This is a genomic window from Stenotrophomonas sp. STEN029 (assembly GCF_056760015.1).
The window spans coordinates 1-42,866 of sequence record NZ_JBRREC010000034.1; the positions used below are offsets into that span (position 1 = coordinate 1).

Consider the following 42,866-nt stretch of genomic DNA (forward strand, 5'->3'; position numbering starts at 1 on the left):
ATCCTCAGCTTCGCGGCTGACGCCGCTCCCACAAGAATCAGCCGATGTCAGAGCCAGACAGCGGGTTCCGAGCCACTCAAATGCTCGAAATCGCAACGTTCGAACCGGCGGTATACCTGTAGCAACGGCGTCAGCCGCGAAGCAGGGAGATCATCAGATGAAGGGGTGTGGGGATCCTCAGCTTCGCGGCTGACGCCGCTCCCACAGATAGCACCGTGCCGCTGCATTGAGCCGCGGTTTGCGCACTGTGTGCACCTGTCCCATGTATGGCGCGGGTGGTTGCAGGTGAGACCACCACTGCCGTGAGCGACATGAGCAAGACGGCACAAGGCCTGCGCGGGCTTGCCCTGCAACAGGCCCGCCACTCCCTACCTTTGCGTATGGGTTTGCTTTGCCCGGCCCGGTCGAAAACGCGACAATACAAGGGTTTCCCAATCCGGCAGCCGGATGGGGTTTGCGCGCCGGCCCACTGGATGGTCGTGCGCCTGCCCAATCGCCGCTGCCGTTCCACGCACCGCATCCGTCAGCAAGAGAGTTTTTGCCCCCATGTCGAATACGCCGAAGATCATCTACACGCTCACCGACGAAGCTCCGTTCCTGGCCACGCAGTCGCTGCTGCCCATCGTCGATGCCTTTACCGCGACCGCCGGCATTGCCGTCGAAACTCGCGACATCTCGCTGTCCGGCCGCATCCTGTCGCAGTTCCCGGATTTCCTGAAGGACGAGCAGAAGATCAGCGATGATCTGGCCGAACTGGGCGAGCTGGCGACCAAGCCGGAAGCCAACATCATCAAGCTGCCGAACGTGTCGGCCTCGGTGCCGCAGCTCAAGGCCGCGATCAAGGAACTGCAGGAGCAGGGTTTCATCCTGCCGAATTACCCGGATGCGCCGACCGACGACGTGTCGCGTGACATCCAGGCGCGCTACGACAAGATCAAGGGCAGTGCGGTCAACCCGGTGCTGCGCGAAGGCAACTCCGATCGCCGCGCACCGCTGTCGGTGAAGAACTACGCCCGCAAGCACCCGCACCGCATGGGCGCCTGGACTGCCGACTCCAAGTCGCACGTCGCGCACATGGACGGCGGTGATTTCTACGGCAGCGAAAAGTCGGCCACCGTCGCCAACGCCGGCAGCCTGAAGATCGAGCTGGTACAGAACGACGGCAACACCGTCGTGCTGAAGGCCAAGACCGCAGTCAAGGCCGGCGAAATCGTCGACGCCTCGGTGATGAACCGCAAGGCGCTGGCGGCGTTTGTTGATGCACAGATTGCCGATGCCAAGGAGCAGGGCGTGCTGTTCTCGCTGCACCTGAAGGCGACGATGATGAAGGTCTCCGACCCGATCATGTTCGGTGTCGTGGTCGACGAGTTCTACAAGGACGTGCTGAGCAAGCACGCTGCCAGCCTTGCGCAGATTGGTTTCGATTCCAACAACGGTATCGGCGACCTGTACGCGCGCCTGTCGCAGCTGCCGGAAGCCGAGCAGACCGCAATCAAGGCCGACATCGCCGCCGAGTACGCCAAGCGTCCGGCCGTGGCCATGGTCAACTCGGACAAGGGCATCACCAACCTGCATGTGCCGTCGGACGTGATCGTCGACGCCTCGATGCCGGCGATGATCCGTGACTCCGGCAAGATGTGGAACGCCGAAGGCAAGCTGCAGGACACCAAGGCGGTCATCCCCGACCGTTGCTATGCCGGCGTGTACCAGGCCGTTATCGACGACTGCAAGGCGCATGGCGCGTTCAACCCGGCGACCATGGGCTCGGTACCGAACGTCGGCCTGATGGCACAGAAGGCCGAGGAATACGGCTCGCACGACAAGACCTTCCAGATCGCTGCCGATGGCGTGGTCAAGGTCACCGACGAGGCCGGCAACGTGGTGTTCGAACACGCCGTCGAAGCCGGTGACATCTGGCGCATGTGCCAGACCAAGGACGCGCCGATCCAGGACTGGGTGAAGCTGGCCGTCAGCCGTGCCCGCCTGAGCAACACCCCGGCGCTGTTCTGGCTGGACGCCAAGCGCGCCCACGATGCGCAGGTGATCGCCAAGGTCGAGAAGTACCTGAAGGACCACGACACCAGCGGCCTGGACATCCGCATCCTGTCGCCGGAAGAAGCCACCGCCGTGTCGCTGGAGCGCATCCGCAAGGGCGAGGACACCATCTCGGTGACCGGCAACGTGCTGCGTGATTACCTCACCGACCTGTTCCCGATCCTGGAGCTGGGCACCAGCGCCAAGATGCTGTCGATCGTGCCGCTGATGGCCGGTGGCGGCCTGTTCGAAACCGGTGCTGGCGGCTCGGCGCCGAAGCACGTGCAGCAGTTCGTCGAAGAGGATTACCTGCGTTGGGATTCGCTGGGTGAGTTCCTGGCCCTGGCCGCATCGCTGGAGCACCTGGGCCAGCGTTACGACAACAAGGGCGCCACCGTGCTCGCCAATGCGTTGGATGCTGCCAACGGCAAGTTCCTGGACAACGACAAGTCGCCGTCGCGCAAGCTGGGTGGCATCGACAACCGTGGTAGCCATTTCTACCTGGCCATGTACTGGGCGCAGGCGCTGGCCGAGCAGAACGACGATGCCGCGTTGAAGGCAAAGTTCGCACCGCTGGCCGAAGTGCTGACCAGCAACGAGCAGAAGATCGTCGACGAGCTGGCGGCGGTGCAGGGCAAGGCCGTGGACATCGGCGGTTACTACCGTCCGGACCTGTCCAAGGCTGGCCCGGCAATGCGTCCGAGTGCCACCCTCAATGCCGCGATCGCCAGCCTCAAGGGCTGATCAACGTAAGAGCAATGGCGGCGTGATGTAGCTGCTGTTACACATTGAAAGCCTGTGTCCGTGAAGGACGCAGGCTTTCTTGTTTTCGCGTGATGACCGCGTGTAGATACGACCAAGGTCGTGTGCCGAAAGCGTCACTGAAAAATCGAAATGTGGGACCAATCACCCTTTCACATGCAGCATCTGGAATAGCCTGATTCGACACGCAGGGAATCGCATGACGCGAGCGCGTCAAAAGGGGAAGAGGGCATGACCAGGGTGCTGGTAGTGGGCTCGGACACCCGGGAGGAGCAGACGCTCCTCGGGCGATTGAGGGAGATTGCGGGGCTACCGCCGGAGGGTCTGCAACGCTGTGTCGATCTGGACCAGTGCGACCTGCTCCTGGTCCGCGATACCCCGGCGTTGCGCAGCGCTGCCCAACACATGGCCAGCAAGCGGCCGGCGATGCGCTTATGGCTGCACGATGATGCCGGCGCCGTGCACGATGGCCGCAGTAGCGGCGAACTGCATCTGGATCGGGCGCAGATCCAGCACGCGCTGGCACCGCCGCCCACGCCGACAACCACCGATGGTCTGTATCTGGCCAGCGGTGCCAAGCAGGTTACCCGTCTGTTGCGGCAGCGCCTGCAGGAGAAGCAGGGCCGTGCGGTGCTGTCGTTGCAGGGCCAACCACAGCTGCTGATTGATTTCGAACACGACCAGATGGTGCCGCTCTACGTGCATCCAGTGCAGGGTCCCAGCCTTGCCCAGCAACTGGGTGACGTATTCGAGCTGTTGGCGCTGCAGGAACTGTCGTTGGCGCGCTTCCAGGCCTTGGCGGAGAACCTGTCGCGGCAACCGCTGCGGCCGCTGCTGTGGCAGATGGCGCAGTACGGCGACAACTGGACCGATTTTGATCGACGCCTGCAACAGAACGCGCGGGTGAGCCTGCTGCGTTGGCCGGACTTCCGTGTGCTCGCCCATCAACACGATGGTTTCAGGCTGTGCTCGCTGCTGCTGAAGAAGCCCTGCACCCTGGCCGAATGCACCGAGCTGCTGGAACTGGACAGCAACGCAACGCGCGCCTTCATGCGCTCGGCCTACCTGTGTGGCTATGCCACGGTGCAGCTGCCAGAGCCCACAGCTGCGCCGTCGCCGGCGCCGGCCAAGCTTGGTGCCAGCGCCCTGCTGGCACGGATGTGGCGCAGCGTCCGTCACCGTACAGGGACCCATGCATGATCGAACACAAGGTAGTGATTCTGGGCGCCATGGGGGCAGGGAAGTCGACGCTGGTGCGTGCTGTAGCGGGCGGCACCGTCATTGATACCGACGTGCTCAATACCGACGCCAGTTCCTCCAAGCTGGTAACCACGGTGGCGATGGACTATGCCGACGTGAGTCTCCCCAATGGCGATCGGCTGCGCCTGTACGGCACACCTGGGCAGGAGCGGTTCTCCTTCATCTGGCCGGTGCTGCTGCAAGGCGCGCGTGGCGTGGTGATCCTGGCTGACGCCTCCAGTCCTGACGTGGCGCAGGAAATGGAGCGTTACCTGCTGGCACTGCGCGAGCACGCCGGGACGGTTCCGGCGGTCATTGGTGTATCCAAATTCGATCTTGTGCCGGACGTGGACCTCGATGCCTGCCTGCTGCAGGCACAGAAGACCGCCGGCCGGCCGTTGCCACTGGTGCCGTTCGATGCACGCTCGGAGGATGCGGTGATGCTGTTGATGGATGTGCTGATGGGTGAAGTCGAAGCCGCTGCCCTGGTGGGTGCCCATGACTGAGGCCAAGGCGATTGCATTGCTGGAGGACTGGGAAGTCGCCGTGATAGACCAGCGGCTGCAGGAGTTCACCAGTTCAGTGGACGGCGTGCGTGCCGCGGTGGTTGCCAGCATCGACGGTTTTGTCCTGGCCCAGGCGGCCACCGAGACCTCCAGTGGCGAACGCCTGGCTGCCATGACCAGCGCCATGCTGGCCCTGGCTTCGGCGGTTGGCCGCGAGCTGGCGCTGGGGACGATGGACGTGCTGATGCTGGAGGCCAGCGAGGGCAAGGTACTGATGCAATCGATCCAGTTGCCCCGCGGCTCGCTGCTGCTGATGGCCGCTTGCGGCCAGCGCAGCGTGATCGGGCATGTGCTGTGGAGTGCGCGCGAGTGCGGGCGCAAGATCCAGGCGGAATTGTCCGGGGAGTGAGGGCGGCACTGGCTGCGGCTGCATTGGAGCCAAAGCCAAAGCCAAAGCTCCCCTCATCCCAACCCTTCTCCCGCGGGCGGGAGAAGGGCTAAATCAAAAGGCAAGGCCAAAGCCAAAGCCAAAGCTAGAGCTAGAGCCAGAGCTAGAGCCAGAGCTAGAGCTAGAGCCCCCGTCCCAGCCCTCCCCGGCGCTATGCGCAGGGGAGGAGCGGAGCTTGCGCTCGCACGCAACCTGCAGATGGCCGCGATCCACCCCCTCCCTTTTGCGTAGCAAAGGGGAGGGTTGGGGAGGGGTGCTCCTGGCGCGAAACCCCCCAATCCACGAACAACTCCACGCCCAGGCCTGCCCCGAACAGCAACCAGTAGCGTATGGTCAGCGCAACTCCCCGGTGTTCTCCCGCATGCGATTGCCCCGTACCTGCATCGACCCAGCACCTCGGCAACGTCAGGTCATGCCGTCATGACCGAGTCGGCTACAGACAGCGCGTTGGCCGCCAGCATCGCCAGCTGCATCGCGCAGGGCTTCGAGGATTACCACCGCGACTTCGCCCAGATCAGCCGGCGCGCACGCGAGCGCTTCCAGCGCCGAGACTGGACCGCTGCCAAAGCCGATGCAGTGGAGCGCATCGAGCTGTATGACGTCTGTGTCGCGCAGTGCCGCACCCAGCTGGATCAGCTGCTGCAGGGCAGTAGCGAGTTGCAGATGCTGTGGCGGCAGGTCAAACAGGATTTCGCCGGGTTGATCGAGGGTCGCATCGACGGCGAGCTCTACAAGACCTTCTACAACACGCTCACCCGGCGTCTGTTTGCTACCCATGGCGTGGATGACAGCATCGAGTTCATGGCGCTGGACATCGAACCCTCCGACGCCATCACCCACCCGGTCGCGCGGCATGTCTATGCGGTGTCCGAGGCGCGTCCGGCCGAAGCGTTCTCACGTTTGTTGGCGGACTATGCGTTCGACCTGCCGTACGCGCACCAGCTACGTTGTGCAGCGGCCATCGCGGTGCGGCTGCAAGATGACCTAGCCCATTGGGGGCCGTATCCGGTCCGCGCGATCGAGTTGTTGCAGACCGTGTTCTACCGCGAGCGACGTGCCTATCTCGTCGGGCGCGTGTTCGGCGAGCACAGGTTTTCGCCGTGTGTGATTGCGCTGGTCAACGATGAAAACGGGATTCGTGCGGAGGCGGTGCTGAGCCGCCGCCGCGATGTGGCGCATCTGTTCGGCGTCTCACGCAGCTACTTCCAGGCCGACCTGCCTACCGTGGCCGATGCAGTGGTGTTCCTGCGCAGTATCCTGCCGGGCAAACCGGTGGATGAGATCTACACGGTGCTGGGCCGGGCCAAACAGGGCAAGACCGAGCGTTACCGCACCTTCTTCAGTCACTTCCAGCAGCACGACAACGAGCAGCTGGTGCACGCGGATGGCACGCCCGGTATGGTGATGACGGTATTCACCCTGCCCAGCTACCCGCTGGTGTTCAAATTGATACGTGATCGGTTTGCGTGGCCGAAGACGATGAGTCGGCAGGATGTTGAAAACAAGTACGCCTTGGTCTTCAATCTGGATCGCATCGGGCGCTTGCTGGATGCCCAGCCTTATCGCTACCTGCGCTTCCCCCTGCAACGGTTCGCGCCCGCGCTGCTGCAGGAACTTGTGCAGGAGTGCAGCCAGAGTGTCCGCGTCGATGGCGACGAGGTCGAGATCGCGTTGTGCTACGTGCAGCGACGTTTCCGGCCTTTGAATCTCTACCTGCGCGAGCAGGGAGCCGAGGCGGCGCGCGCTGCTGCGCTCGACTACGCGCAGGCGATCCGCGACATGGCCTGCAACAACATCTTCCCCGGTGACATGTTGTTGAAGAACTTCGGCGTGTCGCGGCATGGTCGCGCGGTGTTCTACGACTATGACGAACTGTGCCTGGTGACCGAGTGCACTTTCCGCGCATGGCCACGGCCGCGCAGCGAGGAGGAGGCGATGGCGGCCGAGCCGTGGTTCCACGTTGCCCCTAACGATGTCTTCCCGGAGCGCTTCGCCCTGTTCATGGGCTTGCCTGCTGTCTTGTTGGACGTGGTACGTGAAAAGCACGCGGAGTTGTTCGAGCCGAAATGGTGGCAGGGATTGCAGGCCGGCTTCCGTGAAGGACGCTACCCCGACACGCCGCCTTATCCAGCGGCGCTGCGCTTGGCTTGATGCTTGTAGCGCAACTTCGGCTGCGCTCTAATCCGCATTCCGGACACAGGGAGAGGTGCGATGCGACACATGCTTGCAGCAGTGGCAGTAGGTGCGGTGCTGGTGATGGGGATGCCGGTGGTGGCCGCCGCTGGCAGTGGCGGTGTCAGTTCGGTGCGCGAGCGGATCGAAAGCAGCATGGTGGTCAGTGGTGACGTCACGATAGAAACGGATGGTTCGGTATCTGCGCTGCGGGTGGAGAAGCAGGATGAGCTACCTCCGTCCGTGGTCAAGCTGGTGCGTGACGCGGGCTTGAAATGGAAGTTCGAGCCGGTTGTCAGGAATGGTGTGGCGGTACGTGCACTGGCCCCGATGAGTCTGCGCGTCATAGCCCGTAAGCTGGACCTTGGACGTTATGAAATCAGCCTGCGTGGCATCAATTTCTCACGCCTTGACGGTGACGACCCGGAGAGCATCGCACGCATCGAGATGACGCCACCGCGTTACCCGGTACAGGCGTTCCGTGCAGGCGTGTCCGGTAGCGTCTATCTGCTGCTCAAGGTTGGCCGGGATGGCAAGGTCGAGGACGTTTTCGCCGAGCAGGTGAACCTCACTTTCCTCAGCGGGGAGTCCGAACAGCGGCTTGGACGCGAGGTGCTTGCAAAGAGCGCGATTGCCGCTGCCAGGCAGTGGACCTTCCGCGTTCCAACGCAGGGCGCCGAGGCTGGGCAGGCGTTCTGGAACGTACGCGTGCCGGTTGGGTTTTCCTTGGGCGATGCGGCTGCCGAAGGCCAGGGTCCGGCGCGGTGGGTAAGTTACGTCCCTGGCCCACGTGAGCGTGCCCCATGGCGGGACGACAGCGATCCGCTGGGCTTTGCGCCGGATGCACTGGTCGATGGCAGCGTAAACCTGGTGGACAACAACGGTCCGCGCCTGCTGACGCCACTGCAGGGCAGCTGATCCCTGATGCGGAGGTAGTGCCAAGCCATGCTCGGCAGCGGCGCTACCGGTAATGCCCCAGCCGAGCATGGCTCGGCTCTACAGGTGCGGCGGAAGCTGCGAAGCAGGTACCGTCCGTCCAATCATCGCCAAGCAAAAACCCCGCGAAAGCGGGGTTTTTGCCTGCAGCCAATTGCAACCGGAATCAGCGCTTCATCGAACCGAAGAACTCGTCGTTGGACTTGGTGTTCTTCATCTTGTCGAGCAAGAACTCCATCGCGGCGATTTCGTCCATCGGGTGCAGCAGCTTGCGCAGGATCCAGATCTTCTGCAGCAGCTCCGGTTCGATCAACAGGTCTTCGCGGCGGGTGCCGGAACGGTTGATGTCGATGGCCGGGTAGACGCGCTTCTCGGTGATGCGGCGGTTCAAGTGCACTTCGCTGTTGCCGGTGCCCTTGAATTCTTCGTAGATCACTTCGTCCATCTTCGAGCCGGTTTCAACCAGCGCGGTGGCGATGATGGTCAGCGAGCCGCCTTCTTCAACGTTACGTGCAGCACCGAAGAAACGCTTCGGGCGGTGCAGGGCGTTGGCGTCCACACCACCGGTCAGGACCTTGCCGGAGCTCGGTACGACGTTGTTGTAGGCGCGGGCCAGACGGGTGATCGAGTCGAGCAGGATCACCACGTCCTTCTTGTGCTCGACCAGGCGCTTGGCACGCTCGATCACCATTTCGGCGACCTGCACGTGGCGCGCGGCGGGTTCGTCGAAGGTCGAGGAGACCACTTCGCCGCGCACGGTGCGCTGCATTTCGGTCACTTCTTCCGGGCGCTCATCCACCAGCAGCACGATCATGTGCACTTCCGGATGGTTGGTGGTGATGGCGGTGGCGATCTGCTGCATCATCATCGTCTTGCCGGCCTTCGGTGGCGAAACGATCAGCGCGCGCTGGCCCTTGCCCTGCGGTGCCATCAGGTCGAGGATGCGACCGGTGATGTCTTCCGAGGAGCCGTTGCCGCGCTCAAGCGTGAAGCGCTTGCGCGGGAACAGCGGGGTCAGGTTTTCGAACAGCACCTTGTTCTTCGAGGCTTCGATCGGCTCACCGTTGATGGTGTCCACGATCGACAGCGCGAAGTAGCGCTCGCCGTCCTTCGGGAAGCGGATGCGGCCCGACAGGTGGTCGCCGGTGCGCAGGTTGAAGCGGCGGATCTGGCTGGGCGAGATATAGGTGTCGTCCGGGCCGGCCAGGTAGCTGGCTTCGGCTGCACGCAGGAAGCCGAAGCCGTCCGGCAGGATTTCCAGCACGCCGTCGGCGGCGACGCCGTCGCCGTGGCGGGTCAGCACCTTGAGCAGGGCGAAGATCACGTCCTGCTTGCGGGCACGGGCCACGCCTTCGGAGATCTGCAGCTGTTCGGCGATTTCCAGCAGCTTCTGTGCCGGCATCCGCTTCAGGTCGCTGAGCGAATAGACCGGGAAACCTTCCGGCACGCTCGGCATCTGGCGTGGGACAAAATTGTCGTTGCCGCCGTCGTTGCCCATGCCGTTGTCGTCACGCTGACGATTGCGGTCACGGTCGCGACGGTTGCGGAAACGGTCGCGGCGGTTGCCCTGACCTTGGCCCTGCTGATTCTGCTGGCCATAGCGCTGCTGGTTGTTGTTGCCTTCGCCGTTGTCCTGGCCACCCTGTGAGGTGTTGTTGTCGCCGGAGCTTGCTGCCGGGGCCTGGCCTTCATTGCTGGACGCCGCCGCGGCGGGCGCGGGAGGCGCAGCAACCGGGGCAGGTGCCGGAGCCACAGCTACCGGAGCCGGGGCGGCCGGGGCGGCAGGCAACGGAAGAGCCGGCTGGGCGGGGGCAGAAGCACCGCTGTCGGCGCTTTCAACGGCTTTGGCAACACGCGGCTTGCGCACGCGCTTCTCGACAGGAGCGTCGGTGCTCCCGGTTTCGGAAGGAGTGTTCTCGGACAAGTGCTTGATTCCTCTCGCTTGGATGTGCGAGCGCCCTGCGGGGCTGCGAATTGGTTGGGATGGTCCGGACGAGAACCCGTCCAGAGGGTGCGGCACGCGAATGCTGCCGGATGTAGCGACACTAACACCGCCATGCGCGGCGGTGCAAGCGCCTGCAAAACCCTGTTGGGCCGCGGTCAGGCTGGCCCGGTGGCCGGCGGCACGGGGCCGCCGGACCATGCTGGATCAGACCAGCGCCTTGTCGATCATCTGGCTCAGCTGGCCCTTGCCTACTGCGCCGATCTGGGTGGCCTGGATCTGGCCATCCTTGAACAACAGCAGCATCGGGATCGAGCGCACGTGGTACTTGATCGCGGTGGCGCGGTTCTCGTCCACATTGACCTTGGCGATCTTCAGCTTGCCGTCATAGGCATCAGCCAGTTCGTCCAGGACCGGGGAAATCATCTTGCACGGGCCGCACCATTCAGCCCAGAAATCCACCAGGACCGGTTCGCTCGATTGCAGGACGGCGCTGTCGAAGTCGGCGTCGCCGACGTGTAAAACCTTATCGCTCACTTGGAGTCTCCTGGTGCAATGCGACTGCCCATGCCGGGTTGGCGGTCGCATTGCGGTAAACTGGGGCATTGCGCGGACAGTGGGCAGGGCCCAGGTGTCGCGCGACCCGGCGCAGGGGCCGCAGTGTGCGACGGTGCCCGAATCGATGCAAGCTGCCCGGCCACACTGACCGGCTGGCACTACAAAGACGAAATCAATGAGCGACAAACCGCTAACCGACGTGACATTTTCCTCCTTCGAGCTGCAGCCGGCCTTGCTGGCGGGACTTGAAGGCGCGGGTTTCACCCGCTGCACCCCCATTCAGGCGCTGACCCTGCCGGTGGCTTTGCCGGGCGGCGACGTTGCCGGCCAGGCCCAGACCGGTACCGGCAAGACGCTGGCCTTCCTGGTCGCCGTCGCCAACCGCCTGCTGACCCGTCCGGCGCTGGCCGACCGCAAGCCGGAAGATCCGCGCGCGCTGATCCTGGCACCGACCCGCGAGCTGGCCATCCAGATCCACAAGGACGCGATGAAGTTCGCCGCCGACACCGGCCTGCGCTTCGCGCTGGTCTACGGTGGCGTGGACTATGACAAGCAGCGCGAGCTGCTGCAGCAGGGCGTGGACGTGATCATCGCCACCCCCGGCCGCCTGATCGACTACGTCAAGCAGCACAAGGTGGTTTCGCTGCACGCCTGCGAAATCTGCGTGCTGGACGAAGCCGACCGCATGTTCGATCTGGGCTTCATCAAGGACATCCGCTTCCTGCTGCGGCGCATGCCGGAGCGCACCACGCGCCAGACCCTGCTGTTCAGCGCCACCCTCAGCCACCGCGTGCTGGAGTTGGCCTATGAGCACATGAACGAGCCGCAGAAGCTGGTGGTGGAGACCGAAAGCATCACCGCCGACCGCGTCCGCCAGCGTATCTACTTCCCGGCCGACGAAGAAAAGCTGCCGCTGCTGATCGGCCTGCTGTCGCGCAGTGAAGGCGCGCGCACCATGGTGTTCGTCAACACCAAGGTATTCGTCGAGCGTGTTGCACGCGCTCTGGAAAAGGCCGGTTACCGTGTTGGCGTGCTGTCCGGTGACGTGCCGCAGAAAAAGCGTGAGAGCCTGCTCAACCGCTTCCAGAAGGGCCAGCTGGAAATCCTGGTGGCCACCGATGTGGCCGCACGCGGCCTGCACATCGACGGCATCAAGTACGTCTACAACTACGACCTGCCGTTCGACGCCGAAGACTACGTGCACCGCATCGGCCGTACCGCGCGCCTGGGCGAAGAAGGTGATGCGATCAGCTTCGCCTGCGAGCGCTATGCGATGAGCCTGCCGGACATCGAGGCCTACATCGAGCAGAAGATTCCGGTCGAGTCGGTTACCGCCGAACTGATGACCGCGCTGCCGCGTCCCGAGCGCGCGCCGCTGCCGGAAGGCGAAGAAGGGGAGAGCGTGGGTGCCATCTTCCGCGAAGCCCGCGAGCAGAAGGCCGCTGACGAAGCCCGTCGTGGCGGTGGTCGCAGCGGTGGCAAGCCCGGTGAACGCCGCGGCGAGCGCAGCGCCGACGGCAAGCCGCGTGGCCCGCGCAAGCCGCGCGTCGAAGGCGCCCCGGCCAATGCCGAAGGCACATCCAAGCCGCCGCGTCCGGTCGCTGAAGGTGCGCCGAATGCGGCCAACAGCCCGGCAGTGGAAGGCGAGCGCGCACCGCGCAAGCGTCGCCGCCGTCGCCACGGTCGCCCGGTTGAGGGTGCCGAAGGTGCAACACCGGCAGTGGTCAACACCAACGGCCCGGTGCAGGTACAGGCCAAGCCGATGCGTGCTGGCAACGACAGCGACTCGTTCCTGACCCGCCTGGGCCGCAAGATCCGCCGGATGCTGTCGGGCAGCTGATCGCCGCGAGCCTGTAGTGCCGAGCCATGCTCGGCAGAGGCTCTAGCAGCAAGATCAAAACGGTAGTGCCGAGCCATGCCCGGCAGCGGCATTACCGGTAAAGCCCCATGCCGAGCATGGCTCGGCACAACAGCTCCCTCCCTTTTGCGCAGCAAAGGGGAGGGTTGGGGAGGGGTAAGCTTTTTGCCGGTTGATGCAATCCCGGCTCCGCGGCTTATGCCGCTCCTGCAGCATGGTTGGGATAGCCCCTGCCGAGCATGGCTCGGCACTACAGGTAACCCACGTCACGTGACCGGCATCCCCCGCAGTCCGCCCGCGCTCCTGCATAATCAGCACGATGAGCGTCCTGCGTTTTGACAATGTCAGCAAACAGTATGCCGGTGGCCATCAGGCGCTGCTGGATGTCAGCTTTGAGGTGGCGGCCGGCGAGATGCTGTTCGTTACCGGGCACTCCGGTGCCGGCAAGAGCACCTTGCTCAAGCTGATCCATCTCAGCGAGCGGCCCAGTCGTGGCGCGGTGATCTTTGGCGAGCGCAACCTGCTCAAGGTGCGCGGCGGCAAGGTTGCCCTGCATCGGCGCGAAGTCGGCGCGGTCTACCAGGACCATCGCCTGCTGGTCGACCGCAGCATCGGCGAGAACGTTGCCCTGCCGCTGATCCTGCGCGGCGACCGCCGTGCCGATACCGGCAAGCGGGTGCGCTCGGTGCTGGAGCGGATGGGTCTTGGCCATCGCGAGAAGGCGCTGCCCAGCGAACTGTCGGCCGGTGAGCAGCAGCGCGTCGGCATCGCTCGCGCGATTGTCGCCGAGCCCAAGCTGCTGGTGGCCGACGAGCCCACCGGCAACCTCGACCCGACCTTGGCCGCGGAAATCATGACCTTGTTTGCCGAGCTGCCGTCGCGCGGCACCAGCGTGCTGGTGGTCAGTCATGACCTGGCCCTGCTCAAGCAGATGCGCAAGCGTGTGTTGATCCTCGACCACGGCCGTCTGGTCGATGACATCTCGCCGCAGGACCTGGCCGAATGACTAGCAGCAACAGCAGCGAGAAGTCCGCAACGAACACCAGCACGGCGGCACCGTCGCGGCTGGCCACCTGGATCAACCACCATCTGCACAGCGTGGTGTTCAGCCTTGGCCGCGCCCTGCGCAGGCCGTGGGCAACCGCGCTGACGGTGGCGGTGATGGCATTGGCCCTGGCCCTGCCGTTGGGGCTGTCGATCGGCCTGGACAACCTCAAGCATTTCTCCGGCAGCGTGCAGCAGTCGCGCGATATCAACCTGTTCCTGAAGACCGATGTCGATGGCGCCGCCGCACAGGAACTGGCCAAGACCCTGCGCGCCCGTGCCGATGTTGCGCAGGTGCAGTTGCGTACGCCGGATGAAGGCCTGGCCGAGCTGCGTGAGAACGCTGGTCTGGGCGAGGCCATCGATGCGCTGGGTGAAAACCCGTTGCCAACGCTGCTGGTTGTTACTCCGGCCGATGGTGCCGACGCAGCGCTGGCCAAGTCGCTGGAAAGCCTGCCGCAGGCGGACCTGGTCCAGCACGATGCACTCTGGCGGCAGCGCCTGGATGGCTGGCTGAACTTCGGCGCACGCCTGGTGCAGGTGTTGTCGGTGCTGCTGGGCCTGGGTGCAGCGCTGGTGGTCGGCAATACCGTGCGCCTGGACATCCAGGCACGGCGCGAGGAAATCGGTGTGCTGCAGTTGCTGGGTGCCAGCGACGGTTTCATCCGCCGCCCGTTCGTCTATCTGGGCGCGTGGTACGGGCTGGGTGCTGGTGCGCTCGCCTTGGGCCTGATCGGCGTGTGCGGGCTGGCCCTGCGCGCGCCATTGGCCAACCTGTCGCAGAGCTACGGCAGTCCTTTCATGTTGCATGGCCTGGATCTGCTGCATTCGGGCATGGTGCTGGTTGGCACCACGATCCTGGGTTGGTTGGGGGCATGGCTGGTGACCGGTCACTTCCTCAGGCAGACTCGCCCGACCGAAACCTGAGGCCCGCATGTCCACGCACGAGCTCAAGCACCTGATCAGCGACGCGCCGCGGGTAATGGTGGTCGATGGATCCAAACTGGTACGGCGCCTGATCAGCGACGTGCTCAAGCGCGAACTGCCTGATGTCGAGGTGGTGGGCTGCGCCAGCATCGCCGAGGCGCGCGAAGCGCTGGCCGCTGGCCCGGTGCATCTGGTCACCACGTCGCTGGCCCTGCCTGATGGCGATGGCCTGGCGCTGGCGCGGGGCGTGCGCGAAACCGCCGGGCAGGCCTATGTGCCGGTGATCGTGGTTTCCGGCGACGCCCAGCAGCATCTGGAACAGCGCCGCTTCACCGAATACGTCACCGACTATTTCGACAAGGCGCTGGGCCATGAAGCCTTGGCGACCTTCATCCGTGGCTATGTGCAGCCGGAGCCGGTGGCCAATGCGACCGTGCTGTATGTCGAAGACAGCCGCGTGGTGGCCGAAGCCACCAAGCGCATGCTCGAACGCCACGACTTGCATGTCGTGCACGTGCTTACCGCCGAGGATGCATTCTCGCTGCTCACCGCCGAGTCGCTGGGCCGCACCACGCGGCAGGTGGACCTGGTGCTCACCGACGTCACCCTCAAGGGCGAGCTCAGCGGCCGTGATGTGGTCGAACGCATCCGCGTCGACTTCGCCTATGGCAAGCGACGCTTGCCGGTGCTGGTGATGACCGGTGACAGCAATCCGCACAACCAGTCGGCGCTGCTGCAGTCCGGCGCCAATGACCTGGTGCAGAAACCCATCGAAGAGCGCCTGCTGGTGACCAAGGTGTTGTTCCAGCTGCGGTTGGCACGCATGGCACAGCCGGCGGTGGTGCTGTGAGCGAAGACGGCGCACAGATCCAGCTTGAGTCGAGTTGGAAGGCGCGCATCGGCGATTGGCTGCTGCGCCCGGAAATGCGTGAGCTGTCGGCCTTCCTGCGCAAGCGCAAGGCAGCCGGGGCGCATGTGTTCCCGCCCGGCCCGGAGATCTTTGCCGCCTTCAACGCCACCCCGTTCGAGCAGGTCAAGGTAGTGGTGCTGGGCCAGGACCCGTACCACGGTTATGGCCAGGCGCATGGCCTGAGCTTCTCGGTGAAGCCGGGCGTGCCGGTGCCGCCGTCCTTGCTCAACATCTATAAAGAGATCGAGGCCGACCTGGCCATCCCGCGCCCGGACCACGGCTGCCTGCAGCCGTGGGCGCAGCAGGGCGTGCTGCTGCTCAATGCGGTGCTGACCGTGGAAGAGGGCAAGGCCGGTGCGCATCAGGGCCGCGGCTGGGAGGGTTTCACCGACCACGTGGTCGATGTGCTCAACCGCGAGCGCGAAGGCCTGGTATTCCTGCTGTGGGGCGCTTACGCCCAGCAGAAGGGCAAGGTCATCGATACCCGGCGCCACCGCGTGTTCAAGGCACCGCATCCCTCGCCGTTGTCGGCCCACCGGGGCTTCCTCGGTTGCCGCCATTTCTCGCAGGCCAATGACTACCTGGCCCGCAACGGCCAGGCCCGGATCGACTGGCGGCTGCCGGCCTTGGCCGATCTGGCGCCGTCTGATCGCTGAACTGCCTTGATTCCTGTCATATCGCGGTGACCTTGGCTTTGCTACCTTGGCGGGGTTGGGAATGCCGTCGTTGCTGTCGCCTATTCAGGTTTGACCTCGAGTTTGCGAACAAAAACAGAACGCTGGAACTTTTTCTGTACTGAGCAGTCCAATAGTTCGACTGCTAAGATGAGGTCCTATGAACCTGAACACCTCTACTGCCCTTGTGGCAAACAATCTCCCGATCCCCAGTGCGCTCGGTTCGCTGGACGCCTACATCGGTGCCGTGCACCAGATCCCGGTGCTGTCGGTCGATGAGGAGCAGGAACTGTCGCGTCGCTTCCGCGACGAGCAGGATCTGAACGCCGCGCGTGAGCTGGTGCATTCGCACCTGCGCTTCGTGGTGCACGTGGCCCGCGGTTACAACGGCTACGGCCTGCAGCTGGGCGACCTGATCCAGGAAGGCAACATCGGCCTGATGAAGGCGGTCAAGCGCTTCGACCCGGACATGGGCGTGCGTCTGGTGTCCTTCGCGGTGCACTGGATCCGTGCCGAGATGCACGAGTTCATCCTCAAGAACTGGCGCATCGTCAAGGTCGCCACGACCAAGGCGCAGCGCAAGCTGTTCTTCAACCTGCGCAAGTCCAAGACCCGCCTGGGCTGGATGAACGCCGCCGAGGTCAGCGCCGTCGCCAAGGATCTGAACGTCTCCGAGCGTGAAGTGATGGAGATGGAATCGCGCCTGTCCGGTCGCGACATCGGCTTCGATGCGCCGTCGGATGAAGACGACGATCATGCGCCGCCGTCGCCGGCTGCGTATCTGGTCGCGCGCGATGAAGATCCGTCGCAGGCCTATGAGCGCGAGGACAGCGAAGACAACCAGCTGAGCCTGCTGCGCGAAGGCCTGGCCAAGCTCGACCAGCGTTCGCGCGACATCATCGCCCGCCGTTGGCTGGAAGCCGACAGCAAGGTGACGCTGCAGGAACTGGCAGATGAGTACGGCGTGTCGGCAGAGCGCATCCGCCAGATCGAAGCCAACGCGCTGAAGAAGATGAAGGCACTGTTCGCCGCCTGAGCAAGGCAGCAGCAGTAACACGAAGGCCCGGGGAAACCCGGGCCTTCGTTTTTGTAGTGCCGAGCCATGCTCGGCAAGAGGCCTTGTGCACGAACTAACCCCCTGTAGTGGGGGGGGGGGGGGGGGGGGGGGGGGGGGGGGGCCCCCCCGCCCCCCCCCCCCCCCCCCCCCCCCCCCCCCCACTACCAGTGAGCTTTCCCGTGTAGATTCGGCATTCCTCTTGCAGACGGAGCTGGTGATGAAAGGGAACTGCCTGTGCGGTGCGGTCGAAGTGATCGCCAATGAGCATTCCGAAATCGGCCTATGCCATTGCAGCATGTGCCGACGCTGGTCCGGTGGGCCGCTGTTCGCGGTGCATTGCGATGACCAGGTGCAGGTCATCGGCAGCGCGTTGAAGACCTATCGTTCGTCCGACTGGGCCGAGCGCGGCTTCTGCTCACAGTGCGGCACGCACCTGTATTACCGCTTGGTGCCGGACGGCGAATACTTCGTGCCGGCCGGTTTGTTCCAGGAGCAATCGTTTGAACTGGCCAGCCAGATCTTCATCGACGAAAAGCCGTCGTACTACGAATTGGCCAACGAGACGCCGAAACTAACCGGGCGCGAAGTATTCGAGCAGTTCGCCAACGGCAACAGCTGATTGCCGCTGGCGCGGCTGCGATCAGCCCGCAGGTTCCTTGCCATCGTCCTCGTCGGCATCGCCGAGGATGATGCGCGCGCTGCGCTGGTAGCTCCAATACGCTACCGCCCAGTTCAGCAGCACCACCAAGCGGTTGCGGAAGCCGATCAGGAAGAACACATGCGCGGCCAGCCAGAACCACCAGGCCAGCAAACCGGACAGCTGCAGCTTGCCGACATGCACGATGGCGGCCATGCGACCGATGGTGGCCAGGTTGCCCTGATCGTTGTAGCGGAATGGCGGCGGCGCTGGCTTGCCATCAAGACGCGCGCGGATCACCTGCGCCACGTACTTGCCCATCTGCTTGGCGGCTGGCGCCACACCCGGCACCGGCCGCCCGTTGGCCTGCATCAGCGCGACCAGATCGCCACCGGCGAAGATCTCAGGGTGGCCGGGAACCGTAAGGTCCGGTTCCACCTGTACTCGGCCGGCGCGGTCCAGCGGCACCTCCAGCGTGCGTGCCAGCGGTGAGGCGGCCACACCGGCCGCCCACACCACGGTGCGTGCGGGGACATGGGTGTCGCCCAGTTGGAAGCCCTGTCCGTCGATATGGCTGACGGCGGTGCCGGTGAGAACTTCCACGCCCAGCTTCTCCAGCTGGCGGCGCGCCTTCAGTGACAGCACTTCCGGGAACGAGGACAGCACCCGCGGTCCGGCTTCAACCAGGCGTACCTTGGCGTCGGCCGGATTGATATGGCGGAACTCGTTCTTCAGCGTGTGGCGCGCGATTTCGGCCAGGGTGCCGGCCAGTTCCACGCCGGTGGGACCGCCGCCGACGATGGCGAAGCTCAGCCATGCCGCACGTTTGGCCGGGTCGGGCTCGGCCTCGGCGCGCTCGAAGGCCAGCAGCAGCTTGCGGCGCAGGTACAACGCGTCGTCCAGCGTCTTCAGGCCGGGCGCATCGGCCGCCCATTCGTCGTGGCCGAAATAGGCGTGGGTGGCGCCGCTGGCGACCAGCAGCATGTCGTAGCCGATCTGGCTGCCATCGCCGAGTTGCACCTGCTTGGCATGTTTGTCGATGGAGACCACTTCACCCAGCCGCACCTCGATGTTGCGCTGCCTGCCGAGGATGTGCCGCAGCGGCGCGGCGATATCCGGCGAGGACAGGCCGGCGGTGGCGACCTGGTACAGCAGGGGCTGGAACAGATGGTGGTTGCGGCGATCGACCAGGGTGATGCGCAAAGGTGCATCGGCCAGTGCTCGGCTGGCCCAGAGCCCGGCGAAACCTCCGCCGATGACGACAAGGTGCGGGTGTTGCGGCATGACGTACTCCGGTGTGGCCGGTGCACCGGCCGTGGGGGCGGGTTGTCAGCGCATATCATCGCATTGATGTGCTTTGAAACAGCGATGACCGATACTGGCGGTCAGCTTGCCGCCATGGAGTCAGCCCGTGTCTGAGCCTGAAAAGCGTATCGCGTTGTTGATCGACGCCGACAACGCACCGTCATCGAAGATCGACGAGATTCTTGTGGAAGTGGCCGCCTTCGGCGTGGCCAATGTGCGCCGTGCCTACGGCGACTGGAAGAACCCACGCTTGAAGGGTTGGGAAAGCGTGCTGCATGAGTTCGCGATCCGGCCGATCCAGCAGTTCGCTTATTCCAAGGGCAAGAATGCCTCGGACATGGCGATGGTGGTGGACGCGATGGACCTGCTGTACGCGCGCAACCTGGATGGCTTTGCGATTGTCTCCAGCGATGCAGACTTCACCCCGCTGGTGATGCGCATCCTCACCGACGGTGTGAAGGTATATGGCTTCGGCGAACAGAAGACGCCGTTGGCCTTCGTCAACGCCTGCTCGAAGTTCACCTATCTGGAAGCGCTGGGCAACGATGCACCCGAAGTCGTCGAACAGGTGGCCGCCAGCAGCGCGCCGACCGCGGCGACTGCAACGGAAGTCGCGGAGCCACCGGCAGCGCCGATCAAGCCGCGCAGCACCAATGAACTGCGTGGTGACACGCGGCTGCTCAATCTATTGCGTGGCGCGGTGGATGCAGTGGCTGATGAGCAGGGCTGGGCCCTGCTCAGCGCCGTCGGCAACCAGATCGCCAACCGCGCGTCGTTCGATTCCCGCAATTATGGCTATCGCAAGTTGAGCGAGTTGATCGATGCCACCGGCCTGTTCGAGGTCAAGCGTGCCGGCAAGTCATCGGCGGTACGCGCGCTGCCACGCAAGGGAGCGCGCGATGAAAACTGAGTTGAAAGGAGTGGCGGAATGTTGAAGATATGGGGCCGGCGCAATTCCAGCAATGTGCGCAAGGTGCTGTGGTGTGCCGAGGAGATCGGTCTGCCGTATGAGTCCATCGAAGTGGGCGGCGCGTTTGGTGGCACGCAGACGGCCGAGTACCGCGCGATGAATCCGAACGGCCTGGTGCCGGTGATCGAGGACCAAGGTCTGCCGGTCTGGGAGTCCAACGCCATCGTGCGCTATCTGTCGGCACGTTATGCATTGGACGTGTTGTATCCGTCCGACCCGGTTGAGCGGGCGCGCAGCGAACAGTGGATGGATTGGACTACCTCGAGTTTCGCGGTGGCGTTCCGTGACCTGTTCTGGGGTGTTGTGCGGACTGCACCCGCGGATCGTGATGAGGCGCGTATTGCCGCAGCGTTGTTGCGTTGTGGGGAACTGTTGACGCTGGTCGATGCGGTGTTGGAAAAGCAGCCTTGGTTGTCCGGTGAGCGGTTTGCGATGGGCGATATTCCGCTGGGTTCCTTTATCTACGCCTGGTTTGAGATGCCTATCCAACGGCCGGAGCTGCCGCATCTGGCAGCGTGGTATGCGCGCTTGCAGCAGCGGCCGGCGTATCGGAAAGGAGTTATGACGGCGTTGACGTAGAATTTTGCGGAATGCGGAATGCTAGCCCCTCTCCCGCTTGCGGGGTGAGAGGGGCAGCTTGCGAGCCATTGGTTCGCTGCCCATCGAACGCCCTTGCGCCAGCGCAAGGGCGGGGGCGCGGAGCGGGGCTGGGGTGAGGGGGCCTTTGCCTTTTGCCTTGCGGTTTCTTTGATAGAAAATGCGCTGGAAAGAGCTGAAGCAGCAAAAGCGAAAACAAAAACAAAAACAAAAACAAAAACAAAAACGCCCCCATCCGCCCCCCGCCTTCGCGGGGGCGGGCTCTTCGGGCACCTTCCCCCGCAGGCGGAAGAAGGAAAGCAGTCTCCGTCGAATTAAAGAAGCCGCGCTGTAACCAGCGCGGCTTCTTCACTATCTCCGTGCAGACTACACGGCTAAACCAGCCTTAGAACTTCCAGGTCAGGCCCATGTACAGCTGGCGACCTGCATAGCTGTTGGACAGCAGGCGGGCCTTGGTGTCGCTGCCCAGGTGCACACGTTGCTCGGACTTGGTGGCGTTGAGTACCGAAGCACTCAGGGTCAGGTCCTCGCGGATGTTGAATGCTGCGTTGAGATCCAGCTGATCATACGGTTCGGTGTAGATGGTGAAGCCGTTGTTCAGGCCACCAACTACTTCGCCGCGACGGTTGTACGAGGCACGCGCCAGGAAATAGCGGTTCTCGTAGAACACAGTGAAGTTGCCCTGGTTCTTTGCACTGCCTACCAACGGCGAGGCACCGATCTTCTCACCGTCGATTTCAACTGAAGCCAAGTTGGTGTCGTTATAGGTGTAGTTGGCCTGGAAGCCCAGGCCGAAGTCGAAGGTGTACTGGCCGTACACTTCCACGCCCTGTGATACGCCGTCCTGACCGTTGGCTTCGGTAGAGTAGTTCTGCACAGTTACCGTCTGCCCGGCGACGTTCATCTGCAGGTCCCGCACCACCGGTACGGTGAAGTTCTTGACGTCCTTGCGGAACAGGCCGACACCGGCCACTGCGCCCGGCTGGAAGTACCACTCCAGGCTCAGGTCGTATTGGATCGCTTCAAACGGTTCCAGGTTCTTGTTGCTACCTGAGCCGTACCAGCCCGGATTGGTGGTGCCGCCGGTGACCAGTCGGTCGTTGCTGTACTCCTCGCTGTAATAGCTCAGGCCGCCCGGATAGGCGATGCTGGTGTAGCTCGGGCGGGCGATGACCTTGGATGCGGCACCGCGCAGCACCAGGTTGTCGGTGATATCCCAGGCGATGTTGAAGCTGGGCAGGATGTCGGTATAGGTCTTGTCCAGCGAGGCCAGCTCATAGGACTTCTCGCGGGCCAAAGCATCCGGCACACGGATCAGGTCGTTTTCGCACTGGTAGCCCAGGCCCGAGTTGAGATACGCCCCGGCACCCGGGTCGCTGCAGGCCATCGGCGTGCCGGCGCTGTTGTCAGCCCAGTAGTCGACAAAACGCTCAACCGAGTCACTGGATTCGGCGTGCTGCTTGGTGCGGGCTACACGGACGCCGACGTTGCCGCGAACACGTTCGGTACGGAAATTGGCTTGGAAATAGCCGGAGTAGACCTTCTCGCCCACGTTGTAGACGAAGTCGTCCTCACGACGGTTCTGCGCCGGACCGTAGGTCTTGTTGAGATAGTCGATGTAGGCGGGATAGTTGATGCCCGGGAATACGTTCGCGTTGAAGCCGCCGGCGATATTGCCGATCGGCTGCGACAGGAAGAAGCCGGGTTGTGCGATGCCGGCGGTGGAATCACAGCCAGCCTGGTAGCGCTTGCTGTAGTCGCTCGGGTCCGCACCTTGGCACACCCAATAGGTATTGCCGGTATTGCGGTGCACCTTGCTGTCGCTGTACTTGGTGCCGAACTGGATGGAATCCAGCCAGCCAGCTTCGAACAGCTTGTTGAAGTCCGCCTGGAAGTGATTCTGCTTGATGCTGGTCTGGGTCCATGACGAGTCGGTGGAACCGGTGTCGACCTCGGCGATGCCGTTCATCAGCTGCTGCTGCAGATCCGGCGAGAACGTTGCCGACGGCGTACCGGTGATGTCCCACGCGCTGTACTGGTTGCCGCTCTGCCACACACCATCCACCTTGCGGCGGGGCTTGGCTGACATGCGGAAGCTCATCGAAGGGCCGCCTTCGGACCAGGTGCGGCCACCGGCGAATGACGCCTTCCATAGCGGGCTGATGTCCCAGTCCACGCTCAGGTCGGCAGTCTGCGACAGCGCCTTCTCGCGGCTGTAGGTGCCGGTCAATTGCGGGGTCGGAATGGTGCAGTCATCCGGGCCCCAACCGCCGCCGGGCAGGCCGGCGGCCTTGGCTTCGTCTTCGCTGCAGATATAGGTCTTGCCGGCGAGCTTTTCGTACTCGGCACCGGTGACGATGGTGCCGCTGGGGTCGAATGTGAAGTCGTTGAGCAGGCGGCCCGGTTCCCAGTTGCCATCGCCAGCGACACGTGCCAGGTTCCATTCCGGAATCTTCAGCATATTCTGGGTGTAATTGCCTTCCAGCTCGAAGCGGAAGTAGTTCGCGGTCATGGTGACGTTGTCGACCGGCTTGAACTGGAAAGTAAACTGGTTGCCGGTGCGCTCGCGCTTCTCGTCCTTGACTGCGAAGTTGACCGAGGTTGGCATGAAGAAGCCGGAGTAGTGGCCGCCATTCTGATTGTAAATACCGGAACGACCCCAGAACTGCGAAGCCCCAGGCAGGCGATTGCCGTGCACGTCGACGGCCGGGTCGCGGGTGGTACCCGGTTCGTTCCAGACGTAGTCGTGGCTGATATTGCCGTTGGCGTCGAGGCGGTCGCTATACCACTGCCAATCTTCCGTGCTGGCGGTCATGGTGCGGCTGCGACGGTTCTGCTGGGTGGCGCCGATCAGCAGGCCGAAGCGTTCGTCCTCGCTGTGCCAGGAGTACATTGCCGACGCCTGCGGGTCGATGCCGCTGGTGGTGTCCGACGAGGTGCCTTCGATGCTGGCGAAGCCGGAGTTGGCTTCCATGTCCAGCGGGCGACGCGTGCGCAGGATCACCGTACCGCCGATGCCACCTTCTTCCAGGCGTGCTTCCGGAGTTTTGTACAGTTCTGCGGCCGACAACATGTTGGACGGCAGCAAGGTGTAGTTGAACGAGCGTGATGCTTCGTTGTTGGTTTCCGAGCTGGCGACGTAGTTGCCATTCAACTGGGTCAGGGTGAGGCCTGATGCCAGACCGCGCACGCTGACGTTTTTACCTTCGCCGCCGTCGCGGGTAATGATCACACCCGGCACGCGCTGCAGCGCGTCGGCCACGTTCTTGTCGGGGAACTTGCCGACGTCTTCCGCCGTGATCACTTCGACCACGGCATTGGCGTCGCGCTTCTGTTCAAGGCTTTTTTCGATGGCGTAGCGGTAGCCGGTGACGTTGACGCTATCGAGCGTGGTGGCGTCGGGGCTGGTGCTGGCCTGTTGCGCGAGCGCTGCGCCGGGAACGGCTGCGACGGCGAACAAGGCGAAGGCAATGGCGGCGGACAATGTGTCGCGGCCGTGCTTGCGTGTGATCTGTTTCATTTCTCTCCCTCTCCTGGATTGAATCGCTAACTGTCACGTTGATTTGGACTTGTATCGATCTAAAAACGGGTGAAACCGGGGCCTTGTTGCGTTCGCTCAATGATTGGTTTGGCGCTCGAGCAGGGTTCCGTTGCCGGGATCGTGGGGGTGTCGATTTGGATCGATCTAAACGATTGGCGCGCATTTTTTAGCACAGCCAAAGGTTTGACGCATGCTGCTTCGCAATATGGCCTTGCTCCCTCCCTTTGGCCGCAGGCCAAGGGGAGGGTTGGGGAGGGTTGGGGAGGGGGTGGCTGTTGGGGCTTTACCGGTAAGGCCCCTGCCGAGTATGGCTCGGCACTACAGGGGCGGGTTTTCGTTCTGATGTTGCGCCGCAGAATGCGTTGGGCGAAATGCTCATGCTTTACTTGGATCGATCTAAATTTTCGGCAACGTGCTTCCGGGGATGCAGGTGGGGCCGCGCAGGGCGGGGTCCAGCTTGCTGCAAGCCACTGAAAACACTGCCGAGCAGCGTGTTCCACGGCCCAAAGTTTGTTGCTTTTGCCACGCCAGTCGCCGTCGTGACGGCCGTCGGGGCAGCTGCAGGGGCCTACCCGTTTTGCTGATGCCTGGCATCTCTCCCCCATCCCGTTCCCGGATGGGCTGGACATCAGCGGCCCGGCTTGTCCGGGCCAACTTCTGCCGTAGCTACATCGCCGCCGTACCGACCGACCCAAGGATCCAATGCATGAGCCGATCGCCTTCCGCCGCCACTACCCGCCGCCGCCCGCTGGCAACGGCTGCCTGCCTGCTGGCGCTGAGTTTCGCGCCGTTGCTGCAGGCCGCGCCGTCGGCCGCGCTGGAGCGCGAGGTCAATACCTTCATCGGCAGCAAGGATGACGGCAATACCTTCCCGGGCGCGTCGGCACCGTTCGGCCTGATCCAGGTCAGCCCGATCGGCAGCCATTACTCCGGCTGGCGCTATGACGACGAAAAGATCCGCGGCTTCGGTCATTCCTTCATCTCCGGCGCCGGTTGCTGGGAGCAGGGCGGCCAGGTCTCGGTATTGCCGGTGACCGGCAGCATCGGTCCAGGTGGTGACTTCGACACCAAGGACCCCAAGCGCTTCGACCACAAGAACTACGCCTCGGCCTATAGCCACGATGGCGAAGTCGGTCAGGCCGGCTACTACAAGGTCCGGTTGACCGATTACCGTGGCATCGACGTGGAAACCACCGCGTTGACCCGCGCTGCCGCCGAGCGCTACACCTTCAGCGCAGGCGTCAGTGAAGGCCAGGTGCTGGTCAATGTTGCCCAGGCCAATGAGCGCCATTCGGTGATCGGCAGCGTCATCGACGTGGTTGGCGACCGTGCGGTGGAAGGCAAGCTGGTCACCAAGAGCTTCTGCGGCGGCCACCAGTACACCACCTGGTTCCGCATCGAGTTTGACCGCCCGTTCAAGGCGCACGGCACCTGGGGCGAGGAAGGCGGCCTGCCCGGCGCGCGCCACAGCATGGAAGGCGAGGCCAAGCCCAATGGTGCGTGGCTGAGCTTTGACCTGGCCGGTGGCCGCAGCGTCACCGCCACCAGTGCGATCTCGCATGTGGATGCCGAAGGCGCGCGCAACAATCTGCGCAGCGATGGCATGCAGGGCGGCAAGCTGCTGGGCTTCGATCGCATGCGTGCGCTGTCGCAGGCGCAGTGGCGCGAACAGCTGGGCAGCGTCAAGGTTGAAGGTGCGAATGCCGATGACCGTACCGTGCTGTACACCGCGCTGTACCACGCGCTGCTGCAGCCGATGACCGGCAGCGATGCCGATGGTCGCTATCGTGGCTACGACGACGTCATCCACCGTGCCGATGGCTGGACCTACTACGAGTATTTCTCGCTGTGGGATACCTACCGCACGCAGAACCAGTGGTTGGCCCTGACCCGTCCGGAAGTCGCGCGTGATATCGGCCGCAGCCTGCTGGCCATCAACGAACAGGGCGGTTGGTTGCCGCGTTGGGGCTATGCCAACTTCGAAACCAATGTAATGACCGGCGACCCGGTGACGCCGTTCATGGTCGACCTGTGGCGCTTCGGTGCGCTCAAGGGCCGCGAGGCGGAAGCCTGGGGCGCGTTGCGCCGCAATGCCTTCGAGATGCCGCCGATCAATTCGCGCATGGCCGGTCGTTCCGGCAATGCCAGCTATCTCGCCAATGGTTATGTGGCCTATGACCGTGCCTTCCCCTCCAAGGGCATGGACGTTGATCCGCACCACGGCGGCTCGGCAACGCTGGAGTACGCATTGGCCGATTGCGCGCTGGCGCAGATGGCCGATGGCTTGGGCCACGCCGAAGATGCAGCGACGCTGCGCACTCGCGGTGGCAATTGGCACAAGGTGTGGGATGCGGATGTGCGTGATGCCGAAACCGGCTTCACTGGTTTCCCGCGTCCGCGCGACGAGAACGGCAAGTGGTATACGCCGGCCGATGGTCATTACAGCCCGCGATCGCAACACGGCTTCCATGAAGGCACCGGCTGGCAGTACCAGTGGCTGGTCCAGCAGGACGTGCCCGGGATGCTGCAGGCGATGCATGGCCGCGAACAGGCCGGCAAGCGTCTGGACGCGTTCTTCGCCTATGACGCGCTGCTGCAGTCACCGCTGACCGCTGCACGCAAGGAATGGGTGGTTGGTCCGTACAGCTACTACAACCAATACCGCTACAACCCGAACAACGAGCCTGACCTGCATTCGCCGTGGATGTATACGCTGATCGGCCAGCCGTGGAAGACCGCCACAGTGGTTCGCGCGGCGCAGCAGCTGTTCACCAATGCGCCGAACGGCGTTACCGGCAATGACGACCTGGGCACGATGTCGGCCTGGTACCTGTTCAGTGCGCTGGGCCTGTATCCGGCAGTGCCGGGCAGTGGCCAGTTCCTGCTGCATGCGCCGCGCTACAGCAAGGCCGAGATCACCCTGGGCAACGGCCGCACGCTGCGCCTGCAGGCGCCGGGCGCCGATCCGCGTAGCCTGCAGTACATCCAGAGCGTGCAGGTTGATGGCAAGCCGCAGCCGGCGGTGTGGCTGGATTGGCAGCGCCTGCAGCAAGGCGGCGATGTGCGCTTCACCCTCGGTGCGCAGGCACCGGAGCAGGGTTGGGGCACCGCACAGGCGGACCTGCCGGTGTCGTACTGCGCCACCCCGGGCAGCGCCCAGCTGTGAGCTCGGGCAGCGCCAAGGCCGGAAAGAAGGGAACGGGCAGCGCAAGCGCTGGCCGTGATCCTTTAGGCTTGGCGCATCCCGGAACCGCAGCGGAAATGATGAAAGACACTTCTACCGGCGCCAAGGGCGCACGCAAGGCCGGCCAACGCGCGGTCACCGTCACCGACATCGCGCAGGCGGTGGGCGTGTCGCGGGCGACTGTGTCGCTGGTGCTGCGCGGCAGCCCCCTGGTCAATGTCGACACCCGCGCCAAGGTCGAGGCGGAGCTGCGCAAGCAGCGTTATGTGTACAACCGCACCGCTGCCAACCTGCGTCGTCGTACCTCGTCGTCGATCGCGTTGGTGATCAACGATCTGTCCAACCCGTTCTTCGCCGAATTCGCCTCGGGCGTGGACGAAGCGCTGGGTGGCAAGGGCTTCGTGACCCTGCTTGGCAGCACCGGCGAATCGCCGCAGCGTCAGCAGGCGGTGTTGAGCACCTTGATGGAACACACGCCGACCGGCTTCATCCTGTCGCCGGCCGAAGGCAGCGATGCCGAAGAGCTGCGCCATGTACTGGGCGCGCATGCCAACGTGCTGTTGTTCAACCGTGAACTGGCCGGCGCTGACTGGGATTTCCTCACCCTCGACAACCAGCACGGCGCGTACATGGCAACCCGTCACCTGATCGAACGCGGTCATCGTGACATCGCCTTCTTTGGCGGGCATGGCGCATCCAGTTCCTGCGCGCAGCGTCGCCTCGGCTACCAGCAGGCCTTGAGCGAGGCCGGCTTGCCTCTGCATGCGGACTGGTTGATCGAGTCCGCGCCCAATCGTCTGGAAGCGGCTGCACGTACCGGTGAATTGTTCGAATGCGCACAGCGACCCAGCGCGGCGGTCTGCTACAACGACACGGTTGCATTGGGCCTGATGCTGGGCCTGACCTCGCGTGGCATCCGCCCGGGTGGTGATTTCGCCGTTACCGGATTCGACGATATCTCCGAGGCTGCGGTCGCGGTGCCGCCGTTGACCACGTTGACCGCAGATCCACGCGAACGTGGCCGGCAGGCTGCAGCCTTGTTGCTGCAGCGCCTGGACAACCCCGATGCCGCACCGATGCGTACCGTCGCAACGGTGCAGCTGAGGATCCGCGAAAGCAGTGCAGCAAGACCAAGCTGACTCCTCAACCCCATCTCCCGATTACCGTATCCAGGCAGCCCACATGCACATACCAACATCGCCGTCATCTACATCAAGCCAGTCGGCGCCCGTGGTCAATACGCGTGTGGCCATGGCGGTGGCGACGACCATCTTCTTCATGTGGGGCTTCCTGACCTGCCTCAACGACATCCTGATTCCGCACCTGAAGTCGGTATTCGAACTGAACTACACCCAGGCGATGCTGGTGCAGTTCACCTTCTTCGGTGCGTACTTCCTGATGTCCTTGCCAGCTGGTCGGCTGGTGGCGCGGCTGGGTTACAAGCAGGGCATCGTCGCCGGTCTGGTGATTGCCGGCATCGGTGCGCTTGGCTTCTGGCCGGCGGCGGAGCTGCGCATCTATGGCGCCTTCCTGGCGGCCCTGTTCGTGCTGGCAACCGGCATCACCGTGCTGCAGGTAGCGGCCAATCCCTATGTGGCGCTGCTTGGCCCGGAGCGCACCAGTTCCAGCCGCCTGACGCTGGCACAGGCCTTGAACTCGCTGGGCACCGCGATCGCGCCGATCTTTGGCGGCATGTTGATCCTGGGCAATACGGTCAAGAGCGCCGACGAGCTGACCGCGCTGCCGCTGGCAGACCAGTTGGCCTACCGCGCGCAGGAAGCGCAGTCGGTGCAGGGGCCGTATCTCGGCCTGGCAGTAGCCCTGTTCCTGCTGGCGCTGTTCGTGTTCCTGTTCCGGCTGCCGTCGCTGAGCGAGAACAGCGAACAGGCCGACAGCGCACGCCACAGCTATGGCGATGCGCTTCGCCACAAGCACCTGCTGTTCGGCGTGCTGGGCATCTTCTTCTATGTGGGTGCCGAGGTCTCGATCGGCAGCTTCCTGGTCAACTACCTGTCGCAGCCCAACATAGGCGGCTTCAGTGAGCAGCAGGCCACGCACTACGTGTCGCTGTACTGGACAATGGCGATGATCGGCCGCTTTGCCGGTTCGCTGCTGCTGGTGCGCTTCTCGCCGCGCAAGCTCCTGGCGCTGTTCGCGTTGATCAATGTGGGTTTGCTGGCACTGACCATGGCCAGCGAAGGCCAGGTAGCCCTGTACTCGATCGTGGCGATTGGCCTGTTCAACTCGATCATGTTCCCGACCATCTTCGCGCTCGGCATCGAACGCCTGGGGCCGTTGACCAACAAGGCGTCCAGCCTGCTGATCATGGCCATCGTCGGCGGCGCGGTGGTGCCGTTCCTGCAGGGCATGCTGGCCGACCGCATCGGCGTCCACCATTCATTCGTACTGCCGTTGCTGTGCTACGGCTACATCATTTTCTACGGGCTGGTCGGTTCGCGCACCAGCACCGGCGTTACCCAACAGGACTAAGGCCAGATGGGCAAGATTGTTTGTTTCGGCGAGATTTTGATCGATCTATTAGCGCAGCCGCCGGCCTCGGCGGACACCCCGCGCGCGTTCCTGCAGTACGCCGGCGGTGCCCCCGCCAACGTCGCAGTGGCAGCCGCGCGGTTGGGTGCCAGCAGCCATTTCGCCGGCATGCTGGGCCGCGACATGTTCGGTGACTTCCTGCTGGAGAGCCTGCAACAGGCTGGGGTCGAGACCGACTGCATCGTGCGTACCGACGTAGCCAAGACCGCGCTGGCCTTCGTCGCGCTGGACGCGCATGGCGAGCGCAGCTTCAGCTTCTACCGGCCGCCGGCGGCGGATCTGCTGTTCCGCGCCGAGCACTATGTGTCCGCCTGCTTCGACGGCACGGCCTGCTTCCACGTCTGCTCCAACAGCCTGACCGAAGCGGACATCGCCGCGGCGACCTTCGCCGGCATGGAGCGTGCGCGCGCCGCGGGCGCGGTGGTCAGCCTGGATCTGAACCTGCGCCCGGCGCTGTGGCCAGCGGGTGTCGATCCCTCGCCGCGCCTGTGGCAGGCCTTGGAACGCGCTGACCTGATCAAGCTCTCGCGCGAAGAGCTCGATTACCTGGCCGCGCCACTGGGCGCCGACGGTGATGCGCAGGTACTGCGCCGCCTGTTGGCTGCGCAGGCACGCTGGGTGATCGTCACCGACGGTGCAGGCACGCTGCGCTGGTATACCCGGCATGGGGAGGGCGAGGTGCCGAGCTTCCGTGTGCAGGCGGTGGATACCACCGCTGCCGGCGACGCCTTTGTCGGTGGCGTGCTGGTCGGGCTGGTTGAGCGTGGTGGCGCAGGCGCCGGTTTTGCCGCGTTCTGCCAGACCCCGAATGCAATCAATGGCACGCTGCGCTTCGCAGCTGCGGTAGGTGCCCTGGCGGTAACCCGCAAGGGTGCGTTCGCGGCAATGCCCGCCTTGAGTGAAGTACAGCAGCTGCTGCAGCAACAGGAAGCCATCGCATGACCACTACGCCCGATTTCCGTTCCCCGGCCTTCCTGCGCGCGCATATCGCCGACACGATGGCCTTCTACCATCCGCATTGCATCGATGCGGATGGCGGTTTCTTCCACTACTACCGGGACGACGGCAGCATCTACGATCGCAGCCATCGCCATCTGGTCAGCAGCACCCGCTTCGTCTTCAACTACGCGATGGCTTACCGCGAGTACGGCAATGCGGAGTATCTGGATGCGGTGAAGCACGGTGTGCGCTACCTGCGTGATGTGCACCGCAATCCAGCTACTGGCGGTTACGCCTGGACCCTGCGCGATGGCAAGGTCGAGGACGACATGAACCACTGCTATGGCGTCGCCTTCGTATTGCTGGCCTACAGCTGTGCGCTGAAGGCCGGCATCGAGCAGGGCCGCGAGTGGATGGACGAGACCTGGCAGCTGCTGGAACGCCACTTCTGGGAGTCGCAGCACGGCCTGTACCGCGACGAAGCCGACGCCAACTGGAACTTCACCGGTTATCGCGGCCAGAACGCCAACATGCATATGTGCGAAGCAATGCTGGCTGCGTTCGAGGCCAGTGGCGAACAGCGCTACCTGCAGCGCGCCCTGCAGCTGGCCGACAACATGACCCGCCGGCAGGCGGCCAAGGCCGGCGGCCTGGTCTGGGAGCACTACGACATCGATTGGAACATCGATTGGAACTACAACCTAGACAATCCCAAGCACCTGTTCCGTCCGTGGGGGTTCCAGCCCGGTCACCAGACCGAATGGGCCAAGCTGCTGATGATTCTCGACCGCCACGTCGATGCCGATTGGTTGGTACCGACCGCACGGCACCTGTTCGATGCCTCGATGACGCGCGCGTGGGATGAAGCGCGCGGTGGCCTGTATTACGGCTTCGCGCCGGAATCGCGTCGTCAGCCCAACATGGATGGCGCGGCGATTGGTGGTGACAGTTTCGTCTGCGACGACGACAAGTATTTCTGGGTGCAGGCCGAGTCGTTGGCGGCCGCCGCGCTGCTGGCCAAGCGCACCGGCGATGCCGGCTACTGGGAGTGGTACGACCGGCTGTGGGCGTACTCGTGGCAGTACTTCGTTGATCATCGCTACGGCGCCTGGTTCCGCATCCTCGACGCCGACAACGGCAAGTACGACGACGAAAAGAGCCCGGCCGGCAAGACCGATTACCACACCATGGGTGCCTGCCACGAAGTGTTGAATGTGGTGCGCGAGGGCTGACCAACAGCGCTCGCAGTGATCTAGTTGTCATCCCCGCGAAGGCGGGGATCGCTCTGGCTCTCCGCTTCGCTCGAGCAGCGTTCGCAATAATCCAGTCGTCATACCCGCGAAGGCGGGGATCGCTCTGGCTCTCCGCTTCAGTAGTGAATCTCAGAGCAAGCGTAGTTTCATGTTTTGTTGAAGACGGTTTCGCGGTCCGTAAGAAAGCGCAACCAGTAGCAGGGAGGAAGCAGCATGCAGCACGTGCACCTGAAATTTGGATCGATACAAATTCATGCTCAACGCGTGTGCCGCGGCCTGTTGCTGTGCGCGCTGTGGCTGGCGTCAACTGCAGCAGTGGCTGCATCATTGCAGGCGCAATGGAGCTTCCGCCTGCTACCGGGCGATGCACAACTGCAGACGCATCCGGGCATGGATGCGTGGAAACAAGCAACCGTGCCGGGCAGCGTGCACACCGATCTACTCGCTGCCGGCTTGATCGGCGATCCTTATGTCGGCGCGGCCGAAGCGGGCCTGCAGTGGATCGGACTCGCTGATTGGGAATACCGCGCCCGCTTCGACGTGGATGCCGCAAGCCTGGCGCGGCCGCATGCGGAGCTGCGCTTCGATGGCCTGGACACCTTCGCTGAAGTCCGCCTCAACGGCGAGCCGCTGCTGAAGGCAGACAACGCGCACCGCACCTGGCGTGCGCGGGTCGATGGTCGCCTGCGTGCGCAGGGCAATGAATTGCAGATCGTGTTCCGTTCGCCGATCCGCACGCTGCTGCCGCAGGTGCAGGCGATGCCGCACAAGATTGCCGGCAACTATCCATCGCCCTACGGGGATGAGCCCAAGGATGCGATGGTCGGCAACTTCGTACGCAAGCCCGCCTACCACTTCGGTTGGGACTGGGGGCCGCGTTACGTCACTGCCGGTGTATGGCGGCAGGTGCACCTGGACAGTTGGGATCAGCAGCGCATCACCGATCTGGCAGTGCGCACCGATGCATTGGATGCGGACAAAGCCAATTTGAGCGTACAGCTGCAGGTGGAGCAGGCGGACAAGGCCGGCACCCAGCAGGTCGTCATCGACGTGCGTGACCCGGACGGAAAGACGGTTGCAGAGATCAAGCGCGATGTCGCATTGGCGCCGGGCGAGAACAACCTGTCGCTGCCACTGCAGATCGACAAGCCGCGACGCTGGTGGCCGGTGGGCTACGGCGCGCAGGATCGCTATACCGTGCAGGCGCGTTTAGGTGAGGGCAAGCAGGACGCGCTGACATCCAGCATCCGCATCGGCCTGCGCACCGTGCAGCTGCAGCGCGAAGAGGACAAGGACGGTGGGCAGGGCTTTGGCTTCGTCATCAATGGCGTGCCTGTATTCGCCAAGGGGGCGAATGTCATTCCGTTTGATGCCTTCCCGGCACGGGTGACGCGCGAGCGCCTGCGCCGCGACCTGCAGGCCGCGCGCGATGCCAACATGAACATGCTGCGCAACTGGGGCGGCGGCTACTACGAAGACGATGCGTTCTTCGACATCGCCGATGAGCTCGGTTTGCTGGTGTGGCAGGACTTCATGTTCGGCGGCGGCATGCAGCCGGGCTATGACCCGGCGTTCCGCGCCAATGTGGTCGCCGAAGCGCGCGACAACATCCGTCGTTTGCGGCACCACCCCAGCATCGTGCTTTGGTGTGGGAACAACGAAGAGGAAACCGCGTGGAAGGATTGGGGCCACGGCAAGACCTTGAAAGAGGCCGATCCGGTGTTTGCCGCGAAAGTCTGGCAGGGCTATGTGGACCTGTTCGGCAAGGACCTGCGCAGCGTCGTCGCCGAGGAAGGCCTGGGCGTGCCGTACTGGGCCAGTTCGCCGAGCAATGACCTGGACACCAAGGCCAATGACTCGCGTCGCGGTGACAAGCACTACTGGGAAGTCTGGGGCAACCCGGCGTTGCCGCCGACGGCCTACCTGAAGGAAACCCCGCGCTTCATGTCCGAGTATGGCCTGCAGGCCTGGCCGCAGCTGTCGACCATCAACGCCTTCGCCACGCCGGAAGAACAGCAGGTGGATGGGCCGGTGATCGAGGCGCACCAGAAGTTCCTGGCCGGCAAAGGCAATGAGCGCCTGCTGCACTACATCGAGATGGAATTCGGCACGCCGCGCTCGTTTCCTGATTTCGTCTACCTGAGCCAGATGATGCAGGCCGAGGGCATTGAACTGGCCGCGTTGCACCATCGCGCCTCGCGGCCGTACACGATGGGTTCGCTGTACTGGCAGCTCAACGATGTCTGGCCGGGTGCATCCTGGTCCAGCGTGGACTACTACGGCAACTGGAAGGCACTGAACTTCCATGCCCGTCGCTTCTTCGCCGATGTGGCGGTGGCCGCGCTGCGCGATGAAGGAAGCACCCGTTTCAGTCTGCTCAACGATGGCAGTGCAGCACTGCAGGCGCAGTGGCGTGTGCGCGTGCTGGATTTCGATGGGCGGGAGTTGCAGCAGCAGCGCCGGCCGATCAGCCTGCCCGCACTGTCAGCCACCGAGGCTGCACGCTTCAGCGACGCCGAGTTGTTGCAGGGCGCAGACCCCAGCCGCAGCGTCGCCGTATTCGAACTGCTGCGCGGCGACGCAGTAGTGGCACAGCGACTGGTCTACTTCGTCGCCGCCAAGCAGCAAGCCTTGCAGCCGGCACAGCTGCACAGTGAGTTGCGCGCCGAAGGCGATCATTACCTGCTGCAGCTGCGCGCCGACAAGCTGGTCCGTGGTATCTGGATCGGCTTCAACAACGCCGATGCCAGCATCGAGGACAACGCCTTCGATCTGCTGCCCGGGCAGACCCGCACGCTGCTCGTGCGCAGCACCGCACCGCTTTCCACCCTGCGCACAGCCCTGCACCTGCAGACGCTGGGCGACACCCTGCAGTCCCGTCCCGTTGCATCGCAAGACAACGCTTCCGTCGAGAGGATCCACTGATGACCCGTTCCCTGCGTACCGCCCCCCTGGTCGCCGCGCTGATGCTGGCGCTTTCCGCCTGCAGCCAGCAGGCTGCCGCTCCCGCCACCACCCCGGCTGCCCCGTCCACTGCCGCTGCACCGGCCGATGCGGCGCTGCCGGCCGTCGATGACGCCGAAGCCGCACGCATGGCCGAGCAGGTCCGTGAGGCCACCCGCCACGCCTGGCAGGGTTACATGCAGTACGCCAAGGGCCACGACGACCTCAAGCCGCTCAGCGGCCAGCCGCGCGACTGGTACCCCAAGCCGCTGCTGATGTCGCCGGTCGACGCCCTGGACACGCTGCTGCTGCTCGGCCTGGACAAGGAAGCTAACGAAGCACGTGAGCTGATCGTCACCCAGCTGTCCTTCGACCAGGACATCGACGTGCAGAACTTCGAGGTCACCATCCGTCTGCTCGGTGGCCTGCTGTCGGCCTACCAGATGACCAACGACGAGCGCCTGCTCAAGCTCGCCGATGACCTGGGCACGCGTCTGTCGCCGGTGTTCGACAGCCCGACCGGCCTGCCGTACACCCACGTCAACCTGCATACCGGCAAGACCAGCGGCAAGATCAGCAACCCGGCCGAAACCGGCACGCTGCTGCTGGAGTTCGGCACCCTGGCCAAGCTCACCGGCAAGCAGGCGTACTACGACAAGGCCAAGCGTGCGCTGGTGGAAACCCACAAGCGTCGCTCCAAGATCGGTCTGGTTGGCCTGAACATCAACGTCGAAACCGGCGAGTGGACCAACAAGGATGCCTCGATCGCCGGTGGCATCGACTCGTACTACGAGTACCTGCTCAAGTGCTGGAAGCTGTTCGGCGACGAAGACTGCAAGAAGATGTGGGACGAGAGCATCGGCCCGATCAACCAGTACCTGGCCGATGAATCGCGCGAAGGCGAGCTGTGGTATGGCCACGCCGACATGGATACCGGCGCCCGCACCTCCACCACCTATGGCGCACTGGACGCCTTCATGCCGGGCCTGCTGGCCCTGGGCGGCGACCTGGACCGCGCCAAGCGCCTGCAGGAATCCAACCTGAAGATGTGGCGCCTGCACGACATCGAGCCGGAGTCGCTGGACTACGCCAAAATGGAAGTGCGCTCGCCGGGCTACGCCCTGCGCCCGGAGATCGTCGAGTCCGCGTACTACCTGCACCACTACACCGGTGATGCACGCTACCGCGGCATGGGCAAGGAGTTCTTCGATGACTTCGTGCGCTACACCCGCACCGATCATGGCTTCGCCGCGCTGAAGGATGTCCGCAGCAAGGAGAAGGACGACTCGATGGAGAGCTTCCTGTTCGCCGAGACGTTCAAGTACTACTACCTGCTGTTCGCCCCGGCCAAGACCCTGGACTTCGACGGCATCGTCTTCAACACCGAAGCCCACCCGCTGCGTCGTACCTGGTAATAGCGAGCGAGAGCCAAGGCTACCCAGATTCATCCGGAGCAAGGCTGTCTCGTAGATTATCCGGAGCCAGGCTTCCTCCCCTCTCCCGCTTGCGGGGTGAGGGGGGGCAGCTTGCGAACCGCAGGTTCGCTGCCCAACGAACGCCCTTGCGTCAACGCAAGGGCTGGGGCGCGGAGCGGGGGCAGGGGGTGAGGGCCGCCTCGCCTAACGATCCAAACGGAAGCAGCTTTTCCGCTCCAAGTGCCCCCCATCACAAGCCAACCGTAAGAGCACGCTAAACTCCGCCACAACACGGACCATGGCGGGGCCCGATGGAGCTGTCTTCCATCCTGATCATCGACGACGATGCAGCCTCGCTGGCGAGGCTGGTCAGGCTCGTGTCCGAATTGCTGACAGACCAACAGACACGGATTCACACCGCCGACAGCCTCGGCAGTGCCCTTGCACTCCTGCAAGCCCATCAGTTCGACCTCGCCCTGGTCGACATGCAACTACCCGACGGCACCGGCATCGAACTTGTCGGATGGATGCAGCAGCATGTGCCGCAGCTGCAAGCAGTGATTGTGTCCGCGTTTGCCGAGGAAGAAAGCATCTTCGCTGCATTGCGCGCCGGCGCCGCAGGCTACCTGCTCAAGGACCGGGAGGACATCGAGCTGACGGTTGCACTGCGCAGCCTGCAACGCGGTGGCGCGCCGATCGACCCGATGATCGCGCGGCGCATTCTGGCCTTGCTGCCAGCGGTTGCGCAGCCTCCAGTCGCTGCTCCAGCGGCGCCCGCCGTGCAGCTGTCCGAGCGAGAGCTCGGCATTCTGAACCACGTTGCGCAGGGCTACGGCAACCGCGAGATTGCCGAGTTGCTCGGCTTGTCACGGCTCACCATCGAAGCCCACACCCGCAACATCTACCGCAAGCTGGCGGTGGGCTCGCGGACCGCCGCGGTATATGAAGCGCGTGCGATGGGGCTGCTACCTTGATCCGCTGGTTCTTGCTGTTGCTGCTGTCGGTCTGCATGGCCAGCGCCAACGCAGGGGCAGGGGACATCACCCGTATCACCCACGCTGAAGCTGTACGTGCAGACTGGCAATCGCCAGCAGCACCTGCGCAGGGTTGGGTGCAGGTGCCACTGGCTGACCAGTGGCAGACGCGCTGGCCCGATCACGACGGCGTGGTCTGGTATCGCCTGCGTTGGCAACAGAATGACGCCAGTCAAGCAACCGGCCTGCTGCTGGATTACACCTGCATGGCAGCGGCCGTATACCTCAACGGGAGCCTGATCGATCGCGACCCGTCGCTGGTCGAGCCGCTGTCACGCAGTTGGCATGTACCACGCTATTTCCTGTTGCAGTCGCCGCTGCTCAAGCAAGGCGAGAATGAACTGCTGGTTCGGGTCTCTGGCCTGGCGGCCTACCAACCTTCGCTGGGGGTGGTGGATGTAGGCGACCCGCAGATCCTGCAGGCACGCTTCCACAACGAAGTTTTCGTCCGCCACGACCTGCAGGTTCTGGACAGCGCGATCGGCTTCGTGCTGGCAGCGGTGATCGGCATGTTCTGGCTGCTGCGGCGCAAGGAGTCGATGTACGGCTGGTACGCGTTGAGCGCGGTGTTCGGACGCCTGTACGACAGTAATTTCTTCGCCAGCAGCCCGTGGCCGTTCCCCAGCACCGATGGCTGGCAAGCCTTCATTGGTGCCTGCTACGTGGCCGGTGCTGCTGCCCATACCGTCTTCCTGCTGCGTTTCTGCGAGCGGCGCTGGCCGCGGCTGGAGCGCGTGTTGCTGGCCATTGCAGTGCTGGTGATGGCGGGCGCCCTGCTGTGGCCGCAATGGATGGGGCCGCATCGCAACGTCTATCTGGTACCCACCATCGCCTTCCTCTACCTGGTCTCGTTCACTTTCATGGGCTATGCGCTGCGCAGCGGCCGGCGTGACTACCAGGTGCTGGCGCTGTGCATCATCCTGCCGATCGCGGTATCGCTGCATGATCTGGGCGTGTACATGGGCTGGTATGGCGGTGTCAGCTACCTGGGATCGTTCACCTCGCCGTTGATGCTGCTCGGCATGGGCTTCGTGCTGGCGTACCGCTTCGCCAATACCATGCAGCGGGTGGAAGGTTTCAACGCCGAACTGCGCCACGAAGTGCAGCAGGCCACCACGCAGTTGGCGGATACCTTGCAGCAACAGCATGCGCTGGAGTTGTCGCATAGCCGCGCCGGTGAGCGCCTGCAGCTGGTGCGTGACCTGCACGATGGCTTTGGCGGCACCCTGGTGGGCGCAATAGCGCGCCTGGAGCAGGCGCCCGATGACATGCCACGGCAGAAGGTCATCGGTATGCTGCGCGAGATGCGTGACGACCTGCGCCTGGTCATCGACAGCACCGCTCGCGAGCAGGCGGATCTGGCCGAGCTGCTGGTGCCGCTGCGGCACCGTGCCAGTGGCTTGCTGGATGCGGTGGACATCCAGGCCCACTGGCACCTGCAGGACATCGATGGCATCGAGCTTGGAGCCAGCCGCAGCCTCGACCTGTTGCGGTTGCTGCAGGAAGGCCTGACCAACGTGTTCAAGCACAGCCACGCGCAGCGCGTGGATGTCTACCTGCGTCGGCAAGGTGACCAGCTGCAACTGCATATCGACGACGACGGTATTGGGCTGGTGCAAGGTGCCAGTGGCAAGGGGGCATCGGGCACTGGCGCTGGGCTGGCCAGCATGCACCTGCGTGCACGCAGGCTGGGCGGCGAACTGCAGGTATCAGCCGCCGCCAATGGCAGCGGAACGCGGCTGGCGTTGCTGCTGCCACTGATGGCGTGATCAGGTGACGGTCCGGCTGGCTGCCGACTACCTGATTTCGTGGATGCGGGACATGTAGGCACAACGGTAGGTTTGTCCCTTGCTGATTCGGGGGATCCTTCCATGAACCGTCCTGTCCTTGCCAAGGCTGCGCCGCTGGCCGTGCTTGCCATGCTGGGCCTGTTGCCGTTTTCGCCAGCGCAGGCTGCTGAAGTCGTTGGCGGTACCTCGCCGACCACGCCCTGCACGCAAGACGCCAGTACTGGTGCCATTGCCTGCCAGGAAGGCAGTCGGGTTGGCGCTGATGGCAATCCGGGGCCGTCGCAGCCGGGCTGGAGCAGTTCTGCTGGCGGGCTGGGAAATTCCACCGGCAACACCGCCTTCGGGCAGGGCAGTTCGGTCGGCATGGGCGGGCAGGGCTCGAATGGCACCGCAGGGGGGACCGGTGGTACCGGTGGCAATGGCGGTGCCTACAACCTGGCGTTCGGCAGCAACAGCAGTGCTGGTAACGGCGGCAGGGCCGGTCAGGGCAGCGCGGGTGGCACAGGCGGCAATGGTGGCGCCGGCGGCAACTACAACATCGCGTTGGGCAACGGCAGCCAGGCTGGCAATGGCGGTGACGGTGTCGAAGGCTGCTGTGGCTTCCATGGTGCCAGCGGAACGGCAGGCACGGACAACAATGTCGCCATCGGCAGGAATGCGATAGCTGCCGGTGGTGGTTCGGTCGCGCTGGGCTCTGGCAGCAGCGACGGTGGTCTTGCCGATGTGGTGTCGGTGGGGTCGGCTACATTGAAGCGGCGCATCACCAACGTTGCCGCCGGCACAGCTGGCAATGACGCGGTGAACCTCACCCAGTTGAACGCGGTGTCGGCATCCACCAGCAGCGGGCTGGCAGGTGTGGCTGCGTGGTTGGGTGGCGGTGCTGCGTACAGTGGTGGCGTGTTCACCGCGCCGTACTATGCGGTCCAGGGAGGGGTGCACCACGACGTGGGCTCGGCGCTGGGCGCGTTGGACGCGGGGCTGGCCGCTGAGGGCACTGCGCTGCAGGGCTACGCCGATGCGGGGGCTGACGCTGCGTTGGTGGCGGCGAATCAATACACCGATGCGCGTGAAACCGCCATCCGCAACGACATCGCCGCCGGAGGGGACGCCACGCTGGATGCGGCCAACGCGCACACCGATACGCGCGAGGCAGCGATCCGCACCGATATGGCCGATGCGGACGCGTCGACCCTGGCCAGCGCCAACAGCTATACCGATGCACGTGAGGCGGCCATCCGCGACGACATCGTCGCCGGTGGCGCGGCCACCTTGGATGCGGCCAATGCGCATACCGATGCGCGCGAGGCGGTGATCCGCACGGACATGGCAGCGGGGGATGCGGCAACGCTGGCTTCGGCGAATGCTTATACCGATACGCGTGAGACTTCGTTGCGTGGTGACCTCGCGGCCGGCGATGCGGCTACGCTTGACTCCGCCAACCAGTACACCGACCAGCAGGTCGCCAACAGTCAGGCGATGGGGCTGCAGGCCGCGCGCGCGCATGCCGATGCCGGTGACGCCGCGACCTTGGCCGCGTCCACGGTTTACACCGATGCCCAGGTGGCCACCGTGCGCGGTGAGGTCAGCGCGGGGGATACGGCGACGTTGGCTTCTGCAAACCAGTACACCGATACGACCGCAGCCCAGACCCTGACCAGTGCCAATGCCTATACGGATAGCGCGCTGGCCGCGTTCAGCGACGACTTCACCCGCTTCCATGACGGCGTGGAGCAACGCCTGCGCAATCAGGACCGACGCATCGACCGGATGGGCGCGATGACATCGGCAATGACCAACATGGCGATCAACGCAGCCGGTGGCCAGAGCGCGCGCGGGCGGGTTGCGGTGGGCGCCGGTTTCCAGGGGGGGGAACAGGCGCTGTCGATCGGTTATGGCGTGCGGCTGGGGGCGCGCGCTTCGTTCTCGCTGGGCGGAGCCTTTGGTGGCGGTGAGAAGTCCGCCGGTGTTGGCTTCGGCGTTGACCTGTGATGTCGACGGCCGCGGACGTGTAGCGTGACAGCCCTCGCGTTGCCGCTGGTGCTGCGCCTGGTGCCAGCGTTTGCTATCGAGGCGAGCGCGAATCCACAGCACCGCCGTATTCGCAACGGCTCATGGATCATCAACGATGCAGGGCTGCGTCGCGAGGTTGAACTGTCCATCGGGAGTGCGGCGTGGCACGTCGTCATCCGTGAGCAAAGGATGATGCAGCGGATGCTGCAGCATTCCGGGCGTTGAGGTGGGGGGCTCAGCCCAGTCGAGGCAATGGCGAATGCCGGGTGCGGGTGATCGCCGGTTTAAACCTTTTGCCCGTTGCATGCATCCAAGTCTGGAGTCGGTGATCGCGACAGCCGCGATCCGACGCATTTCCGCCAGCCACGACCGGAGCCAGACGATGCGACGTGCAACCTCCCGAAACCCGTTGTGCCTGGGTGTGCTTCTCTGCGTGCTGCCTCTTCAGTTGGCTGCGGCCACGCTGGAGGCTGCCAATGAGGCGACACGGCGCTTCATTGCTGCCAGCATGGAGGACAGAGGCATCCCGGGGCTGCAGGTTGCGGTGGTCAAGGACGGCAACGTGGTGTTTTCGACGGCGGTCGGGCTGGCCAATGTCGAGAACAAGGTGGCAGCCACGCCTGCGACCCTGTTCCCCATCAACTCGGCGACCAAGGCATTCACCGGCGTGGCGGTCATGCAGCTGGCCGAAGCCGGGCAGCTTGATCTTGATGCGCCAATCTCCGCCTATCTGCAGCAACTGCCCGCCGCATGGCAGGCGATCCGTGTACGCCAGCTGCTGGCGCATACCTCGGGCCTGCCGGATATCGTCGATGCGCAGGGCCTGGTTGGTGGTGGTTCCGAAGCAACGGCATGGCAGCTGGTTGAGCAACAGCCGATGCAGGCCTTGCCGGGCGCGCGGTTCGCCTACAACCAGACCAACTACGGCTTGCTGGCCAGGATCATCGCTCAGCGCAGTGGCAGTACCTATGAGGACTATCTGGCGGACAACCAGTTCAAGCGTGTTGGCATGACGCACATCGGGTTCGGTGACAGCTACGATCTGCTGCCGAACGCAGCGACCATGTACAGCTTTTTTCCACGCAGCAGTGATGCTGCCGGTGCACCGAAGCGACTTTCGCACTGGTTCTACGACATGCCACAGGGCTTGTGGGCCGGTGGTGGCATCCAGACCACTGCCGATGATCTGGCGCGGTGGTTGGCGGCCCTGTTGCAGCATCGCGTGCTGCGGGCTGACAGCCTGGCGCGGATGTGGATGCCGGAGCATCTGAACGATGGCAGCGAAGGTGATTGGGCCGCGGGCTGGCCGGTATCGGGGCCGACAGGAAAGCGCCAGATCAGCAGCTTTGGCGGTGCGCGGGCGGCGTTCGTGATTTACCCGGACGAAGGCTTGGCGGTGGTGGTTCTGACCAATCTTGTAGGTGCCAACCCGCAGCAGTTCACCGATCAGATTGCCGATTTCTACAGGTAGCAGCGTAGTGCCGAGCCATGCTCGGCAGGGGCATTCCAAGCAATGCCTTGTAGTGCCGAGCCATGCTCGGCAGGGGCTTCACCAGTAGACCCCAACGTAGTGGCCCGCCCCAGGCGGGGGAAGGGGTTAACGGGAAAATAAACCCCCGCAAGGGGCGGGG

At 64.1% G+C, this 42,866-nt stretch carries 32 protein-coding genes; 28 read left to right on the top strand and 4 right to left on the bottom strand.

Annotation, left to right across the window (positions count from 1 at the left end):
- The first annotated feature begins 546 nt into the window (after positions 1 to 546).
- The 6 genes from ACVOLI_RS09505 to ACVOLI_RS09530 all read left to right on the top strand — a co-directional run bounded on the left by ACVOLI_RS09505 (position 547) and on the right by ACVOLI_RS09530 (position 8,079).
- Complete coding sequence (locus ACVOLI_RS09505; RefSeq protein ID WP_481534407.1) at positions 547 to 2,778, top strand: NADP-dependent isocitrate dehydrogenase; 2,232 nt, start codon at positions 547 to 549, stop codon at positions 2,776 to 2,778.
- A gap of 249 nt (positions 2,779 to 3,027) precedes the next feature.
- Positions 3,028 to 3,996: a hypothetical protein gene (locus ACVOLI_RS09510; RefSeq protein WP_481534408.1), complete on the top strand. Its 969-nt coding sequence runs from the start codon at positions 3,028 to 3,030 to the stop codon at positions 3,994 to 3,996.
- Positions 3,993 to 4,541, top strand: coding sequence for a GTP-binding protein (locus ACVOLI_RS09515; RefSeq protein ID WP_282272045.1), 549 nt, complete (start codon positions 3,993 to 3,995; stop codon positions 4,539 to 4,541). The genes ACVOLI_RS09510 and ACVOLI_RS09515 overlap by 4 nt, the downstream gene beginning before the upstream one ends.
- The gene (locus ACVOLI_RS09520) at positions 4,534 to 4,950 is read left to right on the top strand and encodes a roadblock/LC7 domain-containing protein (RefSeq protein WP_282272047.1); all 417 of its coding nucleotides are present in this window, start codon (positions 4,534 to 4,536) and stop codon (positions 4,948 to 4,950) included. Before ACVOLI_RS09515 ends, ACVOLI_RS09520 begins: the two co-directional genes overlap by 8 nt.
- Before the next feature lie 459 nt (positions 4,951 to 5,409).
- The gene (aceK, locus tag ACVOLI_RS09525) at positions 5,410 to 7,140 is read left to right on the top strand and encodes a bifunctional isocitrate dehydrogenase kinase/phosphatase (RefSeq protein ID WP_481534409.1); all 1,731 of its coding nucleotides are present in this window, start codon (positions 5,410 to 5,412) and stop codon (positions 7,138 to 7,140) included.
- Positions 7,141 to 7,200: 60 nt separating this feature from the next.
- A complete protein-coding gene (locus tag ACVOLI_RS09530; RefSeq protein ID WP_481534410.1) occupies positions 7,201 to 8,079 on the top strand; it encodes an energy transducer TonB in 879 nt (292 codons plus the stop codon).
- A gap of 184 nt (positions 8,080 to 8,263) precedes the next feature.
- Here the strand turns inward: ACVOLI_RS09530 and rho are convergent, their stop codons facing one another.
- Together rho and trxA are read right to left on the bottom strand one after the other, a co-directional pair.
- Positions 8,264 to 10,021, bottom strand: a complete 1,758-nt coding sequence (gene rho / locus ACVOLI_RS09535) for a transcription termination factor Rho (protein ID WP_481534411.1) — start codon at positions 10,019 to 10,021, stop codon at positions 8,264 to 8,266.
- Between the two features lie 225 nt (positions 10,022 to 10,246).
- Positions 10,247 to 10,576 (bottom strand): thioredoxin TrxA, encoded by a 330-nt coding sequence (gene trxA / locus ACVOLI_RS09540; RefSeq protein WP_057628040.1) that lies wholly within the window; start codon positions 10,574 to 10,576, stop codon positions 10,247 to 10,249.
- A gap of 196 nt (positions 10,577 to 10,772) precedes the next feature.
- Here trxA and rhlB point away from each other — a divergent pair, with 196 nt between their 5' ends.
- The 7 genes from rhlB (at position 10,773) to ACVOLI_RS09575 (ending at position 17,686) form a co-directional block, all read left to right on the top strand.
- The gene (gene rhlB / locus ACVOLI_RS09545) at positions 10,773 to 12,437 is read left to right on the top strand and encodes an ATP-dependent RNA helicase RhlB (protein ID WP_481534412.1); all 1,665 of its coding nucleotides are present in this window, start codon (positions 10,773 to 10,775) and stop codon (positions 12,435 to 12,437) included.
- A 337-nt stretch (positions 12,438 to 12,774) separates the two neighbouring features.
- Positions 12,775 to 13,461, top strand: a complete 687-nt coding sequence (gene ftsE, locus ACVOLI_RS09550) for a cell division ATP-binding protein FtsE (protein ID WP_481534413.1) — start codon at positions 12,775 to 12,777, stop codon at positions 13,459 to 13,461.
- Positions 13,458 to 14,426 (top strand): permease-like cell division protein FtsX, encoded by a 969-nt coding sequence (ftsX, locus tag ACVOLI_RS09555; protein WP_481534414.1) that lies wholly within the window; start codon positions 13,458 to 13,460, stop codon positions 14,424 to 14,426. Before ftsE ends, ftsX begins: the two co-directional genes overlap by 4 nt.
- 7 nt (positions 14,427 to 14,433) lie before the next feature.
- Positions 14,434 to 15,276: a response regulator gene (locus ACVOLI_RS09560; RefSeq protein ID WP_282272954.1), complete on the top strand. Its 843-nt coding sequence runs from the start codon at positions 14,434 to 14,436 to the stop codon at positions 15,274 to 15,276.
- Positions 15,273 to 15,992 (top strand): uracil-DNA glycosylase, encoded by a 720-nt coding sequence (gene ung / locus ACVOLI_RS09565; RefSeq protein WP_481534415.1) that lies wholly within the window; start codon positions 15,273 to 15,275, stop codon positions 15,990 to 15,992. The genes ACVOLI_RS09560 and ung overlap by 4 nt, the downstream gene beginning before the upstream one ends.
- Positions 15,993 to 16,170: 178 nt before the next feature.
- Entirely contained in the window at positions 16,171 to 17,046 is an 876-nt protein-coding gene (gene rpoH, locus ACVOLI_RS09570; protein WP_282272958.1) for an RNA polymerase sigma factor RpoH, read from the top strand.
- A 238-nt stretch (positions 17,047 to 17,284) separates the two neighbouring features.
- Entirely contained in the window at positions 17,285 to 17,686 is a 402-nt protein-coding gene (locus tag ACVOLI_RS09575; protein ID WP_313173626.1) for a GFA family protein, read from the top strand.
- 21 nt (positions 17,687 to 17,707) lie between these two features.
- Here ACVOLI_RS09575 and ACVOLI_RS09580 read toward each other — a convergent pair whose 3' ends face one another.
- Positions 17,708 to 18,988 (bottom strand): NAD(P)/FAD-dependent oxidoreductase, encoded by a 1,281-nt coding sequence (locus ACVOLI_RS09580; protein ID WP_481534416.1) that lies wholly within the window; start codon positions 18,986 to 18,988, stop codon positions 17,708 to 17,710.
- A gap of 127 nt (positions 18,989 to 19,115) precedes the next feature.
- Between ACVOLI_RS09580 and ACVOLI_RS09585 the strand changes: the two genes are divergently transcribed.
- The 3 genes from ACVOLI_RS09585 (at position 19,116) to ACVOLI_RS09595 (ending at position 20,910) form a co-directional block, all read left to right on the top strand.
- Positions 19,116 to 19,919: an NYN domain-containing protein gene (locus tag ACVOLI_RS09585; RefSeq protein WP_481510853.1), complete on the top strand. Its 804-nt coding sequence runs from the start codon at positions 19,116 to 19,118 to the stop codon at positions 19,917 to 19,919.
- 18 nt (positions 19,920 to 19,937) lie between these two features.
- The gene (locus ACVOLI_RS09590; RefSeq protein ID WP_481534417.1) at positions 19,938 to 20,558 is read left to right on the top strand and encodes a glutathione S-transferase family protein; all 621 of its coding nucleotides are present in this window, start codon (positions 19,938 to 19,940) and stop codon (positions 20,556 to 20,558) included.
- A 178-nt stretch (positions 20,559 to 20,736) separates the two neighbouring features.
- On the top strand, positions 20,737 to 20,910 hold the full coding sequence (locus tag ACVOLI_RS09595; protein WP_481534418.1) for a hypothetical protein: 174 nt from the start codon (positions 20,737 to 20,739) through the stop codon (positions 20,908 to 20,910).
- Positions 20,911 to 20,961: 51 nt separating this feature from the next.
- Here the strand turns inward: ACVOLI_RS09595 and ACVOLI_RS09600 are convergent, their stop codons facing one another.
- Positions 20,962 to 24,096, bottom strand: coding sequence for a TonB-dependent receptor (locus ACVOLI_RS09600; protein ID WP_481534419.1), 3,135 nt, complete (start codon positions 24,094 to 24,096; stop codon positions 20,962 to 20,964).
- 727 nt (positions 24,097 to 24,823) lie between these two features.
- Here ACVOLI_RS09600 and ACVOLI_RS09605 point away from each other — a divergent pair.
- The 12 genes from ACVOLI_RS09605 to ACVOLI_RS09660 all read left to right on the top strand — a co-directional run bounded on the left by ACVOLI_RS09605 (position 24,824) and on the right by ACVOLI_RS09660 (position 42,706).
- Positions 24,824 to 27,283 (top strand): GH92 family glycosyl hydrolase, encoded by a 2,460-nt coding sequence (locus ACVOLI_RS09605; RefSeq protein WP_481534420.1) that lies wholly within the window; start codon positions 24,824 to 24,826, stop codon positions 27,281 to 27,283.
- Positions 27,284 to 27,381: 98 nt separating this feature from the next.
- Positions 27,382 to 28,440, top strand: a complete 1,059-nt coding sequence (locus ACVOLI_RS09610) for a LacI family DNA-binding transcriptional regulator (RefSeq protein ID WP_481534421.1) — start codon at positions 27,382 to 27,384, stop codon at positions 28,438 to 28,440.
- 43 nt (positions 28,441 to 28,483) lie between these two features.
- Positions 28,484 to 29,791: an L-fucose:H+ symporter permease gene (gene fucP / locus ACVOLI_RS09615; protein ID WP_481534422.1), complete on the top strand. Its 1,308-nt coding sequence runs from the start codon at positions 28,484 to 28,486 to the stop codon at positions 29,789 to 29,791.
- 6 nt (positions 29,792 to 29,797) lie between these two features.
- Positions 29,798 to 30,793, top strand: coding sequence for a carbohydrate kinase family protein (locus tag ACVOLI_RS09620; RefSeq protein WP_481534423.1), 996 nt, complete (start codon positions 29,798 to 29,800; stop codon positions 30,791 to 30,793).
- Positions 30,790 to 32,022, top strand: a complete 1,233-nt coding sequence (locus ACVOLI_RS09625) for an AGE family epimerase/isomerase (protein ID WP_481534424.1) — start codon at positions 30,790 to 30,792, stop codon at positions 32,020 to 32,022. Before ACVOLI_RS09620 ends, ACVOLI_RS09625 begins: the two co-directional genes overlap by 4 nt.
- Positions 32,023 to 32,256: 234 nt before the next feature.
- Entirely contained in the window at positions 32,257 to 34,968 is a 2,712-nt protein-coding gene (locus tag ACVOLI_RS09630; RefSeq protein WP_481534425.1) for a beta-mannosidase, read from the top strand.
- On the top strand, positions 34,968 to 36,401 hold the full coding sequence (locus ACVOLI_RS09635; protein WP_481534426.1) for a glycoside hydrolase family 47 protein: 1,434 nt from the start codon (positions 34,968 to 34,970) through the stop codon (positions 36,399 to 36,401). The genes ACVOLI_RS09630 and ACVOLI_RS09635 overlap by 1 nt, the downstream gene beginning before the upstream one ends.
- Positions 36,402 to 36,712: 311 nt before the next feature.
- Positions 36,713 to 37,375 carry a response regulator transcription factor gene (locus ACVOLI_RS09640; protein WP_481534427.1) on the top strand — a complete coding sequence of 221 codons (663 nt, stop codon included), beginning with the start codon at positions 36,713 to 36,715 and terminating at the stop codon, positions 37,373 to 37,375.
- Positions 37,372 to 39,204, top strand: coding sequence for a sensor histidine kinase (locus ACVOLI_RS09645; RefSeq protein WP_481534428.1), 1,833 nt, complete (start codon positions 37,372 to 37,374; stop codon positions 39,202 to 39,204). Before ACVOLI_RS09640 ends, ACVOLI_RS09645 begins: the two co-directional genes overlap by 4 nt.
- Before the next feature lie 102 nt (positions 39,205 to 39,306).
- Positions 39,307 to 41,214 (top strand): hypothetical protein, encoded by a 1,908-nt coding sequence (locus ACVOLI_RS09650; RefSeq protein WP_481534429.1) that lies wholly within the window; start codon positions 39,307 to 39,309, stop codon positions 41,212 to 41,214.
- A 24-nt stretch (positions 41,215 to 41,238) separates the two neighbouring features.
- Entirely contained in the window at positions 41,239 to 41,460 is a 222-nt protein-coding gene (locus ACVOLI_RS09655; protein WP_481534430.1) for a hypothetical protein, read from the top strand.
- 157 nt (positions 41,461 to 41,617) lie between these two features.
- Positions 41,618 to 42,706, top strand: coding sequence for a serine hydrolase domain-containing protein (locus tag ACVOLI_RS09660; RefSeq protein WP_481534431.1), 1,089 nt, complete (start codon positions 41,618 to 41,620; stop codon positions 42,704 to 42,706).
- The last annotated feature ends 160 nt before the right edge of the window (positions 42,707 to 42,866 follow it).

Coding starts and splice junctions, on each gene's coding strand:
- rhlB (WP_481534412.1), top strand. CDS start 10,773: ATGAGCGACAAACCGCTAACCGACGTGACATTTTCCTCCTTCGAGCTG.
- ACVOLI_RS09505 (WP_481534407.1), top strand. CDS start 547: ATGTCGAATACGCCGAAGATCATCTACACGCTCACCGACGAAGCTCCG.
- ACVOLI_RS09575 (WP_313173626.1), top strand. CDS start 17,285: ATGAAAGGGAACTGCCTGTGCGGTGCGGTCGAAGTGATCGCCAATGAG.
- ACVOLI_RS09660 (WP_481534431.1), top strand. CDS start 41,618: ATGCGACGTGCAACCTCCCGAAACCCGTTGTGCCTGGGTGTGCTTCTC.
- ACVOLI_RS09530 (WP_481534410.1), top strand. CDS start 7,201: ATGCGACACATGCTTGCAGCAGTGGCAGTAGGTGCGGTGCTGGTGATG.
- ACVOLI_RS09510 (WP_481534408.1), top strand. CDS start 3,028: ATGACCAGGGTGCTGGTAGTGGGCTCGGACACCCGGGAGGAGCAGACG.
- ACVOLI_RS09625 (WP_481534424.1), top strand. CDS start 30,790: ATGACCACTACGCCCGATTTCCGTTCCCCGGCCTTCCTGCGCGCGCAT.
- ACVOLI_RS09635 (WP_481534426.1), top strand. CDS start 34,968: ATGACCCGTTCCCTGCGTACCGCCCCCCTGGTCGCCGCGCTGATGCTG.
- ACVOLI_RS09610 (WP_481534421.1), top strand. CDS start 27,382: ATGAAAGACACTTCTACCGGCGCCAAGGGCGCACGCAAGGCCGGCCAA.
- ACVOLI_RS09630 (WP_481534425.1), top strand. CDS start 32,257: ATGCAGCACGTGCACCTGAAATTTGGATCGATACAAATTCATGCTCAA.
- ftsX (WP_481534414.1), top strand. CDS start 13,458: ATGACTAGCAGCAACAGCAGCGAGAAGTCCGCAACGAACACCAGCACG.
- ACVOLI_RS09515 (WP_282272045.1), top strand. CDS start 3,993: ATGATCGAACACAAGGTAGTGATTCTGGGCGCCATGGGGGCAGGGAAG.
- ACVOLI_RS09620 (WP_481534423.1), top strand. CDS start 29,798: ATGGGCAAGATTGTTTGTTTCGGCGAGATTTTGATCGATCTATTAGCG.
- ACVOLI_RS09580 (WP_481534416.1), bottom strand. CDS start 18,988: ATGCCGCAACACCCGCACCTTGTCGTCATCGGCGGAGGTTTCGCCGGG.
- ACVOLI_RS09640 (WP_481534427.1), top strand. CDS start 36,713: ATGGAGCTGTCTTCCATCCTGATCATCGACGACGATGCAGCCTCGCTG.
- aceK (WP_481534409.1), top strand. CDS start 5,410: ATGACCGAGTCGGCTACAGACAGCGCGTTGGCCGCCAGCATCGCCAGC.
- ACVOLI_RS09600 (WP_481534419.1), bottom strand. CDS start 24,096: ATGAAACAGATCACACGCAAGCACGGCCGCGACACATTGTCCGCCGCC.
- ACVOLI_RS09595 (WP_481534418.1), top strand. CDS start 20,737: ATGCGCTGGAAAGAGCTGAAGCAGCAAAAGCGAAAACAAAAACAAAAA.
- ACVOLI_RS09650 (WP_481534429.1), top strand. CDS start 39,307: ATGAACCGTCCTGTCCTTGCCAAGGCTGCGCCGCTGGCCGTGCTTGCC.
- ACVOLI_RS09560 (WP_282272954.1), top strand. CDS start 14,434: ATGTCCACGCACGAGCTCAAGCACCTGATCAGCGACGCGCCGCGGGTA.
- ACVOLI_RS09520 (WP_282272047.1), top strand. CDS start 4,534: ATGACTGAGGCCAAGGCGATTGCATTGCTGGAGGACTGGGAAGTCGCC.
- fucP (WP_481534422.1), top strand. CDS start 28,484: ATGCACATACCAACATCGCCGTCATCTACATCAAGCCAGTCGGCGCCC.
- ACVOLI_RS09605 (WP_481534420.1), top strand. CDS start 24,824: ATGAGCCGATCGCCTTCCGCCGCCACTACCCGCCGCCGCCCGCTGGCA.
- ACVOLI_RS09590 (WP_481534417.1), top strand. CDS start 19,938: ATGTTGAAGATATGGGGCCGGCGCAATTCCAGCAATGTGCGCAAGGTG.
- ftsE (WP_481534413.1), top strand. CDS start 12,775: ATGAGCGTCCTGCGTTTTGACAATGTCAGCAAACAGTATGCCGGTGGC.
- rpoH (WP_282272958.1), top strand. CDS start 16,171: ATGAACCTGAACACCTCTACTGCCCTTGTGGCAAACAATCTCCCGATC.